Source organism: Lelliottia sp. 489, assembly GCF_050435885.1.
Taxonomy (GTDB): Bacteria; Pseudomonadota; Gammaproteobacteria; order Enterobacterales; family Enterobacteriaceae; genus Enterobacter; species Enterobacter nimipressuralis.
The window spans coordinates 1-57,671 of the sequence record NZ_JBNDLC010000006.1 but is presented as its reverse complement, the minus strand read 5'-3'; the positions used below and the strand labels follow the sequence as shown (position 1 = coordinate 57,671).

Here is a 57,671-nt window from a genome sequence, read left to right as displayed (position 1 = left end):
GATATACCACCCGACCACCAGGCACACCACGGCATTCACCGCGTGCGCCGGGATAATATTCATACTCTCGAGGCCCTTACCGCCCCAGATATCCGCGATTTTGCTGACTAATTCGAGCGGCGTGGTGGTGCCAAAGGTACCGTTCAGCAGCGCCACGACGGCCATCAGCAGCAGCGTGGTTTTACCCAGCGCAGAAAACAGCGTGGAGGCCAGCGACAGATGGCGCTCATTGAGGCTGAGGGTGCTTTGTAAAATCTTGCCGCTGTGGGTCGTGGGCGAGAACACCGCCTCGCACAAATCCACCACGAAATGAATCAACAGGTACAGGCAGCTGACCACCAGGCCAATCCACAGCAGTTCGAAGGTAACAAATCGCGCCAACGGGATGTAGCCGATCAGCAGGGCAATCAGAATGACAAACGCCGTCAGGCTGATCACCAGGTGGATCAGCCCCGCCATCGTCGAGCGCGCCTCGGTTTGCTCGCCTTCGGCGCGCATTTTACGGCGCATACGATTAACGCGGATGGGGGCGATCAGGCAGTTGAGCGCCACCAGCAGCGCTGACAAGCCGTTGCCGAACAGCGTTGCATCAATGCTCGATCCGACCAGCCCGTTGAGCTGCTCGATAATGCCGAAGATAAAGATAAACGCCGCCAGCAGGATCGGGAACGAGGCGAGCGTTTTCGCCAGCGAGTCGGCGATGCCCGGCAGACGCCACGACGGATGGCTGTTCGACAGCAGCGCGATACCCAGCCCGGCAATCACCGCCGAGAAATAGGTCAGCTCAACCAGCTGATCGGCAAAATCCAGCACCAGACGGGACGTGTCTGGCAAACGTGTGAAGATATAGCACAGCAGCTGCATGCTGATGCCGAGCGTCACCGTGGTGCTCAGCGTCGTGAAACAGGCCAGGAAGCTGCGGCGAAAACGTCCCTGCGGCAGCCAGCGCGGCAAGATCCAGTTCATCGGTTTGTCCAGCGCCTTGCGCCCGAACAGGCCGATGATCAGCGCTAACAGCAGATAGAAGCCGGAACCGATATACCAGTCTTCGCTCCAGGCCTGATCCCAGGCATCGCCGATCTGCGAGCCGAATTCGTCAAACCGCAGCGTGTCTTTTTCGTTAGGGGAAATCAAAGGCGACCAGAATTTCTCACCCAGAATGCTGCCAGTATTCAGGGCGATCTGCGTTTTCAGTGCATCACGGCGCAGCCCGTAGATTTGGCTGGAGAGATTCTGGGCGTTAACGGCGATGGCTTTGATCTGTTCAATCTGGGTCGTTAGCAGCGTTTTACTGTTATTGAGCTGCTTACGCTGGCCAACCACCTGCGCCGTTTCGGTAACGGTGCCCGGAGCGGGCGCTGGGCCGAGTACGTCGAGCTGCGCCTGAATCTGCGTCAGCTGCGGCGCAAGGATAACCGCCAGTTTGTTCGCGTCTTCGGCAAGCTTAAGGGCATCGTCATTCAGGGCGGTGAATTTTTTGTCGGTTTTAACCGCAGAGACCTGCTGCTTGAGGGTATCCAGGCGCTTTTGCAGCGCAGGCAGCGCCGTGCTGACGTTGACCTTTACAGGCTGCTCCGCCTCGGTTTGCGTTGGCGCGTCGTCTGCATGAGAGAAAAAGGGCGTCAGTATCAGACACGACAACAATGCCAGTAGCAGCGGCATTCTTAACATTTTTTGCATAGTGTGGTGAGATCCGCGAAATCGAAAAATGAACGACCAACAACAGATCCCTAAGGATACCTGCTAATTGCAGGAAGAGTAGCGGGAAAGTCCGTATTCTCACGATATCAGCCCGAATGGCTTCGGGCTTTTTCAGTGCCGCTTATTCCGCCAGTGCCTGCGCACAGGCCCAGGCGCTCGCCCAGGCCCACTGGAAGTTATATCCGCCCAGCCAGCCCGTCACATCCATCACTTCACCAATAAAATAGAGCCCAGGGACGTTACGGGCCTCCATCGTACGGGACGAGAGTTCATCCGTGTCCACGCCGCCAAGCGTCACTTCCGCCGTGCGATAGCCTTCGGTGCCGTTTGGCTGAACGCGCCAGTGGGTCAGCGTCTCGACCAGCGCCTGCTGATCGCGCACGTTGAGCTGCTTGAGGGTGACGTCCGGGATCTGCCCCAGCAGTTGCAGGCACTCAATCAGACGCTTCGGCAGCTGCATCGCCAGCGTGTTTTTCAGGCTTTGATTCGGATGCGCGGCGCGTTGTTCATCGAGGAAAGCGGCCAGATCGCAGTCCGGGACTAAATTCACCGTCACAAATTCCCCCGGCTGCCAGTAGCTGGAGATTTGCAGCACGGCCGGGCCTGACAGGCCGCGGTGCGTGAACAGCAGGTTTTCGCGGAAAAGGGTGCCGTCTTCGGCGGTAATGGTCGATGCCACCGACACGCCGGAAAGGGTCTGAAGCTGCTCCAGCAGCGGTTTGTGCAGGGTGAACGGCACCAGACCGGCGCGGGTCGGCAGAACTTTCAGGCCAAACTGTTCGGCGATTTTATAGCCGAACGGCGTTGCGCCCAGCCCCGGCATCGACAGACCACCGCTCGCGATCACTAGTTTGTCCGCGCTGACCGTGTCACCGTTCAGTTCAAGCGTGTAGCCGCTGTCATCACGCGAGACGCTCAGCACCTCGGTACGCAGGCGTGTGGTCACACCGCCCTTCTCGCATTCGGCCACCAGCATATCGACAATCTGCTGCGCGGAGTCATCGCAGAACAGCTGACCGAGCGTCTTTTCGTGCCACGCAATGCCGTGTTTACCGACCAGATCGATAAAGTCCCATTGGGTATAGCGCGCCAGAGCAGATTTGCAAAAATGACGGTTTTGACTCAAATACGCGGCGGGTTCGACATATAAATTAGTAAAGTTACAGCGACCCCCGCCAGACATCAGGATCTTGCGGCCGGGTTTCTTGCCATTATCCAGCAACAGCACACGACGACCCGCCTGTCCGGCCATGGCCGCACAGAACATTCCCGCCGCACCGGCGCCAATAATTACGGCATCAAACCTTTCCACGTCGAAATCCTCTTGTTTAACAGGCTCGAATTGTAAAGTTTCCTATGTGGTCGCACCAGCGCAAAAAACCGATATGTCAGTCATTTAATTGAAATATAAAATATATTTCTTTACCAGACGCAAACAAAGCAGAAGGTATATCAAAAAAAAGCTATATTTCACTTTGCCCGTTGCGCATTTGTCCTGGATAATGCGCCGCGTTCATGTCCTCCAAAATGGCGTAACGTCCTATGCTACATTTGTTTGCTGGTCTGGATTTACATACCGGGCTTTTACTATTGCTTGCTCTGGCATTTGTACTGTTTTACGAAGCTATCAATGGCTTCCACGACACTGCGAACGCAGTCGCAACGGTTATCTACACTCGCGCAATGCGATCGCAAGTAGCGGTTGTTATGGCGGCTGTATTTAACTTCTTTGGTGTTCTCCTCGGAGGTCTCAGCGTAGCCTATGCCATTGTGCACATGCTACCAACGGACCTGTTACTGAACGTGAGTTCAGGCCATGGTCTCGCCATGGTGTTTTCAATGCTGCTTGCCGCCATTATCTGGAACCTCGGTACCTGGTATTTCGGCCTGCCTGCATCCAGTTCTCATACGCTGATTGGCGCGATTATCGGTATCGGTTTAACCAATGCCCTCATGACCGGTACGTCTGTGGTTGATGCGCTGAACATTCCTAAAGTTGTCGGGATCTTCGGTTCCCTGATTATCTCCCCTATTGTGGGTCTGGTCGTGGCAGGTGGATTGATTTTCATCCTGCGTCGTTACTGGAGCGGTACCAAAAAACGCGCCCGTATTCACCTGACACCCGCAGAGCGTGAAAAGAAAGATGGCAAGAAGAAGCCACCGTTCTGGACCCGTATTGCACTGATTATTTCCGCTATCGGCGTCGCCTTCTCTCACGGCGCAAACGACGGTCAGAAAGGCATTGGCCTGGTCATGCTGGTTCTGATTGGCGTGGCTCCGGCAGGTTTCGTGGTTAACATGAATGCCACCGGATACGAAATCACCCGTACTCGTGACGCCGTCAACAACGTCGAAGTTTACTTCCAGCAGCACCCTGATCTGCTGAAGAAAGCGACCGGCGTTGATCAGCTGATTCCTTCTCCAGAGCCAGGCGCTGCAACCGCACCGGGCGAGTTCCACTGCCACCCGGCCAACGCGATTAACGCGCTGGAACGTGCGAAAGGGATGCTGGGCGATATCGAAAGCTATGACAAACTGACCGTAGAACAACGTGGTCAGATGCGTCGCATTATGCTGTGCATCTCTGATGTGACCGATAAAGTGGCGAAGCTGCCGGAAGTGAACGCTGATGACCAGCGTCTGCTGAAGAAACTGAAAAGCGATATGCTCAATACCATTGAGTACGCGCCTATCTGGATCATCATGGCGGTCGCGCTGGCACTGGGTATCGGCACCATGATTGGCTGGCGTCGTGTGGCGACCACCATCGGCGAGAAGATTGGTAAGAAAGGCATGACGTATGCGCAGGGTATGTCCGCGCAGATGACAGCGGCTGTTTCTATCGGTCTGGCGAGCTACACCGGTATGCCGGTTTCAACGACCCACGTTCTGTCTTCTTCGGTTGCCGGTACGATGATTGTTGATGGCGGCGGTTTGCAGCGTAAAACCGTGACCAACATCCTGATGGCCTGGGTCTTCACCCTCCCGGCGTCCATTCTGCTTTCAGGCGGTCTGTACTGGATCTCGCTGAAACTGATTTAATGCAGGATAAGCAATGAAAAAGCGGGTCAGGAAACTGACCCGCTTTTTTTTGGCTTAATGCCAGATGACCAGCGCCACCATACTCACCACCACCAGCCCGCAAAGGGCGCTGGTTAAAATGAACTGACGACGCAAGCGCTCACAGCGACGGATAAATTCGTCGTCATGATGATCGCGATAGCGCTGGGCGTAGATATACCACACCAGACGCATCTGTTTGCTGGGCTGTCCATGCGACGTGAAGAAGCCTCCACCATCCACATACTGATAAAGCAACGGATCGCAACCACGAAGTACCACTAACAGCGCGCGTAACGATGAGAAATAACGCGCCATATTCACTATGCAAACCACACATAACGCCCAAAACAATGCGACGGTGCTAATCATACTTCCTCCCCGGCGCCCGCCCACGAAGCAAGGCCTCTGGACAACCGCACCCCAATGCCCTGACAGACAGATCAGTGAAAGAATGACGAAAGTCGATCGGGTTCACGTTTTAATATCCGAACGGCTCATTAAATAGTGTAGGAGATCCGTTAATTTTTTTGCCACAAGGTTAATCGTTATCAACACCAAAGCTTGAAAAATTTGTTGAACTGGGCCGTAATGAAGACATAAAGGCGACGGCTTACCTGATAGTCATCGATAACTTAAGGAAGGAGTAACACTATGGCTTACAAACACATTCTCATCGCGGTAGACCTCTCCCCGGAGAGCAAAGTGCTGGTTGATAAAGCGGTATCCATGGCACGCCCATACAACGCGAAAGTTTCTTTGATTCACGTTGATGTGAATTACTCCGATCTCTACACCGGTCTTATCGACGTCAATCTTGGCGATATGCAAAAACGCATCTCCGAAGAGACTCACCACGCGCTGTCTGAGCTCTCCACCAACGCAGGCTATCCGATCACCGAAACCCTCAGCGGCAGCGGCGATCTGGGTCAGGTGCTGGTCGATGCGATTAAGAAATACGATATGGACCTGGTCGTATGCGGCCATCACCAGGATTTCTGGAGCAAACTGATGTCCTCCGCGCGCCAGCTGATCAACACCGTCCACGTGGATATGCTGATTGTTCCGCTGCGAGATGAAGAAGACGAGTAAGTTTGACATTGCCGGGCGGCGCTAGCGTTTGCCCGGCCGATGATCAGATGTGTAGCCCGGTGAGCGTAAACGTCACCGGGCTTTGTTATTCTGGCGTGCCCGAATAAATATCAAACCGATGCCCCTTCGTGACCACCGCGTTGGTGGTTGCCACATCCGCCAGCGGCGGTGCGTAGTCCGGGCGCTTCACCACCACCCGTTTGGTCGCCAGCAGGCGTGCGGGTTCAAGCAATCCATCCGCATCCAGATCCGGTCCCACCAGCGACTGAAACACGCGCATCTCTTTCTTTACCAGCGCACTCTTCTGCTTATGCGGGAACATCGGATCGAGATAGACCACCTGCGGGCGCGGCGTGATATCTGTAAGCGCCGTCAGGCTGGAGGCGTGGATCAGCTGCAGGCGCTCCTGCAACCATGGGCCTATCTCCGGGTCGGCATAGCCACGCGCCAGTCCATCGTCAAGGAGTGCAGCGACCACCGGGTTTCGCTCAAGCATCCGCACACGGCAGCCAATAGACGCCAGCACAAAGGCATCGCGCCCCAGCCCTGCCGTCGCGTCCACCACATCCGGCAGATAGCTGCCCTTCACGCCGACCGCCTTCGCCACCGCTTCACCGCGACCGCCGCCAAACTTGCGGCGATGCGCCATCGCACCGCCAACAAAATCGACAAAGATCCCGCCAAGCTTTGGCTCATCGCATTTGCGCAGTTCCAGATGTTCCGGCGTCATCACCAGCGCCATCAGATTATCGGCATCGTGTTCAAGCCCCCAGCGGGCGGTCAGAACAGATAAGGCGCCGTCTCCGGCGCCTGTTTCATCTATTAAACAAATTTTCACGAACGCGATTAGCCTTTGATTCCGTAATGTTCCAGCATCGCATCGAGCTGCGGCTCGCGGCCACGGAAGCGTTTGAACAGCTCCATCGGCTCTTCGGAACCGCCGCGCGTCAGGATGTTATCCAGGAACGACTGACCGGTATCGCGGTTGAAAATCCCCTCTTCTTCGAAGCGAGAGAACGCATCGGCTGCCAGAACGTCGGCCCACAGGTAGCTGTAGTAACCCGCCGCATAACCGCCCGCGAAGATATGGCTGAAGGCATGCGGGAAACGGCCCCACGATGGACCCGGAATGAGCGCCACCTGCTTCTTGATTTCGCCGAGGGTTTCGAGGATTTTCGCGCCCTGCTCCGGGCTGAACTCGGCGTGCAGACGGAAATCGAACAGACCGAACTCTAGCTGACGCAGGATAAACATCGCTGCCTGGTAGTTTTTCGCCGCCAGCATTTTATCCAGCAACGCTTTCGGCAGCGGTTCGCCGGTTTCGTAGTGACCGGAGATAAACGCCAGTGCGTCCGGCTCCCAGCACCAGTTTTCCATGAACTGGCTCGGCAGCTCGACGGCATCCCACGGCACACCGCTGATGCCAGAAACGCCCGCTGCTTCGATACGGGTCAGCATATGGTGCAGGCCGTGACCGAATTCATGGAACAGAGTGATCACTTCGTCATGCGTGAACAGCGCCGGTTTACCGTTTACCGGACGGTTGAAGTTACAGGTCAGGTAGGCGACCGGTTTTTGCAGCGAGCCGTCCGCTTTACGCATCTGGCCGACGCAGTCGTCCATCCACGCGCCGCCACGTTTGTTTTCTCGCGCATACAGATCCAGATAGAAACTACCGCGCAGCTCGTTTTTCTCATCGTACAGCTCGAAGAACCGCACTTCCGGGTGCCACACTTCCACGTCGTGACGCTCTTTTGCGGTAATGCCGTAAATGCGTTTCACCACTTCGAACAGGCCGTTCACGGCTTTGCTTTCCGGGAAGTACGGGCGCAGCTGCTCGTCGCTGATGCTGTAGAGGTGCTGTTTCTGTTTTTCGCTGTAGTAGGCGATATCCCACGGCTGCAGCTCATCAACGCCGCACTCCGCTTTAGCGAATGCGCGCAGCTGGGCCAGCTCTTTTTCACCCTGTGGACGCGCGCGTTTTGCCAGATCGGTTAAGAAATCAAGTACCTGCTGTGGGTTTTCCGCCATTTTGGTGGCGAGGGATTTTTCGGCGTAGCTGTCGAAGCCCAGCAGTTGCGCCAGCTCGTGGCGCAGGGCGAGGATTTCGGCCATTACCGGGCTGTTATCCCATTTACCGGCGTTCGGCCCCTGGTCAGAGGCGCGGGTGCTGTACGCGCGGTAGAGCTCTTCACGCAGCGCCTGGTTATCGCAGTACGTCATCACCGGCAGATAGCTCGGGATATCCAGCGTCAGCAGATAGCCTTCCTGCTCTTTCGCTTCGGCCTGCGCTTTGGCGGCGGCCAGCGCGCTTTCCGGCATACCTGCCAGCTCGGCTTCATCGGTGATCAGTTTTGACCAGCCCATGGTGGCGTCGAGTACGTTGTTGCTGTACTGGTTGCCTAGCTCAGACAGACGCGCAGCGATTTCGCCGTAGCGCTGCTGTTTCTCTTTTGGCAGGCCAATGCCTGACAGCTCAAAATCACGCAGCGCGTTATCGACCGCTTTCTTCTGGGCAGTATCCAGTTTTGCGTAGTTTTCGCCGTCGCGCAGATCGCGATAGGCGTTATACAACCCTTCGTGCTGGCCGACCCAGGTGCTGTACTCAGAGAGCAGCGGCAGGGTTTGTTCATAGGCTTCGCGCAGTTCCGGGCTGTTTTTCACCGAATTAAGATGGCTCACCGGCGAGAAAATGCGACCCAGTACGTCATCCACTTCCGCCAGGCGCTGGCACAGGTTATCCCAGGTGTACGGCGCGCCCTGCGCGACCACTCGCTCTACCGCCTCGCGACAATTATCCAGCGACTGAGTTACAGCCGGGACAACGTGTTCAGGGAGGATTTTAGAAAAGGGCGGCAACGAAAAAGGCGTGAGTAATGGATTGGTCATAAGCGCTGTCCTGTTGAATGAGGTGAATGAAGCGCGCATCCGGCGCTGGGCATATTGTTTCTGTAATGGGGATAAGTGTAGTGAATTTCAATGCCAGGCGCTGCACTTACCGGGCCTACGGGTAATCTGCAGCGTTCTGCTGTAAACTGTGGCAAATCGTTTATTACCTGGAACACCTTTACCCATGCTCAGTTATCGCCACAGCTTCCACGCGGGCAACCACGCCGATGTCCTCAAGCACACTGTTCAGAGTCTGATTATTGAATCTCTGAAAGAGAAAGATAAGCCGTTTCTCTATCTGGACACCCACGCGGGCGCGGGCCGCTACCAGCTCAGCAGCCAGCACGCGGAGCGCACCGGGGAATATCTGGAAGGTATCGCCCGCATCTGGCAGCAGGACGATCTTCCGGCTGAGCTGGAGCCGTACATCAGCGTGGTGAACCATTTCAACCGCAGCGGCCAGCTGCGCTACTACCCTGGCTCGCCGCTGATTGCGCGCCAGCTGCTGCGCGAGCAGGACAGCCTCCAGCTGACTGAGCTGCACCCGAGCGATTTCCCGCTGCTGCGTTCCGAGTTCCAGAAGGATGACCGCGCACGCGTGGAAAAAGCCGACGGCTACCAGCAGCTGAAATCCAAACTGCCGCCGGTCTCCCGTCGCGGTTTGGTGCTCATCGACCCGCCGTATGAAATTAAAACCGACTATCAGGCCGTTGTGACCGGCATCAACGAAGGCTACAAACGCTTCGCGACCGGCACCTATGCCCTGTGGTATCCGGTGGTCCTGCGCGCACAAATCAAACGTATGATCAAAGAGCTGGAAGCGACCGGTATCCGCAAAATCATGCAGATCGAACTGGCGGTGCGTCCGGACAGCGATCAGCGCGGCATGACCGCGTCCGGGATGATCGTGATCAACCCGCCGTGGAAGCTCGAAGCGCAAATGAACAACGTGCTGCCGTGGCTGCACAAAACGCTGGTGCCGAGTGGTCATGGCCACGCGACCGTCAGCTGGATCGTGCCTGAGTAATCGCAGCCATCGGTGGAACCTATTGATTTCAGGTATACAATCGCGGCAATCAGAAATTAAGGATATGACCCATGAGCAAGCATTATGACTACATCGCCATTGGCGGCGGCAGTGGCGGTATCGCCTCTATTAACCGTGCAGCCATGTACGGCCAAAAATGTGCGCTGATTGAAGCCAAAGAGCTGGGCGGCACCTGCGTGAACGTCGGTTGTGTACCGAAAAAAGTGATGTGGCACGCCGCGCAAATCCGCGAGGCCATCCATATGTACGGCCCGGATTACGGTTTCGACACCACCCTCAATCATTTCGACTGGGACAAGCTGATTGCCAGCCGTACCGCCTACATTGACCGCATCCATACTTCGTATGACAACGTGCTGGGCAAAAACAATGTCGATGTGATCCGTGGCTTTGCGCGTTTCGTCGATGCAAAAACGATCGAAGTGAACGGCGAGACGATCACTGCCGATCATATCCTGATCGCCACCGGCGGCCGTCCGAGCCACCCGGACATTCCGGGCGTGGAATACGGTATCGACTCCGACGGTTTCTTCGAACTGCCTGCGCTGCCAAAACGCGTGGCAGTTGTGGGTGCGGGTTACATCGCCGTTGAACTGGCAGGCGTGATTAACGGCCTGGGCGCCGAAGCGCACCTGTTCGTGCGTAAACACGCGCCGCTGCGCAGCTTTGATCCGCTGATCGTAGAGACGCTGGTTGAAGTGATGAACGCCGAAGGGCCAAAACTGCACACCAACGCCGTGCCAAAAGCGGTGGTGAAAAACGCCGACGGCAGCCTGACGCTGGAGCTGGAAGATGGCCGCAGCCAGACCGTCGACTGCCTGATCTGGGCGATTGGCCGTGAACCGGCGAATGACAATTTCAACCTGGCCGTGACCGGCGTGAAAACCAACGACAAAGGCTACATCGTTGTCGATAAGTTCCAGAACACCAGTGTTCCAGGAATTTATGCGGTCGGTGATAACACCGGTGCGGTCGAGCTGACGCCGGTTGCCGTCGCCGCTGGCCGTCGCCTGTCCGAGCGTCTGTTCAACAACAAGCCGGACGAGCATCTGGATTACAGCAATATCCCGACCGTGGTCTTCAGCCACCCGCCAATCGGCACCGTCGGTTTAACCGAGCCGCAGGCGCGCGAGCTGCACGGCGACGACCAGGTGAAAGTGTATAAATCGTCCTTTACGGCGATGTACACCGCAGTCACCTCTCACCGCCAGCCGTGCCGCATGAAACTGGTGTGCGTCGGCCCGGAAGAGAAAATCGTCGGGATCCACGGCATCGGCTTCGGCATGGATGAAATCCTGCAGGGCTTCGCGGTGGCGCTGAAAATGGGTGCTACCAAGAAAGACTTCGACAATACCGTAGCGATCCACCCGACCGCGGCGGAAGAGTTTGTCACCATGCGTTAATCCCCAATGCCCCTCTCCCGAGGGGCATTTTGTTTGATCATTCATAAATCGTTGCAAAACGAATGCTCTGAATTTCTCTGGCGCCTCTCGCGATTATCAGTGCGATTAAAAACCGAAAAATCAAACAGATATCCCTGATTTACTCAAACCAGGCGATAAAGCAAAACGTGATCCACCGCACACTTCGTCCTTCACACACCGAAGCGAGTGTCTAAGCTTAGAAGATGCCCGGGAAACACCCGTATGTGTGACGACGCAAACCGGAGGTCCTAACCACCATGTTCAACCAGAAATTACACGCTGCAGATATCGTCGAGTTCGAGATTGCGGAAGAGATTCGCTACGAAACCGATCCCTGCGAGTTGAAACTGGATGAGATGATCGAGGCGGAACCGGAACCCGAAATGATCGAAGGGCTGCCCGCGTCTGACGCGCTCACGCCTGCCGATCGCTATCTAGAACTCTTTGAACACGTTCAGTCGACGCGTCTGTTTGCTGATAGCAAAACCTTCCCCGACTGCGCGCCAAAAATGGATCCGCTCGATATCCTTATTCGCTACCGTAAGGTGCGACGCCACCGGGATTTCGACCTGAAGCGCTTTGTCGAAAACCACTTCTGGATGCCCGAGTCGCTGACCACTGAGTATGTCTCCGACCCGAGTCTTTCGCTGAAAGAGCACATTGATAATCTGTGGCCCGTGTTGACGCGCGAGCCGCAGGACCATATTCCGTGGTCGTCCCTGCTGGCGCTGCCACAGGCGTACATCGTCCCCGGCGGGCGTTTTAGCGAGACCTACTATTGGGACTCCTATTTCACCATGCTCGGGCTGGCGGAGAGCGGGCGCAACGACCTGCTCAAGTGTATGGCCGACAACTTTGCGTGGATGATTGAACGTTACGGCCATATTCCTAACGGGAATCGCACCTATTATCTCAGCCGCTCGCAGCCGCCGGTCTTTGCCCTGATGGTTGAGCTGTTCGAAGAGGACGGCGTGCGCGGGGCGAAACGTTATCTGGACCACCTGCTGATGGAGTATGCCTTCTGGATGGATGGCTCGGAATCGCTGGTGCTGAATCAGGCCTATCGCCACGTGGTGCGCATGCCGGACGGCTCGCTGCTCAACCGCTACTGGGACGACCGCGACACGCCGCGTGACGAGTCCTGGATAGAAGACGTGGAAACGGCCAAACATTCGGGGCGACCACCAAACGAAGTCTATCGGGATCTGCGCGCAGGCGCGGCGTCGGGCTGGGACTACTCCTCCCGCTGGCTGCGCGATGCAGGGCGTCTCGCCAGCATTCGCACCACACAGTTTATCCCTATCGATCTGAATGCGTTCCTGTTCAAGCTGGAAAGCGCTATCGCCAACATCTCCGCCGCAAAAGGCGACAAAGAGACCGAAACCGCCTTCCGCCAGAAAGCGAATGACCGCCGCGCCGCCGTGAACCGCTTCCTGTGGGACGACGAAAACGGCTGTTATCGCGATTACGACTGGCGTCGGGAAGAGATGGGGCTGTTCTCTGCCGCCAGCATTGTGCCGTTGTACGTTGGGATGTCTACCCACGAACAGGCCGACCGGCTGGCCGATACGGTGAAAGCGCGCCTGCTGACGCCGGGCGGGATACTCGCCACTGAACACGAAACGGGCGAGCAGTGGGATAAACCGAACGGCTGGGCGCCGCTACAGTGGATGGCGATTCAGGGATTTAAGCAGTACGGCAATGATTCGCTTGGCGATGAGATCGCCTGGAGCTGGCTGCAAACGGTGAATCATTTCTATAAAACGCACCACAAGCTGATCGAGAAATATCACATCGCCAGCAGCACCCCGCGCGAAGGTGGCGGGGGCGAATATCCGTTGCAGGATGGTTTTGGCTGGACCAACGGCGTGGTGAGACGGTTGATTGGGTTGTACGGCGAACCGTGATTTCCCCTCCCCCTTTCGGGAGAGGGCCGCAGGAGCCGGTTTACCGAATCACATCATAAATGGCGGTCTGAATAGACTGCCATTTTTTGCTGCTGGCATCCGGCTGCGCCTGAGCACGTCGCTTAGCCTGGTCGGCTTCATATTTCTGACGCTGCACGACTGCGGGCACCGTACAGAACGCCTGAAGATATTGCTTGCGCATAGAGGTCATCGCCTCCCCGTTCGACATCGCATGGCTAAGCGTGGCAATAAACCGACGGCACGGTTTCTGCTCTACCATTTGCAGGCGATAGCGCAGCAATACCTCAAGCACATCATCGTACCCGGCGGACATCGCCTGCTCGGTCCAGGCCAGCTTCCAGTCCATCCCGCCCTGCAGGAACAGCAGCGCCGCACGCGTGTCGTTGCGATCGATGGCCGAGCGGAAATTGTTCTCATCCCAGGTCACGCCCATACGGGTCAATTTTTCCCGTGAGGACGGGGCTTCGCGCATCTCTTTCGCCACCTGCTGCGGCTCGGGGCTGACATTCGCCGCCGCCGACGAAGGTGTGCCGCTGGTCACCAGCCACACTCCGCCTGCAATAATCGCGAGCACCATCACCCCCACAGCGCCCCACAGCGCGCTAGAGATCAGCTGATCGCGCTGTTCAGGCGTGCGCGGCGTGCGTTGCGTCGGTTTTTCAATGCTGTCGCGAATTTCAAACAGATCGCCGCCGGTCTGCCGATCCATTTTCTGCGCATTTTCCCAGAAGCTGTGCAGTTCGCTGGCATCGACCGCCATCAGCCCTGTCGGGTTGATGCGCGTGCGCCCCTCTTCAAACGCCCGCTGAATCGGCCCCGCTATCTGGGCATAGTAATTATCGAGCAGCAGAAGTTGCGCCGAGCTGAGCGCCTGCTGCACGGTCAGCATATTGCGGATCTGGCGGATATCATCGAGGAAAGTCTGCAGGGTTTTACGCGGCTCAACGAGCAACGTCAGATTCGTGCGGTCATTAAACAGCGACGAGTAGTAGCGGCTAAATTCTTTCTTATCCACCAGCATCTGCGCCATTTCGCTGAACAGCATACCGCTCAGCACATCGTTGCGTTCGCTGTTCTTCAGCCAGCGCCGGACCCGGTCGGCATTGAAGAGGGTTTTCAGATGGTTATTGAGCCGCACCGGATCGGGCCACGCCTGCATAATCAAGGATTTAATCATCAGCTCAAGAGCGCGCACCTGCTTATGCGCCTGCAATTGCAGGGATTCATTGCCTGGCGCCAGGTCGGTGTTGTAGCCCAGCAGCGGCTGCTGCAACCGCAGATGCTCCAGCGCCGTGACGAAACGCATGGCGGCAATTAGCTGGTTCTGGCTGACGTCCTGGCCGCTTTCATATTGCGGAACGCGCTGCTGCAAAAGGCGTAACTGGAGCGTGAATTCCGACATTTCGGCGTCATTCAGATTCAGCCGTTTTGCTACCGGTCCCCATCCGCCCAGACCCAGGCGGGCATTATCGAGCTGTTCCAGGAACCAGCGTGGATCTTTCCCTTCAGAGACGTGAACATCCAGCAGCAGCAAGATCTCCACGGAGGCGTGGCGAATAATGCCAATACACTGTTCAAATTGTTCACGGATGTGGTGTGAAGTACCCGATGTCATCATTTTCCTTAACGTACTACAAAGCAGAATAAGCTGGCCTTAAAGGCAATTTTTTCTTTTATTTATGTGCTGTTAAACCATAACTGAGATTATGGAGAAATAAAGTGACAGCTCTATAATCATTGAAAATAGTTATGGGAGAATTCGAATGCCGGTACTCACCACTTCGCGTCTGACATGCTCGCCCGTTGAGGAGCAGGACTGGCCGTTTTACCTGTCGCTGCAACAAAACCCCGATGTGATGCGATTTATCGCCGAAAAGCGCCCTATTGCGGTGATCCGTGAGGCTTTTGAGCCACGCCTCCAGCCGTGGGAACCAGGCAGCGCGCACTGGATGTGCCTTATCGTGCGCGACACCGCCAGCCAAACGCCGCTGGGCGCCACCGGATATATTCACAGAGATAATGATTGCGCCGAAGTGGGATTTATTTTCGACCCACACGCACAGGGGAAAGGCTACGGATATGAGTCGCTGCGCGCCGTGTGTGATTACGCGTTTAATGAGGGGGGAATTCGCCGTCTCACCGCCACGGTGACGGTGGGCAACCTCGCCTCCCGCGCCCTGCTGGAAAAAACGGGCTTTGTGCTGGAAGGCGAGTTGCGTGAAAACTACTGGCTTGCTGAGCGCTGGCAAAACGACTGGATATTCAGTCTCTTAAAACATGAATATTCCGCTCAGCGCCGTTAACGATTTACAGGAACATCCCGCCTGAAACTTCGATGCGCTGCGCGTTCATCCAGCCCAGCTCATCGCTCAGCAACGCGGCGATAGCATCACCGATGTCATCCGGCAGCCCGACGCGTCCAAGGGCGGTGTTCGACGCCACCATCTGATTGATTTGGGCATTATCGCGCACTCGCCCGCCGCCAAAATCGGTTTCAATCGCACCCGGCGCGATAATATTGGCCGTGATTTTATGCGCGCCTAACTCTTTGGCCTGATAGCGCGTCAGCACTTCCATCGCCCCTTTCATTGCCGCATAGGTGCTGGAGCCAGGCTGCGCAAAGCGCGCCAGGCCGCTGGAGACGTTCAGGATGCGCCCGCCGTCTTTAATCAGCGGCAACAAGCGCTGGGTCAGGAAGAACGGGCCTTTGAAATGGACGTTCAGGGCGTCATCAAACTGCGCTTCGGTGGTCTCTGCAAACGGGGCATATAACCCGGTTCCGGCGTTGTTTAATAAATAATCGAAGGTATCGCGCTGCCACACATGTTTAAGCTGGGAGCGGACTTCAGCGACAAAACGTTCGAAGGTCGAGGTATCCCCGACGTTCAGCTGCAATGCCACCGCTTTCACCCCTTTTAATTCAATTTCGCGCACAACATCCTGCGCCTCTTTCTGGCTGCTCTGGTAAGTCAGGATGATTCCGGTTCCCTTCGCAGCCAGCTTCAGCGCCGCGTTTTTCCCCAGCCCACGGCTGCCACCTGTCACTAATGCAATACGTTCACTCATGAGAAACCTCGTTTCGTTTGATATGGCGATTGAGAAAGAGCTTATTAGGTGATAGAAAATCAATAAAGAGGGTCAAAAACGCTTCACTGTTTCATTAATAACAATAATGAGCGCAGCCTATGGATAAAATTCACGCAATGCAGCTTTTCATCCGCGTGGCGGAACTGGAGAGTTTTTCTCGCGCCGCGGACACACTGGGTCTTCCTAAAGGTAGCGTATCGCGCCAGATTCAGGCACTGGAGAACCTGCTCGGTACTCAGCTTTTGCACCGCACGACACGCCGCGTCAGCCTTACGCAGGACGGCATGGTCTATTACGAACGGGCAAAAGATCTGCTGGCAAACCTCGACGAACTGGACGGTCTTTTCCAGCATGATCCCACCAGCATCAGCGGACGATTGCGCGTCGATATGCCCGTTGGCGTTGCGCGAAATTTAGTCATCCCAAAACTGCCCGCTTTTTTACAGCAGTACCCCGGCATTGAGCTGGAATTAAGCAGCAGCGATCGGATGGTCGATGTCATCCGTGAAGGATTTGACTGCGTGGTACGCGTCGGCACGCTGAAGGATTCGGGCTTAATCGCCCGCTCGCTGGGTAAACTGTCGATCATTAACTGCGCCAGCCCGGACTATCTGGCGCGTTTTGGCTATCCGGAGACGCTGGACGATCTGGCTTCCCACGCGGTGATTCATTACGCGCTGAATCTGGGTACCCGCCCGCAAGGTTTCGAGTTTTATAACGGCGATGCCACTCAGTGGGTGAAGACCGGCGGCATTTTAACGGTTAACAGCACCGAGACCTACCACGCGGCTTGTCTTGCCGGACTGGGGATTATTCAAGTGCCGCGCGTCGGCGTGCGCGAGGCGCTAAAGGCCAAAAAAATGGTCGAGATCCTGCCGCAATATCGCGCCGAACCGATGCCGGTTTCGCTGATTTACCCGCATCGTCGCAATCTCTCGCGGCGGGTTCATCTGTTCATGGAATGGCTGACGACGATAATGAAAGCTTACGTTGATTAGTCGCGAGCTATAATTCAATAAATTCCCGCCAAACGAAAAAAGGAAAATGCGCGTGACGCCGGAAAACAACCCGCAACGACCCACTCAAGAACTGGAATACGAACCCATCAAAAAGATGGAATCTGAGCCGCAAAAAAGCCCCTCAGCTGCTAAAGCCACCAAAGCGCTGGAGACCGTCACCGGAACCGCGCAAAAGATTCAGCGCCGTCCGATGGTTGCGCACCTGATCCGCGCCGCAGAGCGCTTCAACGACCGCATGGGCAACCAGTTTGGTGCGGCCATTACCTACTTCTCCTTCCTGTCGATGATCCCGATTATGATGGTGTCATTTGCGGCGGCGGGTTTTGTCCTCGCCTCGCACCCGACGCTCTTGCAGGACATCTTCAACAAGATTCTGGTTAACGTGAGCGACCCGACGCTGGCCGGCACCCTGAAAAGCACCATCAACACTGCGGTGCAGCAGCGTACCACCGTGGGGATTGTCGGGCTGCTGATTGCCCTCTATTCCGGTATCAACTGGATGGGGAATCTGCGCGAGGCGATTCGCGCCCAGTCGCGCGACGTCTGGGAGCGCAAGCCGCAGGATCAGGAGAAAATCTGGATTAAGTATTTCCGCGATTTCGTGTCGCTGATTGGCCTGCTGGTTGCCCTCGTTGTGACGCTGTCGATCACCTCTGTCGCCGGTTCCGCGCAGCAGATGATCATTTCAGCGCTCTATCTGGATTACATCGACTGGCTGAAACCCGCCTGGCGGCTGATTGGTCTGGCGATCTCCATTTTTGCCAACTATCTGCTGTTCTTCTGGATCTTCTGGCGATTACCGCGCCACCGTCCGCGCAAGAAAGCGCTGATCCGTGGGACCTTTATCGCCGCGATTGGCTTTGAAGTGATTAAGATCGTGATGACTTACACCCTGCCGTCGCTGGTGAAATCCCCGTCTGGCGCGGCGTTTGGCTCGGTCCTCGGTCTTATGGCGTTCTTCTACTTCTTCGCCCGTCTGACGCTGTTCTGCGCCGCGTGGATTGCCACTGCCGAATACAAAGACGACCCGCGAATGCCGGGCAAAACTCACCGCTAAACGGCGTATCGGGCTGAATAAGAATGCAAAGTTTCAGCCCGATTCACCATTTCAGCATATAAATCCAGCCTGTAACTTTTATTTAACCAAAAACCAGTTTTATCGACTGATATTTGAATTCTGTGAAGCATTTCATGGAAGGTATTTCGTCAGCCTGAATATTATCCGCTTTTTGCTGCTTTTCTCACCGCGTCGCGCCCTTGTTACAGATTGAAATGTCGCTTTTGCTATGCGTAATATGGCCTTTCGTCAGACCAAACAATAAGAAAATTTTATGCAAGCCACAGCCACAACTCTCGATTCAGAACCGGAAAGCACGCCGGTAAACTCGCGTAATAAAGTCGTCGTTGCCTCTCTGATTGGCACCGCTATCGAATTCTTCGATTTCTATATTTACGCGACCGCCGCGGTCATCGTTTTTCCGCATATCTTCTTCCCGCAGGGTGATCCGACGGCTGCAACGCTGCAATCGCTGGCTACGTTCGCCATCGCCTTTATCGCCCGCCCGATTGGTTCGGCGGTCTTCGGACACTTTGGCGACCGCGTCGGGCGTAAAGTGACGCTGGTAGCGTCGCTGCTGACGATGGGGATTTCTACCGTAGCGATTGGCCTGCTGCCGACCTACGAAACAATCGGTATTCTGGCACCGATGCTGCTGGCGCTGGCGCGTTTTGGTCAGGGCCTGGGGCTTGGCGGTGAGTGGGGCGGCGCGGCGCTGCTGGCGACAGAAAATGCGCCACCGCGTAAACGCGCGCTGTACGGCTCTTTCCCACAATTGGGCGCGCCGATTGGCTTCTTCTTCGCGAACGGCACCTTCCTGCTGCTCTCCTGGCTGCTGACCGACGAGCAGTTCATGAGCTGGGGCTGGCGTATTCCGTTTATCTTCTCGGCAGTGCTGGTGCTGATCGGCCTGTATGTGCGCGTTTCCCTGCATGAGACGCCGGTGTTCGCCAAAGTCGCGGCGGCGAAAAAGCAGGTAAAAATCCCGCTGGGCACGCTGCTGACCAAACACCTTCGCGTGACGGTACTCGGCACCTTCATTATGCTGGCGACCTATACGCTGTTTTATATTATGACGGTCTACTCCATGACCTTCAGTACCGCAGCAGCCCCCGTGGGCCTTGGTCTGCCGCGCAATGAAGTGCTGTGGATGCTGATGATGGCGGTGATCGGTTTCGGCGTGATGGTGCCGATCGCCGGGCTGCTGGCGGATAAATTTGGCCGTCGCTCGAGCATGATCGTGATTACGTCGCTGATTATTCTCTTCGCACTGTTCGTCTTCCCACCGCTGCTGGGTTCCGGTAGTCCGGCGCTGGTGATGGCTTACTTACTGATTGGTTTGAGCCTGATGGGGCTGACCTTTGGCCCGATGGGGGCGCTGCTGCCGGAGCTTTTCCCGACCGAAGTGCGTTACACCGGCGCGTCGTTCTCCTATAACGTGTCATCGATTCTGGGTGCCTCTGTCGCGCCGTATATCGCCACCTGGCTGCAGGCGAACTATGGGCTGTTCTACGTGGGCGTATATCTGGCGGCGATGGCAGGGCTAACGCTGATTGCGCTGCTGTTGACGCACGAAACGCGGCATCAGTCGTTATAAATAAAAACGGCAACCTCGGGTTGCCGTTTTTTTCTGTTCACCCTCTCTTATTCGGGAGAGGGCTGGTTGAGAACATCACACGCCTCGTTACTTTTTCATCTGCGACAAAATCGTCCGACACTGATTGGTGTCACCTTCTGACGGCGAAATCAGTGCCAGCAGAGCCGCCGCTGGCGTGACAAGCGTTGCCAGCGCTGCCGCGACAGCGCCGCGCGCAATCAACGGCCCGGCTTTGACACCCGCCTGTGGATTTTTGAACGAACCGCGCACATAAAGCGGTGAACGCAGGGTAATAATACGGAAGCCTTTACTCTCCGGATCGATGGTTAAATCCAGCTGCTCCGAGGCCATGCTCGCCGTCCCCGTTACGTTGATCACCGCATTTTCCGTATCGAAGGCAAATATCTGCGGACGCGCCACGCCGTTGACCAGATCCAGATTGGCCGCCGCGCAGTTCACCCGCACTTCATCATCACCAAAAATCTGCCCGATGATAAAGTTACCGACGTTCAGCCCGAGGATCTCCATCAGGTTGCGGCTCACCAGGCCGTCATTCATCAGCAGTTTGAGATTCCCGTTGCTGCTGCCGAGCAGCGCCGCGATGGAGTTCCCCACCCCACGAATATCCGCATCACCGTTCATTTCACCGAGGGTTTTCTGCATCAGCTCCACGTTCGGCATCAGCTGTTTCAGCTTCAGCCTGCGCGCCTGAATATCGGCCCGCCCCTGCATCGGCTTTTTATCGCCTTCGAGGTGAATGTTGGAGGAGATGGTCCCGCCCGCCAGCCCGAATTTCAGCGGCTGCAGGCGCAGATCGGCGTTTTTAAGGATGATATGGGTCGAGAGGTCGCTTATCGGCAGCGTGCTGCCGTGCTCAATTTTGCGCCCTTTGAAGCGCACATCGGCGTCCATAACGTCCCATTTGTCGGTTTCAAAGCGGTCGTACGGCAGCACTTTGTCCGACGGCTGAATGTCTTTCTCGCCTTTCTTCTGCTCAGAGCGTTTGGATTGCTGAGCGCCTTTACCCGAATCGACGCCAATCAGCGGCCCGAGATCGGCGAGGCGCAGCTGGCGCGATTCCACGTCACCTTCCAGTTTCGGGCGCGGTTTGCCAGTGGTATAAGCGAGCGAGCCGTGAATGTCGCTGTCACCGATACGGCCATTAAAATTGCGGTAATCAAAGACCGACGATTTTTCCGTATCGATTTTGGCGACCAGCCGCCCGTCCGTCTCAAACGGTGGCGTATCCGGGAGCAGGACGCCGGTTAAGTCGTACAGCTCGCCGAGCGAATCACCGGAGAATTTGAGCTGCAAATCGACGCCGCCCATTTTCATCGGGTCATGTACCGTGCCGACAAACGCCACACGGGTGTTGCCCGAGCGGAAATCCGCCTGCACCGGGAACGGTGTTCCTTCACTGCGCAGCGCCAGTACGCCGCCAATTTTGCCGGTCCCGGTGAGAGGTTGCTCGTTGTAGCGCCCTTTCGCCTTCAGGCCAAAGACGTAATCGCCCACGCGGGTTTTCTCGTCTTTGCCTTTGGTGCCGGTGACTTCGCTGAACGGCAGCGGTTTGCCCAGCGGATCGACAAGGATCTCAATATCCGCTTTGCTGACTTTGTCATCGATGGCGATCCGACCGCGATCGAACAGAATATTATCCAGCCGGAAAGACCAGGCCGACGGCGGCGCATTGGGATCTTTCTCACCGCTGCTGGCCAGATTAAAGGTCCAGTTGTTGTTCTTCTCTGACAGGCGAATCAGCCGCGCGTCGGGCTGTTGCAGTTTGATCCACGGGAGATAGACGGTTTTCGTCAGCAGCGCTAACGGTGCCAGCGTCGCTTCCACGCGCGGCAGGTGGACCATGGTGACTTCCGGAATATCGGGCGGGTTGCCGAGAATAATATCGTTGGCATGAACGTGCGGCCAGGGCACCCAGCTGCGCCAGCCCGTTTCGTCTTTCTGACGCTCCCAGACCACACCGAGATCGCCGCGAATGGCGAAAGGCCGGTTCAGTTCAGTGGAGACTTTCTGGTTGATGGTCGGTTTGAGGCGGTTCCAGTCGAACGTCGCGATGATGATGATGGCGACCACAATCAACAACAAGAAGATCCCTGCTACCCAGGTGACGATCCTGGTGGTTTTGGACATCGTTATCCCCTTTTTTATTACCTTGCCTTTCATGAATATAGCTCAGGCATGGGAAAAAAGGGGGACGCTGCTTCCGGGAATAGCGCGTGTTCGCCACGCGCTATTCTGGGAAACAGCAGAGGTTACAACGTGATAATGACGTTATCGAGCGTATCCATTGGTACCGGACGTGAGAGGAAATACCCCTGTGCGGCCGCTGCGGGAGAGTTCTGCACATCCCGCCACTCTTCGAGCGTTTCGACGCCTTCGACAATCACGCCCTGGCAATAGCGATTCATCAGCTGCAATAGCAGCGTGAACAAATTGCGGCCTTCCTGGGTCTGGCGCAGCATGATGAACAGGTCGCGGGCCACTTTGATGTAGTCGTAGCGTACTTCGCTTAACGCAGAGAAGTTCGCCATGCCCGTGCCGAAATCATCCAGCCACAGGGGGCCAAACTCGCACATCGAGGCAAAGGAAGAGTCCTGCGGCAGGCGCACGTGCTCGACCAGCTCAAAGCGCATCCACGGCAGCGAGGCGACCAGTTTCTGCAGTTGCGGGTTCTGACGCAGCGCGATCAGCGTCGGGCCGTCGACGTTCACCGACGCCAGAATGTCGTGGCGAGCGAAAAAGTCCCGTTTCGTCCCCAGCATTTCGAGCTGCTCTTCCAGCACATCCAGACGCTGACGTACGCTCACCTCGGCGAAATAGCGATCCGGGGCGATGCGCTGCGTGGGATTCGACGGGTGGGTCACGACAGTTAAGATTTCAATTGCCATGAGTCTGCCGTCAATGCGGTAAATCGGCTGATAAGTATAAGCACGCTCACATTGCAGCCAATAGCGATGCTCCTGCAAGCTTTCAATACTTGCTTCCGGAGTGGTGCATAGCCGCTGGATAACCTGCTCTGACTTCATTTCAGATGTCCTGTTGAAAAGAGATGACGTGTCTGGACTCGTCAAAAGGTTATCGGCCCGGGATGTGAGAACTTTATGTTCAGCTGGCGGGGAAAATGAAATTAAGATGACAGAATCTGCCCGGAACGCGCGCTGGCTCAAAAAAAAATTTGGAACGACGTTTTAATATAGTTGACCATAAAATCCCCACAGCGCACACTTACATTAATTTATCGGTTCAGGTTCACGACTATGTCTAAAAAAATTGCCGTGATTGGCGAATGCATGATTGAGCTGTCACAAAAAGGTGCGGACGTTAGCCGCGGTTTTGGTGGCGATACGTTGAATACTTCGGTCTATATTGCCCGTCAGGTCGCCCCTGACGCGCTGACAGTCAACTATGTGACCGCACTCGGTACCGACAGCTTCAGCCAGCAGATGCTGGAAGCCTGGCAGAGTGAAAACGTCCAGACGTCGCTGATTCAGCGTATGGAAAACCGTCTTCCGGGGCTGTACTACATCGAGACCGACAGCACCGGCGAGCGCACGTTCTACTACTGGCGCAACGAAGCCGCAGCCAAATTCTGGCTGGAGAGCGACGAATCTGCGGCCATCTGCGAAGAGCTGGCGACCTATGATTATCTCTACCTGAGCGGAATCAGCCTTGCGATCTTAAGCCCATCCAGCCGCGAAAAACTGCTCTCCCTGCTCCACGAATGCCGCGCGAACGGCGGGAAAGTCATTTTCGATAACAACTACCGTCCGCGCCTGTGGGCGAGTCGCGAAGAGACGCAGCAGGTTTATCAGCAGATGCTGAACTGCACCGATATCGCGTTCTTAACCCTCGATGACGAAGATGCCCTGTGGGGCGAAAAGCCGGTCGACGACGTGATTGCTCGTACGCATCAGGCCGGTGTGTCGGAAGTGGTGATTAAGCGTGGCGCAGATTCCTGCCTGGTCTCTGTGGCAGGTGCTGCCGTGGTGGACGTCCCTGCGGTGAAACTGGCGAAAGAAAAAGTGGTGGATACCACGGCGGCGGGCGATTCGTTCAGCGCCGGATATCTGGCCGTGCGCCTGACGGGTGGTACCCCTTCGGAAGCCGCAAAACGCGGACATCTGACGGCCAGTACAGTGATTCAGTATCGCGGGGCGATTATCCCGCGCGAGGCGATGCCTGACTGAGTTCGTGCACGACACCCGGCTGACAAACAAAAAAAACGGCAACCCTGGGTTGCCGTTTTATTATCTTTTCGCCATTACTGCGCTTGCGGAATATCCGTCGCATCCTGATGCAAATCATCGGCCGCAGGCTGAGCCGTACGCTCTTCGTGCGACATGATCTCATCCCAGGTGGCCTGTAGCTCTTTCATGTTGTATTCCGGCTCGCCTTTCGGCTGCAGCAGAACAAGCGCCATATCTTGCGACAACTGCTGACGCAGATCCTGATTAATCATCTCAACGGTCAGGCTGTTCAGGAAGTCCTGGCGCAGTTTCTGATACTGCTCCGGCGCGATATCCACCACCTGATTTTGCAGGGAGCGAATGCGCTGGCTGATCAGGATATCCGTGTCAGTGCGGGCGTAGGTTGCAAACAGTTTTTGCAGCTCCAGATTCTTCTGCGCCACCAGCGCGTTGAACTCTTCTTCGCCCAGGCCATCTTTACGCACTTTGGCCAGCTCTTTGGCGACAACGCTGAGATTCGTGTTCAGTTTGTCGTTTGGCGACTCCACGTTGATCGCACACTGTCCGCGCTGGAACAGCACGCGGCAGTCGAAGCCAATCCCGATATCCTTCGCATTGTTTTTGCTCAGGGTCTGCTGAACATGCCAGAACAGCGCTTCACGGGCGAGATCGGCACGCCAGTAGCGCAGCAGCGCGGCGGATTCACGAATCGGCTGCCATGGTGTGTCCCACATCAGCGACAGACGGTCCTGACGCACGGAGTCGGTCATGATGCTCACCGGCTCGGCACGCAGCGGGGCCAGCGTTGAAACCGGCGCAGGCACTTCGCGCTTACCCTTCAGATCGCCAAAGGTTTTGCCAATCTGTTCGATCACCGCGCGGCTGTCGACGTTGCCGACCACAATCAGGGTCATCGCATCCGGGGTGTACCATTTTTGATAAAACGATTTAACCTGCTCGATATCCACCGGCTGTTTGACCGGCTCTGCCGGATCGTGTCCCAGCAGCGATGAGCCTTTCAGGCGGTAACGCCACCAGCCGTCTTTGGTATCCGCAGGCCAGGTCGCCACCATGTCGCTGTTGCTCAGGGCATAGTTGACCGTATCGGGGGTGATCGCCACTTTACCGGCGGTATCGCCCAGCCACGTCAGGGCCTCTTTCAGAAGGTCGTTACGGTTGTTGGGCAGGCTGAGATTAAACATGGTGTAGTCGTAGGAGACAACTGCAGGTGGAAGGGGACGTTTCGGGTCGATGCCCTGCTGCCACAGTGAACGCACCTGCACGGCTTGCAAACTGCCGCTTTGGGTCAGCGCCAGTCGAGGAATAAAATGGCTAAGCCCGCTCTGCTGCGTGCTCTCGGTTAATGAACCGGTATTGACGGAAAGACGAATTTCGATGCGGTCACTGGGACGTTGCGGAGTGGCTAAAACCTGCCACTGAAAACCATTCGCCAGTGTGCCCTGCTGCCAGGCTGGGTCGGGCTGGAGCGTATCTGCCTGCACATAACTGGCTGCTGCCATCATCAGCAAACCGCCGGTTAAGAGTCGAATTTTTGTGCCCTGCATGTAAACCCCTGATCAACATTCCTGGTTAAAAAGAGTGTCTCACTACATTGAGCACTCTGAAGATAACGTTCAAACACTTCGATTAGACCGCGTGTTCTGCGAAACGTCACGGCGAGAAGTGAAATATACCCGAAAAAAATCTTGTCGAAGTATGACAGGTATGAGCAGTTATTATGCGCAGGAGCCCGCTCCCCGACAAGGGTGAGCGGGCATAAGTGCTGAATTTATGAGGATAAACCGTGGGATTTGCTCTCTGGCACGCGATTATTCAGCGTATCGTCGAGTTTTTTATGGTCCAGCTCTTTCACCCATTTCGCCACCACCACCGTGGCAACACCGTTACCCACCAGGTTAGTCAGGGCGCGGGCTTCGGACATAAAGCGGTCGATGCCGAGAATGAGCGCCAGGCCCGCCACCGGAAGATGCCCTACCGCCGAGATGGTCGCCGCCAGCACGATAAACCCGCTGCCCGTCACGCCCGCCGCCCCTTTCGAGGAGAGCAGTAGCACCACCAGCAAGGTGATCTGATGGAAGATATCCATGTGGCTGTTGGTCGCCTGGGCGATAAACACCGCCGCCATAGTCAGGTATATCGACGTTCCGTCGAGGTTAAACGAGTACCCCGTCGGAATGACCAGCCCCACCACCGATTTACGGCAGCCCAGTTTTTCCATTTTATCGAGCATACGCGGCAGTGCGGATTCGGAGGACGATGTCCCCAGCACAATCAGCAGCTCTTCGCGGATGTAGCGGATAAATTTGAAAATACTGAAGCCCGTCGCGCGCGCAATACTGCCCAGCACCACGACCACAAACAGAATACAGGTGATATAGAAGCAGATGATCAACTGGCCGAGCTGCACCAGGGTGCCGACGCCATATTTACCGATGGTAAAGGCCATCGCCCCGAACGCCCCGATGGGTGCCAGGCGCATGATCATATTGATGATGCCGAAAATCACCTGCGAGAAGCTTTCGATTACGTTGAAAATCAGCTGCCCTTTGCTGCCCAGGCGATGCAGGGCAAAACCAAACAGCACGGCGAACAGCAGCACCTGCAGGATATTCCCGCTGGCGAAGGCGCCAATCACGCTGCCGGGAATGACATCCAGCAGGAAGGCGACGATGCCCTGGTCTTTGGCCTGCTCGGCGTAAACGGCGACCGCTTTCGCATCCAGCGTCGAAGGATCGACGTTCATCCCCGCGCCCGGCTGCACGACGTTGACAATAATCAGGCCGATAATCAGCGCAATCGTACTGACCACTTCAAAGTACAGCAGCGCCACCGCACCGGTCCGGCCTACCGCCTTCATGCTTTCCATGCCAGCGATACCGGTCACCACGGTACAGAAGATAACGGGCGCGATGATCATTTTAATGAGCTTAACGAACGCGTCGCCAAGCGGTTTCATTTGAGCGCCCAGTTCAGGGTAGAAATGGCCAAGCAGAATACCGATGGCAATCGCTGTCAGGACCTGAAAGTAAAGGCTTTTAAAGAGAGAGGTTTTCATAGGGTGTCCTTGGAAAGAAAAACCACAGGATTCTTATGGGTACAACTTTCCTGCGGCTTTAAAATAACACCCGTAAAACATGACAGAAATGAACTTAGATCAAATATGAAACATGAATGTTAAAAACTGTGTGCTGACTCGAACAAGCCAGCAACAAAGTTAGACATTTACGTAAGAATTGTCGCCCGTAAAGTAGCGTTTTTCGAACTCTTCCGCCGGAACGGCTCGGGCAAACAGGAAACCTTGTCCACTTTCGACACCCGCCTGCGCCAGCCAGTCGCGCTGGGCTTCGGTTTCGACCCCTTCGGCAATGACGTGCAGATTCAGGCTGCGCGCCATCTGGATAATGGCTTCCACCATGCTGCTGTCGTCCGGCAGGCCGTCAACGAAGGTTTTATCGATCTTCAGGACATCGACCGGCAGCGTTTTCATGTGCTGGAGCTGACGCAGACCGGCGTAGCCCATGCCGAAATCATCCAGCGCAATGCGGATACCGGCGTTGCGCAGCGGTTTCAGAATCGCCACCGCTTCGTTCGGATCGTCGATGCGACGGCTCTCCGTCACCTCCAGAATCAGGGTGTCCGGCTTGATGCGGTAGCGGTTGATCAGCTCCAGCATCTCCGAAACCATCGTCGGATGCATCAGCTGTAGCGCCGACAGATTCACCGACAGCGGCATATTGATACCGCGCTCCTGCCAGGCCGAAAGCTGGCGGCATGACTCTTCCAGCACCCAGTAGCCGACCGTCACCATCAGGCCACAGGATTCGATGCGCTCAATAAGCCCCTCTGGCAGCTCCCATGAGCCATCTGGCTGCATGACGCGCAGCAACGCTTCCGCGCTGGTGACGTCGCCCGTGGCCAGATTCACCTGCGGCTGGAGCCAGATCGCAAAGTGGTGATTATCGAGCGCCGTGAGGATATCGCTCTCTTCCGTCAGGCGCTGCTGCGCCTTTTCCATCTGCTCTGGCTCGAAGAACTGGATCTGATTTTTGCCTTTACGACGGGCGGTAAAGGCCGCCGAGAAGGCGCGGCGATAGAGTTGTTCCGCCGTCAGATCGCCATAATACATCGCCAGGCCAATGCTGGCGCTTGGGCGCAGCTGGATACCCTGGATGGGCAGCCGCTCATTAATGACAGTGAGCACTTGCTGACCTAATGTGATGGCGTGCCACGGCTCTTTCACACCGTGGGCCAGAATCACAAAGTCGTAGCCGCTGACCTGCGTCAGTACCATGCGAGGCGCCAGCACCGATTTGATCTTCTCCACCAGCGTTAAGAGAAGCATTTCACGCTGGCTCTCTTTCAGCACGCCCGCCGTGTCCTGCAGGGTTTCACAGGCCACTGCCATCAGCGCGGTGGTCTGCTGGCGCGCAACGGTCTGCTCCAGCAGGGCCATCAGGAACGCCTTATTCGGCAAATCCGAGACCGGGAAGCGGGTCGCGTTACTGTTGATTTCATCATGCTGGCGCATCAGGCGCTGCTGATTGATGTTATAGCTCCGCACCAGCATGCCGATTTCATCGTCGTGGTGCAGGCGCGGCAGGGCCAGCTGGTGCCCGACCTGGTCCTGCGGGGCGAGATTGTCTAGCTCACGGGCAATTTTACGCAGCGGATGGACGATCAGCCGGTTGATGCACCAGGTGAGCGCCACGGTCAGGATCAGCGTCAAAAGTAAGTAAGTGGTCACTAACGTGGAGGTCCAGCTCATGACAAACTTATGCATGCGATAGGCATCTGCCTGCAACACCAGATAGGCCAACGGCTGCGGGTTCGCAGGGCGTTCGAGAGAATAGAGCGGGAGCGAAATCTGCACCGGCAGCTCAAACATCCGCATGATCATCATCGGCACCGGACGTTCGGGAATAAAGCTCATCCGCAACGCCTGGAATTGATTGGGTAATACCACATCCGCGCGGCTGACGATCCCCGCAGGCTGAATGCGCTTGATGATGGTTTCTGCTTCGGGGATATCCCCTTTGAGAATGGCGGCGGAAAGCGGTTCACGAACCGAGCGGGCAATACTTTCCAGTTGCGAAGCCGTGTTGTAGCGATTCTGCTGTACGGAATGAAACAGCAAAATGACGCAAAAGATGAATACAAACACCATAGTGACGGCTGAGACCATCGCCATTTGTTTGATAGTTAAAGAACGGCTGACACGCAAATTGACTCTCCACAAAACCCGAAGCATAGGGTAACAAAGTGTTACCCTATTCCCGGCAGAGTATACCCGATCGCGACGATTTTAAGAGAGCCTAAGAGGTGGATTAAAGATAAATCCGGTTACCAGTCCGCGTAAGGGATCAGCGGTTGCGGAGGCAGGTCCATATCGCCCTGCCAGCCCTCAGCCGAGTAGCGTACGTAAATTAACGCATGACTCGGGGTGTAATCTTTCGCCTCCTGAATATCAACGCCCAGACCGACAAACCAGTTTGAGGTCACGCGACGTTCGATAATCGCCCGCGCGGTATAACCGGTACCGGACGAGCTGCTGCCATTTTCCGGCTCTTTTTTGTCGGAATACATCAGGTTGTCATCGATATCGTAGTGATTATCTGGAATCAGCCCCTGAATCGGGTAACGCATCCCGTCTTTGGTTTTGGAATGCGACCAGGAGACCGACCCGCCCAGCTCCCATGACCAGTTTTCGGTGCGTTTACGCCAGGTAACCGGCAGCGCGAAGGAGACATACTCCTGCGGGCTGTAGTAGCCGCCCTGTCCCAGAGAATAGGCACTCAAATCTTTGTCGTAATGCCAGAGCATATTCGACACGCCCACCGTCAGACGCTCGTTGTTGTCGTTGATAAGCTTATAGTAATAGCCGGTCATCCAGCGAATACGCCAGTTATCCTCGACGTTTTTGCCCTGCAAAGCGTCCATATTCAGGCTTGACCAGACGCCGTTCGCTTCGCCTTTGTCGTAACTGACGCTGACGCCACCGCCGGTTGCGCGCACGCCGCCCCAGGTGGTTCCCGTGTTCGGGTCTTTTTGTCCGGCGAAGGCCAGCAGTGAGCTGGAGATCGGGCGACGATGGGCATTCAGGGTGTAACCGATCGGGCCGAGATCGTTGCTGTAGCTCAGGCCGCCGACCACATCGACGACGTCAAAGCCCATCGGCGTGGTGCCGATGTCCATCTCCCAGGTTTTGTTCTGCCAGCCAACGGCCACGCTGGCGCCGTTTTGTTTCTGGCTGGTGTTGCCGCTACACGGCGTCTCGTAACAGGTACCCCATTTCGGGTCGTAGGTGCCACCGTTGGTATCGAAGGAACCCGCGTCCATGTTCACCATGTCGCTTCGGAAGAACATCCGTCCGTCCGACAACGGCGCATCCACGTGCAGCATGGTGGTGTGCGCTTTCAGGTCGGAATACCCGCCCGTACCGCTGGAACCCCAGTAGTCATGCTGCAGCGTGACGTTCACATCCTGCTGCTTATAGAGATCCGCCGCATCGCTGCGCACGCCGCGTTTCAGCCAGTCGTCTTTTTCGTCATTGCGCGTCAGACGGGTGAAGCTGTCGTTATCTTCAGGGCGCGACGGGGTGACGCCGGAGGCCACCATTGCATCTTTGTAGGTTTCCAGCGCCTGCTGCGGCTGGCCGCTTTGAGCCTGGAAGTTAGCCGCATCGCGCAGCACCAGCGCGCTTTCCATCGACGGCGGCTGCGATTTGGCCTGCGGAAGGATTTTGCTGTAGGTCTGCTGTGCGGCAGTCGTATCACCGAGATCGGCCTGCACCCGCGCGATGCGACGCTGCGTGTTGATCGACGGCGCCTCACCGTTCTGCCCGGCGGGCAGTTTGGCAAGCTCAGCGCGGGCAGCGTCTTTATTGCCTTGCGCGATATAGACTTCCGTCAGGCCGAGCAGGGCGTCAACATTTTGCGGTTCGCGCTGCAGGACAGTGTTGTAGGCCGCAATGGCCGACGTGTTATCCCCGCGCTGCTGCGCCCAGTCGGCCAGCGTTAAATCGATACGTGAGGAGGCAGGCTGCTGGCGCAGTAACGTTTCGGCATCCCGCTCCTGGCCGCTTTCACGCAGGCGATTGGCGGTTTCCAGCACCTGATCGCTTTGCAGGCGGTTAGCCAGTTCCTCAATGTTGCCGTTCCACTGCGCGCGCGGCAGAGTGTTCAGGTGCGCAAGGGCCGCGCGATCCTGATTGTTACCCGAAAGATATAAGCCGTAGGCATACACCTGCTCCGGATCGGCCGGTTTTAGGCTGGCCAGCTGGCGCATAAGCGTATCCGCCTGGCTGTGCTGTCCGGCACTGTAGAGATCGCGCGACAGGCGATAGGTAATCCACACATCGCCCGGCGAGAGCGCCAGACGGCGGCGCTGAATTTCCGCTGCCTGTGCAAATTTGCCCTCATTTTCCAGCTGTTCTGCCTGCTGAGATAATCTGTCGTTGGTGAGGCTGCGTTCGATATCGTCGATACTGCGACGCTGGCTGGCAGAGAGCGAACGGATAAACTGGTCGGCTTTTTCCGGCGATTCCGCACGGTAGATATTCGCCAGCCCGCGCACCGCGTTGCTGTTGCCGCTGTCCATCCGCAGGGCCTGGCGGTAGAAACGCTCGGCGGCGGCGTTGTCTTTGCGCGCGACGGCGGCATCACCCAGCCCGAGCACCGCGTAACTGTCGGTGTTATCGACAGTGCGCGCCTGCTGGTAGTAACGTTCTGCCTGCGCGACATTGTTGGCTTTCAGCGCGGCATCGCCCTGCTGGATCAGCAGCCAGTAACGGTTCACTTTCAGCAGGCTGTCCCATTTCCCACGGTTATCACTCTGTGGATCGAGGGCAATGGCTTTTTCAAACTGTGCAACGGCGCGGGCACGATCGCCGCGCTGGGAGTAGGCCTGGCCCAGCGCGCCTACGGCTTCGCTGTCGGTGTGATTGGCATTTACCGCCTGCTGCAGGTCTGATACTGCTTTATTGCCCTGTCCTGCCTCCACGGCGGCCAGCCCTTCGGCTTTGGCGCGGAACGCCGGATCGGCCAGCTGTTTTTGCTGGGCTTCCAGCTGCGAGCGGGCGGCAGTAACGTTATCGCCCGCGCTGAACACCTGCAGATAATCCTGGAGCGCTTTTACGCTGCCGGCGCTGACCGGCAGGTCTTTGATCTGCTGATACCAGATATCAGAGGCCGCATCGCGCCCGGCGTTCGATCTCGCCATCTGCCTGAGGACGGCAAAGCCCTCATCGCGGCGTCCGTTTTTAAATAACAGCTGGGATAACGAGTTCTGCAGCTCGGTGTTGCCAGGGCTGCTGAGGTTAATTTTTTTAAGCTGATTAATAGCCTCGTTGCTGCGGGCGGGATTTTTAGCCACCACGGTCCAGTATTCCGCCGCCAGAACGTCGTTCGGCGGATCGCCAGCGAAGATTTTATCGTAGGCGGCAATCGCTTCCTGGGTATGGCCCGTTGTGGCCAGCAGGCGCGCCTGCTGCAGATCCTGACGCCCTTCTGGGGTCGAGAGCAGCATCGCGTTGCGCGACGATTTATAGGCGCTGGAGCTGGGCGCAAGTCCTTTGAGACGGTCTAACTCTTTTTGCGCCCCGGCGTTATCACCCTGACGCAGCAAATAGCGGAAACGCGCGGCGACCACATCCGGATTGTTGGGGTCGATCAGTTCAAGACGATACAACGACTGGCGAACCAAATCCTCGCGGTTGGTCGATTCGCCCAGGCGCACCTGTTCCAGCAGTTGTTGCTGCTGCGGAGAATTGGCGGCCTGCGCCAGCGGCATCAGCGTCAATCCAAGGGATAAACTGAGTAAACTTAATGAGAACTTGCGCATTCCTGGCCCCAGTCAGGGTGTAATTCACCCTTTGCGGTGAAACGAAAACGGTGCTGATCCCATCCTTGTCCAAACAGGGTCAGTACGTAGCTGTAATAGGCGTCGTTACCGGGAAAATGGTCGGCGACACGCTGACGTTGTACCGCTTGTGCATCGCGGTTTTGTAAAAACGGCAGCAGTGAGGCGGAGAAACCAACCGGGCCATTACCCGTGGTTTTACCGCTGGCGACATCGACTTTCTCAGGGGGAACGCCTTTTTTTGTTGTTAGCGTCGCCATGGGTTTAAAACGCGCCAGCAGCCGTGCTTTCTGCGGGTCCCGGTCGTGCAACATGCCCGCCCAGAGATAGACGCGGATCGCATCGTAACTGCCGATAAACGTTTTTTCTGGCTTCAGTTGCCAGCCCTTATTTTTTTGATATTGCACCCAGTCCGGTGAGAACCCTTTTGGCGCGGTTTCCAGCAGCAGGCGCAAATTGGTTTCACGAAGCGTAGTCCAGGGTGCGCCAAAGCGGGTGAAATAGTTCGCCAGCTGCGGCGGGAGATAGCTTGGGTTGAAGCGCCAGGATTTCTCTTCGGCAAAGCCGACTTTGCCAGGCAGCAGCATCAGCCCCAGGCCCGGTACTTTAACCACCTCTTCACTGGCGATGCGCTTGAGCAGCGCTTTCCCGGTGGCGGTGTACTCTGGCGCTTTCCACAGACGCCCCGCCTCCAGCAGCGACCAGGCAATCCAGATATCGGCATCCGACGCTGAATTGCTGTCGATCACCGCCCAGGTGTCTTTCTCTTTCATTCCCCACAGCCAGGCGGGGAGATGCTGGCTCAAATCGCCCTGCGCGAGGTTGTCGCGCGTCCAGCCGAGCAGGCGATCAAAGGTCTGGCGATCGTTCGCCGCGAGGGCAAAAAACAGCGCGTAGCTTTGCCCTTCCGACGTACTGATTTTGCGCGCGTCACTGGGATCAATGACGCGCCCGCCTTCGCTGATATAGTCCTTTTTAAACTGCTCCCATGCAGGCCAGGTGCAGGCGGCGCGAACGTTCGACGCCGCCATTACCACCATAGCCATTACGCACCAGCGAAACCCTTTCATCACCGGTTACTCACGATCCGAATGCAGACGACGACGGCTGATAATACGCAGCAGACGCCACATCACCCACGCGAGCAGCACGACGCTTATCGCCGCGAAGACTGCCAGCAGCACCGGATGGTTTGCCAGGGCATACCACATGCGCTCGAACCACGGCAGATGACCGACGTAGTAGACGTCACCCACGCGCAGGCTATTCACGCCGGACTCACGGATCACCGCGACCGAACCAAACATCGCGGCGCGCTTACCGCTGTCATTCATCGCGCCATTCAGCAGCTCATACCCGCGCGGGCTGTCTGCCAGCAGGGCGATGACGCTGCGCTGATCGTTGTAAGGAGACTGGAAGCCGACAATCGCTGCCATCGGTCCCTGGGAGCTGATGTTGGTCTGAACGCTCGCTTCGCGATCGGCCATATCCGGCATGATGCTCGGGAAGGAGGTCTGGCGCAGCGGTGTGTTCACCCAGGACTCGGTCGCATGGACCAGCAGGTCGATACGTTTATCGTCTTTCAGCTTATCCGGGATGGTGCCAATGAGCATGATATCGGCGTCTTTACCCTGAATCTGGCTGCCATCATCCGTCAACGTGACGTTCAGCGCCGGTAAACCGGTTTGTGCGCCGACGGACGCCATCGCATCGAGCAGCGTCGCCACCTGGCCTTCGTTAGGTGTTTTTGGCATCACAACGATGGTTTCAGAGAGGTCGGCCATGCGGCTGAACGGGAAGCTGGCGTTAGCAAACGCGCGCAGATCCGGCAGGGCGATAAAGTGATAATACTTCGAGAAGTCGATGGTGGAGTCGTCGCCGATGACCACATGATTCGCGACCGGCTGGAAGGTGATGCAGTTATCCACCGAGCCGCCAGGCATTGGGTTCATGTACTGGAAATCAAAGCGTAACTGGTTCACCGCCCCGAGTTTCAGCGCCGGAATGGAGACGTCTGTTTTGCCGTCCAGCAGACCCTGGAGTACCGGCAGACGCAGCAACAGCTTGTTGGTATCCTGGCTGCTGGTCAGCGGGAAGGATTGCAGGAACTGGTTGTTCAGGCTGATATCCATGCGCGAGCTGTCTTTCGTTGGCGGCGCGGTATAGCGATAGTTCAGATTGATGTCGATCCCGTTGCTGCGCAGCAGATAGAGATCCGGCGGCAGGTTCAGGGAGACGTTAATGGCGGATGGCTCAAGCCCGGTAGACTGGAGCTGCTCTTCATAGGTTTTCAGTTCGCCGAAGGTCACCGCGCGATCGGTACGGATCCAGTTTGGCGCATCGTAAGGTTTACGCGCCAGCAGCGGTTTCACGTCCCCAATGGCGACGCTATTGCCACGGAACAGCACGTTCCCCTGGGCAATGCCTTTCGCCGCCTGCACCAGATCTTTATCATCGCGACCAAATACCACTAACAATTTCACATACGGCTTATCCGGATGATTCATCATTTCGACGGTCGGGCCTTTCACCTCAGGGTGATCGCGGAGGAACGCCGGGCGTTTGTCGTTGGTGGCAAACACGATAGCGTTTCTTTCCGGCAGCTTATCAAACAGTACCGGGAAGCTCTGCCCGCGCCAGCCAGAGCGGGAGCCAAACCACGAGGTGACGATGGTCGCCGCCTGCTGTTGCGCCACGTCCGGTGAACCGGCAAACACCACCGGCAGGTTCAGCTCGCGGTTATCGCGTGGATCAAAGAACGGAATCGGGAACGCGGAAAGGTCATTTTTGACCGCCAGCGTCTGGTAAGTCATGTTCAGGGAGGAGTTACGACCGACGTCCATCCACAGGGTGCTGCTGGCCGGGTTTTCGCAGACGTCGCGATAGTGGCCGACAAATTCGAGGCGCACGCGGTTAAAGTCGGTGATAAACAGCGGGTTGATCGGCACCTGCGCCAGGGTTTTCTTGCCCAGTTGCTCTTTGGTGACCGGCAGTACGCCCATCAGCTCGTCATTGAGGTAGACCTTCAGCTGGGACTGAACCGGCAGCAGGGACGGCGATGGGGTGTATTCCAGATTCAGCAGCGCGCTGGAGACCACTTCATCACTGCGTATGCCAAATTCAACGCCACCGTTCGGGTTGATCCCGCGCAGGATCATGCTGCCCGGAGGCGGCGCAATCTGCGCAAACGTCAGCTTCACGTCACGCGACGGAACGTTATCCGCAACGATAGGTGCATTCGCACCGTTCACGCCTGGCATCACCTGACCAACCGCCTGCGCGCCCGTCGGCGTTCCCGGCAGGGTGTTCCCCTCCGTTGGCTGATTAGGCACCACGTTTTCGGTTTGCCCAGGTGCTGCGGTCACCACCGGATCCGTCGCTTGCGCCACGACAGGCACGGTCGGCGCAGGGGTTTGCGTCGAATTTTCAGGCGCCGCCTGAGCCATCATTGCGGGCAGCGAACTCATCCCAACCGCCACAGCACATATCCAGGAAAGTTTTCTTTTCATCGCGTTATCATCATTGTTGAGCCATAACCGGGTCCGGTTGTTGTTTCGCCTCATCCCGCTCAGGGCGACGAGGGATAAACGACACCACCCAGGAAACCAGCGAGGTAAGTGAACGGAAAATTATTTTCACTGACGGCGGAGCGAATTCTGCAAGGTGGCGATAACCACGGAACCCCAACTTCAGAATATCCAGCAGACTTTCCAGCGGCTTATCTTCCGGGAAGCTATCCTGCCAGAGTGCCCACGTATCCGCGCGGGCAAAGGTACACTGAACAAAATCAATATGTTGCTTCTTGGTGAGCGGCATCAGCTGCAGCCCGACTTCATTGCCCAACACACGCACAACCTGCGTCGGGAATACGTACTCCTGCTGGCCGCGCTTGAGCAGTAATTTCACCTTCTGCCCTTCAAGCACTTTCGCCTGGCCGTTAATCTTGATGCCTAACCCCCCGTCGGAGAAGTCGTGGACGGTACAGGAGAAGAGATGGCCATCTTCACGGGCAATCGCCGCAGGCATGGAGATTTCAACGCGATGGGAGCGACGAACCTGTTTGCTCTCCACCGATACCGCCACCGCGCCGCCGAGAATGATCAGGTTGTAGAAGACCCATGCGAGGCTGACGAAGACCGTCAGCACTTCGTTTTCCGGGCCGTAGAAGTAGCGCCAGATCCCCACCATCACGCCGAAGATATTCAGCAGGACGAGGAAAATGTACGGGCGGGAGATCACCCAGTCGACGTACTCCTCTTCCACCAGCCCGCCTTTCGCGGTGACGTTGAATTTGCCTTTATGCGGGTTAATCAGCGCCACCAGCGTTGGCGGTGCGATGTACCAGGCCAGCACCGTTTCGTAGATTTCACTCCAGAACGAATGGCGGTATTTCCCCTGAATTTTCGAGTTGGTCAGGCTGGCGTGGATCATGTGCGGCAGAACGAACAGGGCAATCATCAGCGCCGGGGCAAAGATGATGTACGCGTGCAGCAGCAGGAAGGCCAGCGGTGCCGTCAGGAAGATCAGCCGTGGGATACCGGACAGAAAGTGGAACATGGCGTTGACGTAGCAGAGACGCTGCGCGAGCTTCAGCCCTTTACCCGTCAGCGGGTTATCGAGGCGGAAAATCTGCACCATTCCGCGCGCCCAGCGAATACGCTGGCCAATGTGGGCGGATAACGATTCCGTCGCCAGCCCCGCCGCCTGCGGAATACGCATGTACGCCGAGGTGTAGCCGCGACGGTGCAAGCGCAGAGAGGTGTGCGCATCTTCGGTGACGGTTTCCACGGCGATACCGCCAATCTCATCCAGCGGTTTACGGCGAATCACCGCACAAGAGCCGCAGAAGAAGGTGGCATCCCACATGTCGTTCCCGTCCTGCACCAGCCCGTAGAACAGCGTGCCTTCGTTAGGCGTTTTACGAAAACGCCCGAGGTTGCGTTCAAACGGGTCCGGCGAGAAGAAGTGGTGCGGCGTCTGCATCATCGCCAGCTGTTTCTCTTTCAGGAACCAGCCCATGGTCATCTGCAGGAACGAGCGCGTCGGGACGTGGTCGCAGTCAAAAATCGACACGAATTCGCCCGTGGCATACTTCAGCGCGTTGTTGATGTTCCCGGCTTTGGCGTGCTCGTGTGTAGTACGGGCGATGTATTTCACCCCCACGCTGTCGGCGAACTGGCGAAACTCTTCGCGCCCGCCGTCGTCCAGAATCCAGATAGTGAGCTTGTCTTTCGGCCAGTCGATACCGAGAGAGGCGTAAATGGTGTTTTTCACCACATTCAGATCTTCGTTATAGGTCGGAACGAAAATATCCACCGTCGGCCACTGAGCGGTGTCTTTCGGCAGCGGAACCGGCTGGCGATTCAGCGGCCAGACTACCTGGAAATACCCCAGCACCAGCACCACCCACGCGTAGGTTTCCGCAAACAGCAGGACCAAACCGCAGGTCAGGCTCACCGGGTCATCCCAGTTCAGCGTCGAGGTATAGCGCCACCAGATGTAGCGGCAGGAGACGGTCAGGGAGAGCACAATCAGCATCAGCGCCGAGAAGCGCCCTGGAATTCGCCGCACCAGCAGGGCCACGCCCCACAGCAGAATCAGGAAGATAAACTGCGCCAGCGGGTTAAACGGCTGAGTGATACAGAGCAGCGCCAGAATGAGCGAGAAAACGACGATCACCCCGAGAATAAACCGCCGCAAGCCGGGATGCAGATGCCCCAGCTCTTTATGCGAATCGAGATGGCTGGTCTGGTCGCTGAAGCGCTCAGGCAGTGTTTCCAGCCACTGATGGTAACGCCCGCGCACGTTCTTAAAGCGACTGTACGTGCGCCAGCGCGGTTCGGTTTTTTCGCGTTTCGCCTGACTGACGATAAGCCATAACGCCTGAATCGCGTAGCGCGCCGGATCGAGAGGGCGCGGGCGATCAGGGTCGAGATGCGGATAAAGCTCGCGATGGCGTGCACGAATACGCTGCCAGCGTGGATGTTCGAGTGGGATGAACATCCAGGCCAAAATCACCCAGAAGCAGCCCAGCGCGGCGCTAAAGGCAGACGCACCGTGACGGCGATAATTCCGGTATCGCTCGCTTAAGCGCGCGCTAACGGGCGGGATGAGGAGCGCGTTGGACAGCCGGCTCATAGGCCTCTCCCGGCAGGCTCCGGGCGTCCGGTATAGTGCAACAGGCACCAGTTCGCCAGAGTGAGGATCTCTTCCGCCGCCAGAGAATCGCTACGGTATTCGCCGAGCGGCTGTTTGGATGCCATGCACTCGGCGATGGCTTCATCGCGATGAATGACCATCGGCAGCAGACGACGCTGGCTTTGCAGCCAGACCTGGTAGAGATCGTCCTGAATTTGGCTGTTCAGGCGTAAATCGTTGATCAGAATATGCGCTCCGTTCGGGAGCACCTGCTGATGCAGGCGAACATGGCAATTGGCATCCGCGTTCACAATCGTCAGCGTGTGATCGCAGTGTTCGATTAACTGGCGGGTGAGCGGTGAGAAGCCGCTTGGGAGATCGAGCAAAATCCACTGGTAGTGGCTTTTTTCCTGTAGCAGCTGCAATGCATCGGCAAAATAGCCCAGCGTGCCATAGCGGGTGTAAATGGACTCTTTTTCGCTCGCGGTCAGCTGGCCGAACGGCAGGATATCGAGCTGCGAGGTGTAACGTTGTGCGGTGTCTCGCCAGTCGCGACCGTCGAGCAACGCCCGCGCCCAGCCATCAGAAGTGTCAAAGTCAACGTTAAAAGACATCCGCAGCAAATTATCGGGACAGGCATCAATAACCAGTACCGATTCGCCTAATATCTGTAATGACCATCCCAGCGCTGCTGTTATTGACGTCGTGCCAACACCGCCACGAATGCCCTGTAATCCAAGTATGGCCATCAATGGCTCCCTTATTGTTGACGGGCAAATTCAGCTAATAATGGCCAGCGTTTAATCGCCGCTGCCAGCTGTTCTCGCTGTGAAATATCGGTGTAGTCTATTTCAGGCAATGAGAAAGCCTGGCTTAACGCCAAAAAATCATTTTGGAATGTGTACCCAAGGCCAGAATCAACCGGCGTTGTTGGTTCGTTATTATGCATTTTAGTTTCATTCCTTTATTAATTCTCAACGAACAACAGAGGTAGTTGCACGGCTTCCTGCCTGCGAAAATTCATTCATATGCTAAATCTGATGGTCTTTAATTTCAATGTTAGGTTTATTTCTGAGCTTTCGCTAGTAAACTGAGATACAGGTAAATTAGTCGCGAAGAGGGACACCGTGAACCCCATATTTTCAGTTGGTATCCAGTCATTATGGGATGAATTGCGCCACATGCCAGCCGGCGGAGTCTGGTGGATCAGTACGGACCGCAATGAAGACGCTATTAGTCTTGTGAATCAAACAATTGCAGCGCAAGAGAAAAGTGCCCACATTGCTGTGGTGACCATGGGCGAGGACCCTAAAGATATCATCAGCCTGAGTAATGAACAGGGGCCGGATAAAGTGCGTCTGTTTTCCATGCCAAACCAGGAAGATGGTCTATACTTTTTGCCCCGCGACATTCAATGCACCATCGATCCTCATCATTATTTACTGGTGCTTAAATGCGCGAACAATACCTGGCAAAATATACCCACAGAAAAATTGCGAGTCTGGCTGGAAAAAATCAATAAATGGGTGCGCGATCAAAATTGCACGCTGCTGGTGATCAGTCCTGGTAGTAATAATGATAAGCAGTTCTCATTTTTAATGAGTGAATATCGTTCCCTGTTTGGTTTGGCCAGTACGCGCCATCAGGCCGACAGCCATCTTTACGATATTGCGTTCTGGTGCAATGAAAAAGGGGTGAGCGCCCGACAACAGCTGACGCTGAAGCATATTGCGGGTGAGTGGCATGTCGCCCAGCAGGAAGAAACCGTCGTTCAGCCACGAAACGATGAAAAACGCATTCTGAGCCACATCGCTGTATTAGAAGGCGCCCCTGCCCTCTCTGAATATTGGTCTTTGTTCGAAACCAACGAATCGCTGTTTAATGAAGCCCGCACCACGCAGGCCGCGACGATTGTCTTTTCACTGACGCAGAATAATCAGATTGAGTCGATAGCCCGACAGATCCACACCCTGCGTCGCCAGCGCGGCAGCGCACTGAAAATCGTGGTCCGTGAGAACAACACCAGCCTGCGCGCCACGGATGAACGCCTGCTGCTCGGCTGCGGCGCGAACATGGTGATCCCGTGGAACGCCCCGCTTTCTCGCTGCCTGACTCTCATTGAAAGCCTTCAGGGCCAGCAGTTTAATCGCCACGTCCCGGAAGAGATCTCAACGCTGCTCTCCATGACCCAGCCGATGAAGCTGCGCGGCTACCAGAAATGGGATACGTTCTGCGACGCGGTGAGCAACATGATGAGCAACACGCTGCTGCCGGCAGACGGTAAAGGCGTGATGGTCGCGCTGCGTCCGGTTCCGGGTATCCGTATCGAGCAGGCGCTGACGTTGTGCCGCCCGAACCGTACCGGGGATATCATGACCATTGGCGATAATCGCCTGGTGCTGTTTTTATCCTTCTGTCGCATCAACGACCTGGATACCGCCCTTAACCACATTTTCCCGCTGCCAACCGGAGATATCTTTTCCAACCGCATGGTCTGGTTTGAAGACAATTTGATCAGCGCCGAAATTGTGCAGATGAAACAGCTGCAGCCGGAACAATGGGGCAAACCGCTGCTGGTCGCGAGCGACAGCAAGCCGGTGCTGAACGCCACCCACGACGGACACGTTTGGCGTCGCGTCCCTGAGCCGCTGCGTTTGCTGAGTGATGCAGAGGAGAGAGCATCATCATGAACAACACTGACATTATTCAGCTCGTGATCTTGTGCGCGATCATCTTCTTCCCACTTGGCTACTATGCGCGCCATTCGTTACGCCGTACCCGCGATACGGTAAGACTGCTGTTTGCAAAACCTCGCTATGTAAAACCAGCTGGAACACTGAAACGGGCTTCACACGTCAAGGCAAACCGAAAACATGACTAATTCTACCTATACTGCTTCGGCACCTTCGCCGCTTTGGCAATACTGGCGCGGCCTGTCCGGCTGGAACTTCTATTTTCTGGTGAAATTCGGCCTGCTCTGGGCGGGCTATTTGAATTTCCATCCGCTGCTTAACCTGGTGTTTATGGCATTTTTGCTGATGCCCATTCCGAACCTGAAGCTTCATCGCCTGCGCCACTGGGTAGCGATACCGATTGGTTTCGGGCTGTTCTGGCATGACACCTGGCTTCCAGGCCCGGATAGCATCATGAGCCAGGGCTCGCAGGTGGCGGGCTTTAGCAGCGATTATCTTCTCGATCTGACCGAACGTTTTATCAACTGGCAGATGATTGGCGCCATTTTTGTGATGCTGATTGCATGGCTGTTCCTCTCCCAGTGGATCCGCATCACGGTGTTCGTGGTGGCAATTATGATCTGGCTGAACGTCCTGACGCTGGCAGGCCCGAGCTTCTCCCTGTGGCCAGCCGGTCAGCCGACAGAAACCGTGACTACCACGGGCGGCAGCGCCGCGCCGACAGTTGCTACCGCTGGCGATACGGCCGTGATCGGGGATATCCCGGCGCAAACCGCGCCACCGACCTCCACCAACCTTAACGCCTGGCTGTCCAGCTTCTATAACGCGGAAGCCAAGCGTCAGACGAAATTCCCGGCGTCACTGCCTGCCGATGCGCAGCCGTTTGAACTGCTGGTGATCAACATCTGCTCCCTCTCCTGGGCCGATGTGGAGGCTGCAGGTCTGTCGTCGCACCCGCTGTGGTCGCATTTCGATATTCAGTTCAAAGATTTTAACTCGGCCACCTCGTACAGCGGCCCGGCGGCGATTCGTCTGCTGCGCGCCAGCTGCGGTCAGCCGTCGCATAAAAATCTGTATCAGCCTGCGGGCAATCAGTGCTACCTGTTCGATAACCTCGAAAAACTGGGCTTTACCCAGCACCTGATGCTCGGCCATAACGGTATCTTTGGCGGCTTCCTGAAAGAAGTGCGCGAGAACGGCGGGATGCATGCGCCGCTGATGGACCAAACCGGTCTGCCGGTGCCGCTGCTGGGCTTTGACGGTTCACCGGTGTATGACGACACCGCCACGCTGCAACGCTGGCTGCAAACGGTCGGGAAAGAGGAAAACACCCGAAGCGCGACCTTCTACAACACCCTGCCGCTGCACGACGGTAACCACTATCCTGGCGTGAGCAAAACGGCGGATTACAAAGTTCGTGCGCAGAAGTTCTTCGATGAGCTGGATGCGTTCTTTACCGAACTGGAAAAATCAGGCCGTCGGGTGATGGTGGTTGTGGTGCCAGAGCACGGTGGCGCGCTGAAAGGCGACAGAATGCAGGTTTCCGGCTTGCGCGATATCCCAAGCCCGTCCATCACCAACGTGCCCGCCGGGATTAAGTTCTTCGGTATGAAAGCACCGCATCAGGGTGCGCCAATCGAAATCACCCAGCCGAGCAGCTATCTGGCAATTTCCGAGCTGGTTGCGCGTGCGGTAGACGGGAAGTTGTTTGTGGAAGACAGCGTGAACTGGAATCAGCTCACCAGCGGTCTGCCGCAGACGGCGGAAGTGTCTGAGAACGCGAATGCGGTGGTGATTCAGTACCAGAATAAGCCGTATGTACGGTTGAACGGTGGTGATTGGGTGCCATACCCGCAGTAAGGTTCAGTAACTCCCCCACCCTGACGACTCTCCACACAGGAGAGCTGCCGGGGTGGGGAGATACGTTCTACTGTCCCGCCACCCACACCAGCATCTTCAGGCTCGCCGAATAATAGTCATCCTTCGCCGTAATCTCCGGCTCACTCATCGCCTGCCCCATCGTTAAATCCCTTACCGCCAGCAGGCCACCTTCCATCATGTACGGCGCATAGTCGTTGGTCGTGACATTGACCCAGGCCGGGGTTTGCTCCCGACTGAACTGACCGAACCAGCTGCGCCACGGCGTGAGCTGCGGGCTTTGTGGATTAAACCAGTGTACATACAGCGGAATACGGATCGCATCGTAGCTCATGCGCGGTGGCCACGCTTTCGCGGGCGTCAGCGTGCCGTCTGCGGCCAGAGAAACCCAGTCGGTCGGCAGATTGGCCTTACCGCTTCCCATTTTCCCGAGCAGCGTTTGCCCGTCTTTGATCAGCTCGCGCCACACCTGCAAATGGCTGCGGTCAGCGAACGCCTGCCAGGCGGGGAAGATAAAGTACGACGGATTGAGAACCACTTCACTGTTGAGGTTAAACCCCTGCGCGCCCGGCAACATCACGCGCTGGCCCGCGTAGCGAATCACCGTGTGGGCCACCAGCGCTTTGGTAATGGCATCCGAGGCGGTGCTGTAGCCTTTGTCATGCCAGCGGGCGTCGGCTTTTAACAACGCCCAGGCGATCATCGTATCGCCATCGGTGGCGTCATTTTTGTCGGCAATCGGGTCCGGCTCGACGGGGTTGTAGCGCCAGTAAAACAGGCCGTTCTCTTTATTCTTCAGAGTACTGTCGGTCCACTGCCAAAGCTTATCAAACGCCGCTTTGTCGTCGCTTGCCACCGCCATCAGCATGGCGAAACCTTGCCCTTCCGTATGGGAAACGTTGCCGTTTCCGGTATCGACAATGCGGCCATCCGGCATTAAAAAGCGCGCCTTATAACTCTCCCAGGCCTGGCCGGCCTGAGAAAATGGCGTAAAACAGAGACTCATCATGACCGCCAGTGCGGCGCATGCAGGCTTTCTCATCATTTACTCACTGTGGGTTGTGATAACGGAACTGCACGTCCGAAAGGGAATAGAGACGCTCGCGACTCACCGTCACATGCGCTTTCCCGCCCTGGTCCTGCATCCAGCGGACATACAGCCCTTCCAGTATTGCACAGAAGGCGTGACACCAGCGGCTTTGCTGGTCCTCACGGCGGCTTACGGGCAGCGCCAGATGGCGCAGGGTGAGGTCGGTGTCGGTGGTGTTGATCTCCACGCAGCCCCAACCAAAACGCGCCAGCTGGGCGTTGATGTTGGCTTCCAGTTCGCCCACCGTTTCTGACGGCGGCAACGGGAACTGTTCGGCCAGCGCCACCCCCATCTGATGCAGGAACGGCTGGCTCTCCAGCTCACCGACGTTACGCACCATGCCGTCAACGATCAGCGCCAGTAGGTCAAACCAGCCTTCCGGCGTTTGCTGCGCGCGAAACCAGCTCAGGATCGCAGGGTTTTCCAGCGTCGTTGTCATTATTTATCTCCCAGCATGTAGCGGAAATAGAGTCCCGCCGTACTTTCGTTATAGCTGCCAAAGGTGTCATAACCGACCTTGCCGCCGATGGTCATGTCTTTGTTGACGTTGTAATCGACCCCGGCGCGGACGGTGTAGCCAATGCCGTTTTCAGAGGTGCCTTTGTAGGTCGCTTCTTTCGCAAAGCCGCTCTCGACGGCCCCTTCCAGCAGTTGCTGCCAGCTGTCGTTAGTCGGGAAGTAGTCGCTGCTGTCCTGGCTGTAAGACTGGTAGCCCACCGAGCCGCCCAGTTTCAGCTTCCAGGTATCGATTTTTTGCGCGTAGTCGATCGGCAGCGAGACGCTGACGTAGTTCTGCGGGCTGAAGTATCCGCCCTGGCCGAAGGTAAACTGGCTGAGATTTTTTGAGAAATCCATCCAGCTCATGCTTAGCCCGGTTTTCACTTCGCGGAAGTCGTCGTGATAAGGACGCAGATAGACCCCGGCGTTCGCATTGATGCTGGTATTGCTCGCCACGTTTTCACCGAGATAGCTGTAACCACCGCCGCCCGCGTAGAAACCGGCATCGCCGTCGTCATAACTCAGCTGCAGGCTGCCGCCGTTTTTAGTGACGCGCCCCCAGCGTTTGCCGGAATATTTGTCTTCCAGCCCCACGTAAGATAACAGGCTGTCTGTTACCGCGCGGCGCTCTCCGGTCATGATCAGCGACAGGTAATTGGTCAGTTTTGGCGACCATTTCACGCCGCCCACCAGCGTGCTCAGATCCTGTCCCAGCGGCGTGCTGCCGACATCAAGACGATAATCCTTCCCGCTCAGCGCCATGTTCAGCTCCACGCCATTCGCTTTTTGCGCATCCGTAGAGACATCCCCTGGCTGATTAACGTTGGCCTTCAGGTTCGAGGCTTCAAGGTATTCCCCGACCTTACCACCGTCGTAGGCTCCAAGTTTCGCCAGATTCAGCTGGCCGTCGGAACTCGTCAGGTTAAAGTCGTTGCTGTCCAGATCGCCTAAGCCCACCAGCGATGCAGCCCCCGGGTGCGCGGCAAGATAAGTTGCACGCTCCGTGGCATTCATGGCTGCAATGGCTTTCTGCTCGTTGGTCGCCGTTGCCACCATGTTCGACGCGGCGTTTGCCAGCGGATTAGAGCCGAAGCGGCGCCACGCGTCACCGCTGGCACTGCCCGCGCTGAGCGTAATGGGCGTCGCGGTGAATTCGAAGCGAGACTCACCAAACGGCGAGCTGGACCAGGTGAGCGGTGCTTTGGCTTCCGTCAGCTTGCTGGTGCCCGATTCGCCATCGCGTCCGCGAACGTCCACCCCGCCCTGCAGCCACATACCGGTCTGCTCGTTCATCTGCTGCATCATCTCATCGACCTGACGCAAGGTGCGGCTCTGGGCCGTCTCCTGCGGCAGATCGGGACGCGTGGTGCCCGGCAGCGTCGAGCCTGGCTCGCGTGCCGTTTGCGCCAGTTGCCACGGCAGCCCGTTATCACTGGAGGCCGTGGCGCCGACCGCCTGAGCAGTGCGGCTGGTACTCACGAACGGGTTATCCGCCAGCAACAAGCCGCCCATCGTCGGCGTCGCCGCGCTGTTGGTGGATTGCAGACCCAGCAGTTTGCCGCGCGCGCTGCGCAGATAGGTCATCGCCTGCTGATGGTTGCCCTGGGCTTCTTCCAGACGCGCCAGTAACACCAGGCGCTCCGGCGAGCTGTTATTTTGCAGCCCGTTGGCGAGCTGCTTCGCTTTCACCACGTTGTCTTCAGCCAGCGCCACGTCGATGGCGCCCGCGCGGGCATCCTGATCCGGCGTATCCCGCGTCATCAGGTAGTCGTAGACCACACCCGCCTCTTTGTTCATTTTGCCGGTCTGATACAGACGCGCCATCGCAAACATCAGGTCGGTATTTTGCGGATCGCTTTGCAGGGCGCGGATCAGTTTGTCATACGCTGCCGCATAGTTGCCCTGCTCGCGCAGCTGGTCGGCTTCGTTGATCACATACCCGTTACGCACGCCCGCCAGCTGAGTCGGCGTACTGCGCGCCAGCAGTTCAGGATTCGCGAGGAATCTCTGGGCTTCGCCGCTCAGCCCGGCCTGATTGAGCACTGACACCTGATCGGCGTAATCGCCCGCGTTACCCTGCACACCCTCACGCATATTGCTGCGCACCACCGCCACCGCGCCCGTCAGATCGCCACTTTGCGCCAGCATTCGCGCCAGTTTCCCCGCATCGGCCGGGTTTTCCGGTGGGCGCGTTGAGAGGGTTTTCAGGGTATTGGCCGCCGCGACGGAATTACCCTGCGCCAGATAACGCTCTGCCGTCGCCATTTGCAGGTTGTAGTTCACGCGCTGAGCCAGCTCGCGCATTTGCGGCGTTTGGCTGGCGGGCGAGATGCGCGACAGAATGGTTTGCGACTGCTGCCACGCTCCGTTTTCGCTGGCGAACAGCGCCGCCGCATACAGCGAACTGGCCCCCGCCCCCTGACGAAACGCGGGCTGCATCACCGAAGCGGCTTCGCCGTCGGCACCGGATTTTTGCAGCAAACGCGCCAGATCGAGGCGGAGCCACGGATCGTCCGGTAGACGGGCAATCCCCTCGCGCAAAACCGCGATCGCCTGCTGAGTGTTCCCGCTTGCCGCCGCCTGCTGCGCCTGACGACGAATCGGATCGCCCGGTAAACCGGTTACCACGCGCGGCTGAAGTTTCGCCTGCAAACCGGCGGGCAGCGTGCGCAGCATCGCCTGGGCTTCTGCGGTTTTGTTCTGCTCTTTCAGGACGTAATAGAGATTTTCCCGCGCGGCACCGTTGTTTGGCTGCTGATTCAGCAGCTCGCGCAGGGTCTGTTCGGCCTGCGGATAATCTTTGTTGTGACGCAACACATCGGCGCGGAACAGGCGAGCCGCCGTGCCGCGCTCACCGCTCTGTTGCACCAGCGGAGCCGAAAGTGCCAGCGCCTGGCTGACGTTGCCCTCTTTTAGCGCTTGCTGCGCCTGAGCGAGCTGACCGTAAAAGGCGGCGTCGTCGGCCTGCTGCTGACGTTCAGTGGAGGCGTCGCCGCCCTGGCTGGCTGCGCGTCCGAGATACTGCGCGGCAGCCTGATAGTCACCGCTGCGCTGCGCGATGTAGCCCATCCCGGCCAGCGCGTCGGCGTCCTGCGGATTGGTTTGCAGCACCTGCTCAAACTGACGTTTGGCGGCATCGGTGTTGCCGCTGTTGAGCGCGGTGAAGCCTTCGCCTTTCGCCGCACCGCCCACGTTTTTGCGGTAGTAGGCCTGCACTTCGCTGTCCTGCGGATGGCGTTGCAGCCAGGTGTCGTAGAACTGCTCGTCACCTGCTTTTGGCCCTAACCACAGCAGGGCCTGACGCAGGCCTGCATCCGCGTCTTTGCTGCCGCTCGCCATCTGCTGCAGTTGAATGATCCCGTCGCGGCGCGTGCTCTCCTGCCAGGTAAGCATTTTGCCCAGCGCCACGCGTGCGGCATTGTCCTGCGGATTTTGTGCCGCAAAACGCTGCAGCTCAGACAGAGCCTGGGGATAAAGGGATTTGTCGCTGCCCATCGTCTGGTAATACTCCGGCGCGAGGCTCGCGGGCGGTGTGTCGCCGTTGAACAGCGTTTTCCAGGTCGCCAGCGCCGCCGGAATGTTTCCGCTGCGCGCCTGCTGGCGAGCCAGCGTCAGCGTGCTCTGCGGAACCTGGGTCATCTGTTTGGCATTATCCAGCGCCTGCAGGCCGCCATCATTTGGCGAGACGTTTGCCAGCCGTGCGCGCCACTGCGCCGCCGCCTGCAAATCACCGTTTTGCTGCGCCCAAAGGGCCATCAGATAGAGCGCCTGGGTGTTGTTGGCATCGACCATCAACACCTTTTTCAGCGACTCGCTCGCCAGAGCGTCGTGGGATTTTTCGTGCCAGTAGTTGGCCTGGTCAAACAGCGCCTTCAGCGCCGCCTCGTTTTGCGCCGCCTGCGCGGTGCCGCCAAAGGCCAGCACACCGGAAAGACAGAGGACCGATTGTAAGCTGTTTTTTTTCACTTTCCGCTCTCCGGATTCAGGCGCTTACGCGCACGCTTTTTCAGCCAGGCGTACAAGCCCAGACCGGTCAGCGAACTCATGATCAGACCCAGGATCGCCAGCAGCGCCGAGTGCTGGTTGGCATACCAGACAATCATCATGTAGGCAGGCATTTCACCGCTCGGGAACTGCGAGCCGACGCGGAAGCTGCGCACACCGTTTTCGTTGGTAATGATTGCCGCGTCGCCACGAATTCCGGCGTTAATGCGCGCGGAGGTTAAGTCGTCATGCAGGCGCGAGAGCTGGTCGTCGGTGCTGCCCAGCGCCATCACCACCAGGCGGTCGCTGCTCCACGGCGAGCGGAAGCTGACAAATCCGCGCCACGCTTCGTTGGAGGAGAAATAGCGGTCTGCTTCGACGCCGTCGGAGGTCCAGTCGCCCGCCAGCCAGCGCTGCAGTTTTTGCCAGGTCGATGGCGTACGCACGCCCAGCGTGTTGTCGTGAGAGGTAAACGGCGATGCGTTCAGCAGGGCCTGGTTAAAGTCGTGCTGCGCCATACCGCTGACCGCCAGCACATCGCGCGTGCGCAGAAGCTCAAGATTGCCGCCTGCCGTGGGCACGCCGAGCACCACGCGGTTGTTGTACAGCGCGGTGCCGGTGGCGTTGCCGGATCGCGCTGCCATATCCAGCAGCGTGGCGATTTGCGTCTCCGTTGGCTGTTCAGGCAGCAGCAGCACCGTCTGGGAGTAGTCCGCCAGACGCGTGAAGGGGAACGACGCGCCGACAAAGTAAGAGAGATTCGGCAGGAGCGAGAAGTGACGCGTGTGGCTCAGATCGATCCACGAGTCTTCATCAATGCGGCTCTTGATGTTGTTGTTCAGCAGCACGCTGCACGGCGCGTTCTCTTTCGCCGTGATGTTGAAATAGAGCGAGAGCTGGTTGTCGCCGTAAATCATGTACGGCTCAAGCGGCATATCAAACTTCTCCTGCCGCGCGTCGCCGCCCACTTTGTGCCATAAGGTTTCCAGCGCGCCCTGTTTGTTCACCGGCAGATTGTGCAGGAAGGTGTCGTTCAGGGTCATGCTGAGCCAGGACCGGTTTTCGTCAATCCAGCTCTCCGTCGGGAAACGGTAGCCGATGTGCAGCGGAATGGTTTCCCCGTCCCAGAGGAAAAGGTCCGGCGCGGCGCGGAAAGCCACCCGCAGCGGCGCATGCCAGATCCCGGTGACGGTCAGGCTTTGATCCTTGCGGATCAGCTCCGAGAGCTTCACCGGACGATCCGTTGGGATCCAGCGCGGCGCATCGTAAGGCTTGTTCGCTGGGATCGTCTGCGCGGGGATCGAAATGGTGGCGGTTTGCAGGGCAAAGTTGCCGCGCGTCAGTCGCCATGCCGCCGTGCGCAGCGCCGCGTCGTCCTTCCCGACGACCAGCAGCAGTTTGTACACCGGGTTCGCCGGGTTATCGATCACCTGCAGCATTGGCTCGGTGGATTGCGGCAGCGTCAGGCCGCCGATTTTGTCACCCGGATGGCCAATCAGAATGCCGTTTTTCTCCGGCAGGGTGTCGTGCAACGCCGCGAAAGAGACGCCGCGATAATCAGCCTGAATACCCAGCCAGGAGGAGATAAGCGCCGCTGCGCTGAGTGCGTCGCTGCTGAGCGTGGGAGCGAAGGCAAAAGCGATGGCCGCAGGCGTCATCTGCATACTGTCGAAGAACGGGCGCGGGAAATGGCTCAGGTCCGAGCCGATATCCAGCTGCTGCCCTTCCAGCTCAAAGCGGGAATCCGGCAGGATGGTGACGCGATATTTATCCGACAGATCGCGCTGGCACTGCATCGCGTCGCCGTCGTTGATCTGCAGGCTCAGGTTATTGCTGGAGACCAGCAGCGCCGCCGGAATATCCAGCTGGAAGCGGGAGATATCGCTGTCCGCCGCGCCCAGAGGCACGGTACCCAGCGGCTGTCCGTTGAGCATCAGCTGCAGGGTGGCGTTACGTGTCGCCATCGCTGGCGAGACTTTCAGGTTCAGCGAGAGCTGAGCATTCGTGATCACCTGATCGACCGGCAGGGTGAAGTTCATTCCCCCCTGAAGCTGGCCGCCGCTCAAGACCAGCCCCTGCGGCTGGCCCATCTGTGCCACGCTGATGCTGTTCACCGTCGAAGGGACAAAAGTCGGAAGCGCGGCCGCCGTTGGCGCAGGCATCTCGACCGGTAGCAGCGAGGCGACGGTGGTCTCTTCACTGTGGAGCGGCAACGCGAACAGGGATGCCGCAAGCAAGGTGAGTTTTGTCAGCTGTTTCATGCGTTGCCGTCCTCCTGCACCTGCGCTTGCGCACGCCGGTTTTCCCGACGCGTTTTCCACGTCAGCCAGAAGAGATCAAACACGCAGCGCACAATGGTGAACAGCGAACGGAATGGGTTGTCCTGCGGTTTCGGTGGCTGGATCCACGCATCTGCACGCGCGAGCACCACGCGCACCAGCTCACGGCGGCGCGCCAAAGGAATATCTTCGAACATCAGGCGTATAAAGTGTTCGTCCGTCGCGACAACGTTGACGGGAATGCTGATTGCACCTGATTGCAGCAGCAGCTCGACCTCTTCGATGTCGTCTGTCAGATGGCGATCGTCCGGCAGCTCAACGCGACAGCCGCCCATCGACAGGTCGGCGGTCTGGCTGCGGGAGGAAATCCCGCTGGCGTAGTGGATCAGCACCGGGATTTTGACCTCGATGCGGATGGTTTTGCGCGTCTGGCGCGTTTCCCGGGCGACGGCAATCGCCGCCAGCAGGAAGATCAGGCTGTAGAGTCCCCAGCCGACGTTCAGGGCGATCACGCTCGGATCAACGCCGTAGTAGTCGTGAACGCAGGCGCGGACGATACCGGCGATGACGCCAATGCCCAGCAGGATCGCAATCACCAGGTGCGGGCGAACGACGCGGAAATCGAAATAACCGACGTTAAGCAGTGCCCCTTTGTCCGTTACGTTGAACTTGCCACGCTTCGGGAAAACCATGGTAACGACGGTGGGCAGTACCAAATGGAACGCCAGCACCAGGTCATAGATTTCGCCCCAGAAGCTGTAGCGATAGCGACCGTTCATGCGCGAGTTTAGGTAAATCGCCAGGAACAGATGCGGCAGCGCGTAGGCAAAGACCAGCCCCGCCGAGGAGTGGATGATGTTGAGGTTAAACAGCAGATAGGCCAGCGGCGCAGTCAGGAAGGCGATGCGCGGCAGGGCAAACTGGTAGTAAAGCATGGCGCTGAGGTAGCACAGACGCTGCTGGATGGTCAGCCCGCGGCCAAAGAGCGGGTTGTCCAGACGGAAAATCTGCGTCATACCGCGCGCCCAGCGCGTACGCTGAATGACGTGTAGCACCAGACGTTCGGTTGCGAGGCCTGCTGCCAGTGGAATATCGAGAAACGCGGATTTCCAGCCGAGACGCTGCATTTTCAGCGCGGTGTGGGCATCTTCCGTGACCGTTTCTACCGCGAAGCCGCCGATCTCCTCCAGCGCGCTGCGACGAATCACGGCACACGAACCGCAGAAGAAAGTAGCGTTCCAGTTGTCGTTGCCCTGCTGAATCGGGCCGTAGAACAGCGTCCCTTCATTCGGGATATTGCACCCGACGGAGAGATTACGCTCGAACGGATCGGGTGAGTAGAAGTAGTGCGGCGTCTGCACCAGCGCCAGTTTCGGATCTTTCAGGAACCCGCCCACGGTGGCCTGCAGGAAAATGCGCGTGGCGACGTGGTCGCAGTCAAAAACGGTGATCAGCTCGCCCTGGGTGAGTTTCATCGCGTGGTTGAGGTTGCCCGCTTTCGCATGGGAATTGTCATTACGCGTGATGTACCCCACGCCGACATCTGCCGCAAAGACGGCAAACTCGCGACGCTTGCCGTCATCGAGCAGGTAGATCTTCATTTTGTCGCGCGGGTAGTCGATACATTGCGCGGCAAGGACCGTATCGCGCACTACATCCAGCGATTCGTTATAGGTGGGGATATAGACGTCGACCGTCGGCCAGAGCGACATGTCATCCGGCAGCGGCACGATCTCCCGCTTGAGCGGCCAGATGGTTTGCAGATAATTCAACAGGAGCAGGACCCAGACGTAGACCTCTGCCAGAAAAAGCCCCATCCCGAGAATGGTCTCAATCTCAGAATTAAAATGCAGGGTTTGCGTCAGGCGGAAATACATATAGCGGGTCGACATCAATAATGACATCACCACCATAATCACGGAGATACTGCGTCTTTTGCTGAAGCCCATTAAAAACAGCAGGCCAATGCTAATAAAGCCAAAGATATATTGTTTCTGGCTGTCCATTGGCGTGATGACGATCAGCAGCGCGACGGGAAGCATTGCTAACGTCAGCAAAATATAAAGAAACTTTTTCATAGGTCGTCCTGGGTGGATTTAAAACCCTGACTTACGCGGAAGGGTATGGACAGTGCCGTCGCCCACTTTTACGCCAAGAATACCTGCGACTTTTTTGGCAATAAGCTCAATGTCGAAGGCGGCGGCTGACGCCGGGCTAAAGTCGAATATGGACTGTTGAGAGGCATTGGCTTCTCCGACGCTTTCATCGCGGTGAACCACACCCAGCAGCTTGTCGCCGAGTTTATTCTCCACGAAGGTGGTGACATCGCGGCTGATCTGACGGCGGTTGTCACTTTGGTTGAGGACGAAATAGTGTCCGGCTTTGTGGTTGAGCACTCCACCCGTCAGGCGCTGATTATCAATTTGCGGCAGCAGTGAGAGTGAAGCGGTGTCTGCCAGCAGCGTGATCAGATGCAGATCGGCCAGGCGCGACATCGCTTTTAGCGCCGGTGACGGGCCAGGAGGAAAGTCAGCAACAATAATCAGGCCCGGATAGTTGAGCAGCGTACTCAGCCCACGCGTGAGGAAATGCTCATCGTTCTTGAGTCGCTCTTCAAACGCCATGCGCTGATCTTCGCTGGCGTCGCCGTACGGCAGCACGAACAGGTTTCCGCCCGCCGTGAGGACAAACTGGCTCCAGTCGGAGGATTCCGCGGCTTTGGCAACGTAACCCCGGCTGTCGGCAAGCGGCACGCCGAAGTGCAGACGCAGCGCGTTTTGCACATCAAAATCCAGCGCTAATACTTTGCTGCCCGAGCGCGCCAGCGCATAAGCCAGGTTTGCGGTCATGGTCGTTTTCCCCACGCCGCCCTTCGGCGAGCAAACGCAAACTAACGGCATGTGGCGATCCTTTCCAGCAGGGAATTGAGTGGCTGATTCTTTTCAGCCGCGGGTTTTGGCGCACTTGCGGCAGGCGCAAACAGACGTGAAAAATTCACCTCTGTCGGGGCATGGACGGGTGCCGCGACGTGAACCGGAGCGGATGCGGGCATCGGGAGGCTTTCTGCTTGAGTAGCAAGTTGCTCAGCAACGCCCTGAAAAATCGACGAGGCATTGGATGGAATAATATCGACAGCAGCAACATCGGGTAATGGCGTTGTCTCAGCCTGGGTGAAGGTCTCTGCACTGACAGGCTGCGGCGCGGCTAGAGAAACATGCCCCCCGTGCGCGAAAGTATCGTTTTCAGCCTGTGGCTGAAGCTGGTTGAGAATGGCCCAACTCCCTTGATCGCTCACCTGGTTTTGTCCTGAAAAGTCTTTGAAATCGAGCGCTTGATTGCGCGTTTTATCCTTAAATCGCTGCAAATCATCATAATGATTCATAGTTATACTCATGATTTACAAATAAATAATGTACACACCACGTTTTGACTTCAGTGGCCATTCACGATCAACAGACGTGTTTTATTCAGGCGCAGGCGTACATTCACGTTTCGGTTTAAACCGAACGCTTATTTTTGGCATGTTTAAATTATGGGTTTATTACCGATTTGCTTATTTACGGCATAAGCTTAAACATCGACTCGACACATGCTAACTGTTTTTAACACATAAAAATATCGAAGTGTTTTTGGTTTAAACTAACCAAAACTGTGGCGATTTAAGAGGGATAATAACAATAAAAGCAGCGTGATAAATTGCTAACTTGAAAATACTAAGAATTAAAAACCAACCAGGATGAATCTCATTTTAATAAAAAGTTACTCTGTGAAATATTTAGAAATACTTTTATGTCGTTATTATTTTGAGAAAATCAGTAACCCCTTCTTCTCATTACTGATCTTTGAAACCTACCCGTTTAGGTAGGGCGCGTTAAATGGAGATTAAAAAAGGGAGCCAGTGGCTCCCTTTGATTATTCCGCGCTTCTGAGGGAGATTTCCCCCCCCACCCACGGCTTCAGAATGCCATCCTGCTCCAGCATGAGTGCGCCCTGGGCGTTAATACCGCGTGAAATCCCGAAGATTTCTTTGTCGCCAATGATCAGTTTTACGGGACGATGAATAAAGTTATCCAGTTTCTCCCAGCGGGAGAGGAAAGGTGCAAGTCCGTCCTGCTCAAAGAGCGTCAACGCCTCACGCAGCTCTTTAATCAGACGAACGGCGAGCGTGTTACGGTCCATAGTGATGCCCGCTTCCTGCAGCGTAATCCAGCCCTGGTTAACGATATCTGCCTGGACTTGTCGCATGACCATATTGAGACCTGCGCCGATCACGATTTGCGCGGCATCGCCGGTTTTGCCTGTCAGTTCCACTAATATGCCTGCAAGTTTACGATCGTTCAGGTAGAGATCGTTCGGCCATTTTACGCGGACTTTATCGGCACCGAGGTCATGTAACACTTCGGCCATCACAATGCCGATCACCAGACTTAAGCCAATTGCCGCCGCCGGGCCTTGCTCAAGGCGCCAGAACATCGACAGGTAAAGGTTGGCACCAAAGGGTGAGAACCATTTGCGGCCACGACGACCACGACCGGCTTGCTGGTATTCCGCGACGCAGCAGTCGCCGGAGTTGAGGGTGCTGATACGGTCGAGCAGATACTGATTCGTGGAATCGATAACCGGCAAGACCGTCACCTTACCCTGATCAAGCTGGCGGCAAATCACTGATTCATCCAGTAACTGGATAGGTTCGGGCAGGCTGTACCCTTTTCCCGGAACAGTGAAAACATCTACACCCCAGTCGCGAAGGGTCTGAATATGTTTGTTAATGGCGGCACGACTCATCCCGAGATGTTCACCCAGCTGCTCGCCAGAGTGAAATTCCCCATCAGACAGGATGCTAATCAGCGTTAAGGGTACGGTGTTATCTTTCACGCAATTGTCTCCACGGCGTTCACCTCACCTGTACGACCGATAAAACGAACTTCCGGCTCAAGCCAGACGTTGAATTTATCGCCTACGCACTGGCGAACGTGGTGCGCCAGACGCACAACATCTTCACTGGTCGCATTATTTTCATTGATTAACACCAGGGCTTGCTGGCGATGCACCGCTGCCCCCCCTTCAACCGCACCTTTTAACTGACATTGATCGATAAGCCAGCCTGCAGCCAGTTTTACACTGCCATCAGCCTGCGGATAGTGTGGCGCGTTTGGCCATTGGGCGAGCAGCGTTTGCGCTGTTTCGCTGCTGATCACCGGGTTTTTGAAGAAGCTGCCGGCGTTTCCATTCACTTTTGGATCGGGCAGTTTTGTCATGCGCATGTGGCAGACGGCGTCGAACACTTCGCGAGGCGTTACGGTCCGCGGATCAAGGCGCGTCAAATCACCGTACGTTAATACTGGCTGCCACTGTTTTGCCAGGCGTAGCCCTACAGAAACAATGACATAACGATCCTGATACTCATGCTTGAAGATGCTGTCGCGGTAGCCAAAACGGCACTGTTCAGTGGTCAACCGGCTGGCTTTGCCCGTCGCCAGCTCAATGCAATCGACATATTCACAAACGTGTTTTAACTCGATGCCGTAGGCACCGATATTTTGAATGGGGGATGATCCTGCACAGCCGGGAATGAGCGCCAGATTTTCCAGGCCAGCCATTCCGTGTTCCAGGGTGAATTGCACCAGATTGTGCCAGTTTTCACCTGCCCCAACGTGCAAATGCCAGCTGTCGTCTGTCTCGGTGACATCGATGCCTGAAATGCGGTTAACAATAACCGTACCGGCAAAATCATCAAGAAAGAGAACGTTACTTCCCTCACCAAGAATCAGGACAGGCTGGTGATTTTCAGTGGCGTTTTTCCACGCATCGAGCAGTTGCTGAGCGTTTTCTGCACGCACGATATTGTTAGCATTACGTTGAATGCCAAAGGTATTCCAGGGCTTAAGGGAGTGGTTCATAGATGCTATCCTGATGCAAAATCAGGGATAGTTTACCGTATATGTGGGGGGATGGGTGATTAGTTTGACGCGTAGTAAAGGGGATAAGATGTACGACAAAAACGCAAAAAGGCCATCCTTTCGGATGGCCTTTTCACTTGTTTGATGCCTGGCAGTTCCCTACTCTCACATGGGGAGACCCCACACTACCATCGGCGCTACGGCGTTTCACTTCTGAGTTCGGCATG

Annotated in this window: 40 protein-coding genes and 1 rRNA gene (1 of these 41 running past the window's edge); 13 read left to right on the top strand and 28 right to left on the bottom strand. The window is 56.8% G+C overall.

What is annotated here, in order from left to right; translation table 11 throughout:
- Together ABIE11_RS17330 and ABIE11_RS17325 are read right to left on the bottom strand one after the other, a co-directional pair.
- Nucleotides 1-1,680, bottom strand: partial view of a DUF3772 domain-containing protein gene (locus ABIE11_RS17330; protein WP_429184966.1) — the 5' portion only. Its footprint begins 744 nt before the window's first position; 1,680 of the gene's 2,424 nt are visible here — the first part of the coding sequence; its start codon is at nucleotides 1,678-1,680; the stop codon falls past the left edge of the window.
- Nucleotides 1,681-1,822: 142 nt separating this feature from the next.
- Complete coding sequence (locus ABIE11_RS17325; RefSeq protein WP_107702669.1) at nucleotides 1,823-3,013, bottom strand: NAD(P)/FAD-dependent oxidoreductase; 1,191 nt, start codon at nucleotides 3,011-3,013, stop codon at nucleotides 1,823-1,825.
- A 230-nt stretch (nucleotides 3,014-3,243) separates the two neighbouring features.
- Here ABIE11_RS17325 and pitA point away from each other — a divergent pair, with 230 nt between their 5' ends.
- Entirely contained in the window at nucleotides 3,244-4,743 is a 1,500-nt protein-coding gene (pitA, locus tag ABIE11_RS17320; protein WP_100778511.1) for an inorganic phosphate transporter PitA, read from the top strand.
- 54 nt (nucleotides 4,744-4,797) lie between these two features.
- Here pitA and uspB read toward each other — a convergent pair whose 3' ends face one another.
- Complete coding sequence (uspB, locus tag ABIE11_RS17315; RefSeq protein ID WP_095283811.1) at nucleotides 4,798-5,133, bottom strand: universal stress protein UspB; 336 nt, start codon at nucleotides 5,131-5,133, stop codon at nucleotides 4,798-4,800.
- A 282-nt stretch (nucleotides 5,134-5,415) separates the two neighbouring features.
- Between uspB and uspA the strand changes: the two genes are divergently transcribed.
- Nucleotides 5,416-5,853 (top strand): universal stress protein UspA, encoded by a 438-nt coding sequence (uspA, locus tag ABIE11_RS17310; protein ID WP_003861223.1) that lies wholly within the window; start codon nucleotides 5,416-5,418, stop codon nucleotides 5,851-5,853.
- Nucleotides 5,854-5,938: 85 nt separating this feature from the next.
- On the opposite strand, the gene rsmJ is transcribed toward uspA, so the two are convergent.
- The gene (gene rsmJ, locus ABIE11_RS17305) at nucleotides 5,939-6,691 is read right to left on the bottom strand and encodes a 16S rRNA (guanine(1516)-N(2))-methyltransferase RsmJ (RefSeq protein ID WP_429184964.1); all 753 of its coding nucleotides are present in this window, start codon (nucleotides 6,689-6,691) and stop codon (nucleotides 5,939-5,941) included.
- Between the two features lie 8 nt (nucleotides 6,692-6,699).
- On the bottom strand, nucleotides 6,700-8,742 hold the full coding sequence (prlC, locus tag ABIE11_RS17300; RefSeq protein ID WP_100778509.1) for an oligopeptidase A: 2,043 nt from the start codon (nucleotides 8,740-8,742) through the stop codon (nucleotides 6,700-6,702).
- 184 nt (nucleotides 8,743-8,926) lie between these two features.
- Here prlC and ABIE11_RS17295 point away from each other — a divergent pair, with 184 nt between their 5' ends.
- The 3 genes from ABIE11_RS17295 (at nucleotide 8,927) to ABIE11_RS17285 (ending at nucleotide 13,121) form a co-directional block, all read left to right on the top strand.
- Complete coding sequence (locus tag ABIE11_RS17295; RefSeq protein ID WP_100778508.1) at nucleotides 8,927-9,769, top strand: 23S rRNA (adenine(2030)-N(6))-methyltransferase RlmJ; 843 nt, start codon at nucleotides 8,927-8,929, stop codon at nucleotides 9,767-9,769.
- Between the two features lie 71 nt (nucleotides 9,770-9,840).
- A complete protein-coding gene (gene gorA / locus ABIE11_RS17290) occupies nucleotides 9,841-11,193 on the top strand; it encodes a glutathione-disulfide reductase (protein ID WP_129034747.1) in 1,353 nt (450 codons plus the stop codon).
- A gap of 278 nt (nucleotides 11,194-11,471) precedes the next feature.
- Nucleotides 11,472-13,121, top strand: a complete 1,650-nt coding sequence (locus ABIE11_RS17285; protein ID WP_314523848.1) for an alpha,alpha-trehalase — start codon at nucleotides 11,472-11,474, stop codon at nucleotides 13,119-13,121.
- Between the two features lie 40 nt (nucleotides 13,122-13,161).
- Here the strand turns inward: ABIE11_RS17285 and ABIE11_RS17280 are convergent, their stop codons facing one another.
- Entirely contained in the window at nucleotides 13,162-14,757 is a 1,596-nt protein-coding gene (locus tag ABIE11_RS17280) for an STY4199 family HEPN domain-containing protein (protein WP_100778505.1), read from the bottom strand.
- A 148-nt stretch (nucleotides 14,758-14,905) separates the two neighbouring features.
- Here ABIE11_RS17280 and ABIE11_RS17275 point away from each other — a divergent pair, with 148 nt between their 5' ends.
- Nucleotides 14,906-15,445, top strand: a complete 540-nt coding sequence (locus ABIE11_RS17275; protein ID WP_181826989.1) for a GNAT family N-acetyltransferase — start codon at nucleotides 14,906-14,908, stop codon at nucleotides 15,443-15,445.
- Nucleotides 15,446-15,449: 4 nt separating this feature from the next.
- On the opposite strand, the gene ABIE11_RS17270 is transcribed toward ABIE11_RS17275, so the two are convergent.
- Nucleotides 15,450-16,208, bottom strand: a complete 759-nt coding sequence (locus tag ABIE11_RS17270) for an SDR family NAD(P)-dependent oxidoreductase (protein WP_429184962.1) — start codon at nucleotides 16,206-16,208, stop codon at nucleotides 15,450-15,452.
- A 119-nt stretch (nucleotides 16,209-16,327) separates the two neighbouring features.
- Between ABIE11_RS17270 and ABIE11_RS17265 the strand changes: the two genes are divergently transcribed.
- The 3 genes from ABIE11_RS17265 (at nucleotide 16,328) to ABIE11_RS17255 (ending at nucleotide 19,902) form a co-directional block, all read left to right on the top strand.
- On the top strand, nucleotides 16,328-17,227 hold the full coding sequence (locus tag ABIE11_RS17265) for a LysR family transcriptional regulator (protein ID WP_100778502.1): 900 nt from the start codon (nucleotides 16,328-16,330) through the stop codon (nucleotides 17,225-17,227).
- A 52-nt stretch (nucleotides 17,228-17,279) separates the two neighbouring features.
- Complete coding sequence (gene yhjD / locus ABIE11_RS17260; protein ID WP_107704219.1) at nucleotides 17,280-18,305, top strand: inner membrane protein YhjD; 1,026 nt, start codon at nucleotides 17,280-17,282, stop codon at nucleotides 18,303-18,305.
- Nucleotides 18,306-18,579: 274 nt separating this feature from the next.
- A complete protein-coding gene (locus ABIE11_RS17255; RefSeq protein ID WP_100778501.1) occupies nucleotides 18,580-19,902 on the top strand; it encodes an MFS transporter in 1,323 nt (440 codons plus the stop codon).
- A gap of 87 nt (nucleotides 19,903-19,989) precedes the next feature.
- On the opposite strand, the gene ABIE11_RS17250 is transcribed toward ABIE11_RS17255, so the two are convergent.
- Nucleotides 19,990-22,050 carry an AsmA family protein gene (locus ABIE11_RS17250; RefSeq protein ID WP_123429832.1) on the bottom strand — a complete coding sequence of 687 codons (2,061 nt, stop codon included), beginning with the start codon at nucleotides 22,048-22,050 and terminating at the stop codon, nucleotides 19,990-19,992.
- Nucleotides 22,051-22,172: 122 nt separating this feature from the next.
- Nucleotides 22,173-22,946: a cyclic-guanylate-specific phosphodiesterase gene (gene pdeH / locus ABIE11_RS17245; RefSeq protein WP_100778499.1), complete on the bottom strand. Its 774-nt coding sequence runs from the start codon at nucleotides 22,944-22,946 to the stop codon at nucleotides 22,173-22,175.
- 231 nt (nucleotides 22,947-23,177) lie between these two features.
- On the opposite strand from pdeH, the gene ABIE11_RS17240 reads away from it, so the two are divergent.
- Complete coding sequence (locus ABIE11_RS17240; protein WP_123429833.1) at nucleotides 23,178-24,107, top strand: sugar kinase; 930 nt, start codon at nucleotides 23,178-23,180, stop codon at nucleotides 24,105-24,107.
- Nucleotides 24,108-24,181: 74 nt separating this feature from the next.
- On the opposite strand, the gene ABIE11_RS17235 is transcribed toward ABIE11_RS17240, so the two are convergent.
- The 9 genes from ABIE11_RS17235 to bcsR all read right to left on the bottom strand — a co-directional run bounded on the left by ABIE11_RS17235 (nucleotide 24,182) and on the right by bcsR (nucleotide 40,071).
- Nucleotides 24,182-25,672: a M16 family metallopeptidase gene (locus ABIE11_RS17235; protein ID WP_100778497.1), complete on the bottom strand. Its 1,491-nt coding sequence runs from the start codon at nucleotides 25,670-25,672 to the stop codon at nucleotides 24,182-24,184.
- A gap of 224 nt (nucleotides 25,673-25,896) precedes the next feature.
- A complete protein-coding gene (gene dctA, locus ABIE11_RS17230; protein ID WP_100778496.1) occupies nucleotides 25,897-27,183 on the bottom strand; it encodes a C4-dicarboxylate transporter DctC in 1,287 nt (428 codons plus the stop codon).
- Between the two features lie 159 nt (nucleotides 27,184-27,342).
- On the bottom strand, nucleotides 27,343-29,349 hold the full coding sequence (hmsP, locus tag ABIE11_RS17225) for a biofilm formation regulator HmsP (protein ID WP_429184961.1): 2,007 nt from the start codon (nucleotides 29,347-29,349) through the stop codon (nucleotides 27,343-27,345).
- A gap of 119 nt (nucleotides 29,350-29,468) precedes the next feature.
- Nucleotides 29,469-32,966 carry a cellulose synthase complex outer membrane protein BcsC gene (gene bcsC, locus ABIE11_RS17220; RefSeq protein ID WP_429184960.1) on the bottom strand — a complete coding sequence of 1,166 codons (3,498 nt, stop codon included), beginning with the start codon at nucleotides 32,964-32,966 and terminating at the stop codon, nucleotides 29,469-29,471.
- Nucleotides 32,948-34,054 carry a cellulose synthase complex periplasmic endoglucanase BcsZ gene (gene bcsZ / locus ABIE11_RS17215; protein WP_429185044.1) on the bottom strand — a complete coding sequence of 369 codons (1,107 nt, stop codon included), beginning with the start codon at nucleotides 34,052-34,054 and terminating at the stop codon, nucleotides 32,948-32,950. The genes bcsC and bcsZ overlap by 19 nt, the downstream gene beginning before the upstream one ends.
- A 6-nt stretch (nucleotides 34,055-34,060) precedes the next feature.
- The gene (gene bcsB, locus ABIE11_RS17210; protein WP_194513745.1) at nucleotides 34,061-36,493 is read right to left on the bottom strand and encodes a cellulose biosynthesis cyclic di-GMP-binding regulatory protein BcsB; all 2,433 of its coding nucleotides are present in this window, start codon (nucleotides 36,491-36,493) and stop codon (nucleotides 34,061-34,063) included.
- Nucleotides 36,494-36,503: 10 nt separating this feature from the next.
- Nucleotides 36,504-39,122 (bottom strand): UDP-forming cellulose synthase catalytic subunit, encoded by a 2,619-nt coding sequence (gene bcsA, locus ABIE11_RS17205; protein ID WP_100778490.1) that lies wholly within the window; start codon nucleotides 39,120-39,122, stop codon nucleotides 36,504-36,506.
- The gene (gene bcsQ / locus ABIE11_RS17200; protein WP_100778489.1) at nucleotides 39,119-39,871 is read right to left on the bottom strand and encodes a cellulose biosynthesis protein BcsQ; all 753 of its coding nucleotides are present in this window, start codon (nucleotides 39,869-39,871) and stop codon (nucleotides 39,119-39,121) included. The genes bcsA (ABIE11_RS17205) and bcsQ (ABIE11_RS17200) overlap by 4 nt, the downstream gene beginning before the upstream one ends.
- A gap of 11 nt (nucleotides 39,872-39,882) precedes the next feature.
- Nucleotides 39,883-40,071, bottom strand: coding sequence for a cellulose biosynthesis protein BcsR (gene bcsR / locus ABIE11_RS17195; protein WP_100778488.1), 189 nt, complete (start codon nucleotides 40,069-40,071; stop codon nucleotides 39,883-39,885).
- A gap of 178 nt (nucleotides 40,072-40,249) precedes the next feature.
- Between bcsR and bcsE the strand changes: the two genes are divergently transcribed.
- The 3 genes from bcsE to bcsG are packed head-to-tail and all read left to right on the top strand — an operon-like array spanning nucleotide 40,250 to nucleotide 43,675.
- A complete protein-coding gene (gene bcsE, locus ABIE11_RS17190; RefSeq protein WP_429184959.1) occupies nucleotides 40,250-41,812 on the top strand; it encodes a cellulose biosynthesis c-di-GMP-binding protein BcsE in 1,563 nt (520 codons plus the stop codon).
- Nucleotides 41,809-42,003 (top strand): cellulose biosynthesis protein BcsF, encoded by a 195-nt coding sequence (gene bcsF / locus ABIE11_RS17185; RefSeq protein WP_100778486.1) that lies wholly within the window; start codon nucleotides 41,809-41,811, stop codon nucleotides 42,001-42,003. The genes bcsE and bcsF overlap by 4 nt, the downstream gene beginning before the upstream one ends.
- Nucleotides 41,996-43,675 carry a cellulose biosynthesis protein BcsG gene (gene bcsG / locus ABIE11_RS17180; RefSeq protein WP_100778485.1) on the top strand — a complete coding sequence of 560 codons (1,680 nt, stop codon included), beginning with the start codon at nucleotides 41,996-41,998 and terminating at the stop codon, nucleotides 43,673-43,675. The genes bcsF and bcsG overlap by 8 nt, the downstream gene beginning before the upstream one ends.
- Nucleotides 43,676-43,742: 67 nt before the next feature.
- Here bcsG and ABIE11_RS17175 read toward each other — a convergent pair whose 3' ends face one another.
- The 10 genes from ABIE11_RS17175 to rrf all read right to left on the bottom strand — a co-directional run.
- On the bottom strand, nucleotides 43,743-44,735 hold the full coding sequence (locus ABIE11_RS17175) for a glycosyl hydrolase family 8 (protein ID WP_429184957.1): 993 nt from the start codon (nucleotides 44,733-44,735) through the stop codon (nucleotides 43,743-43,745).
- A 7-nt stretch (nucleotides 44,736-44,742) separates the two neighbouring features.
- A complete protein-coding gene (bcsD, locus tag ABIE11_RS17170) occupies nucleotides 44,743-45,222 on the bottom strand; it encodes a cellulose biosynthesis protein BcsD (protein ID WP_429184956.1) in 480 nt (159 codons plus the stop codon).
- The gene (locus ABIE11_RS17165) at nucleotides 45,222-49,247 is read right to left on the bottom strand and encodes a cellulose synthase subunit BcsC-related outer membrane protein (RefSeq protein WP_429184955.1); all 4,026 of its coding nucleotides are present in this window, start codon (nucleotides 49,245-49,247) and stop codon (nucleotides 45,222-45,224) included. The genes bcsD and ABIE11_RS17165 overlap by 1 nt, the downstream gene beginning before the upstream one ends.
- Nucleotides 49,244-51,526 carry a cellulose biosynthesis cyclic di-GMP-binding regulatory protein BcsB gene (gene bcsB / locus ABIE11_RS17160; RefSeq protein ID WP_429184954.1) on the bottom strand — a complete coding sequence of 761 codons (2,283 nt, stop codon included), beginning with the start codon at nucleotides 51,524-51,526 and terminating at the stop codon, nucleotides 49,244-49,246. Before bcsB (ABIE11_RS17160) ends, ABIE11_RS17165 begins: the two co-directional genes overlap by 4 nt.
- Nucleotides 51,523-53,622 carry a UDP-forming cellulose synthase catalytic subunit gene (bcsA, locus tag ABIE11_RS17155; RefSeq protein ID WP_429184953.1) on the bottom strand — a complete coding sequence of 700 codons (2,100 nt, stop codon included), beginning with the start codon at nucleotides 53,620-53,622 and terminating at the stop codon, nucleotides 51,523-51,525. Before bcsA (ABIE11_RS17155) ends, bcsB (ABIE11_RS17160) begins: the two co-directional genes overlap by 4 nt.
- Before the next feature lie 18 nt (nucleotides 53,623-53,640).
- Nucleotides 53,641-54,444, bottom strand: coding sequence for a cellulose biosynthesis protein BcsQ (bcsQ, locus tag ABIE11_RS17150; RefSeq protein WP_129034734.1), 804 nt, complete (start codon nucleotides 54,442-54,444; stop codon nucleotides 53,641-53,643).
- Entirely contained in the window at nucleotides 54,435-54,926 is a 492-nt protein-coding gene (gene bcsO, locus ABIE11_RS17145) for a cellulose biosynthesis protein BcsO (protein WP_429184952.1), read from the bottom strand. The genes bcsQ (ABIE11_RS17150) and bcsO overlap by 10 nt, the downstream gene beginning before the upstream one ends.
- A gap of 530 nt (nucleotides 54,927-55,456) precedes the next feature.
- Nucleotides 55,457-56,419 carry a bifunctional biotin--[acetyl-CoA-carboxylase] ligase/biotin operon repressor BirA gene (birA, locus tag ABIE11_RS17140; RefSeq protein WP_100778477.1) on the bottom strand — a complete coding sequence of 321 codons (963 nt, stop codon included), beginning with the start codon at nucleotides 56,417-56,419 and terminating at the stop codon, nucleotides 55,457-55,459.
- A complete protein-coding gene (gene murB / locus ABIE11_RS17135; RefSeq protein ID WP_429184951.1) occupies nucleotides 56,416-57,444 on the bottom strand; it encodes a UDP-N-acetylmuramate dehydrogenase in 1,029 nt (342 codons plus the stop codon). Before murB ends, birA begins: the two co-directional genes overlap by 4 nt.
- 146 nt (nucleotides 57,445-57,590) lie before the next feature.
- Nucleotides 57,591-57,671: ribosomal RNA gene (gene rrf / locus ABIE11_RS17130) — 5S ribosomal RNA — on the bottom strand; the annotation flags it as partial.

Coding starts and splice junctions, on each gene's coding strand:
- bcsQ (WP_100778489.1), bottom strand. CDS start 39,871: ATGGCCATACTTGGATTACAGGGCATTCGTGGCGGTGTTGGCACGACG.
- gorA (WP_129034747.1), top strand. CDS start 9,841: ATGAGCAAGCATTATGACTACATCGCCATTGGCGGCGGCAGTGGCGGT.
- ABIE11_RS17235 (WP_100778497.1), bottom strand. CDS start 25,672: ATGCAGGGCACAAAAATTCGACTCTTAACCGGCGGTTTGCTGATGATG.
- uspA (WP_003861223.1), top strand. CDS start 5,416: ATGGCTTACAAACACATTCTCATCGCGGTAGACCTCTCCCCGGAGAGC.
- bcsO (WP_429184952.1), bottom strand. CDS start 54,926: ATGAATCATTATGATGATTTGCAGCGATTTAAGGATAAAACGCGCAAT.
- bcsF (WP_100778486.1), top strand. CDS start 41,809: ATGAACAACACTGACATTATTCAGCTCGTGATCTTGTGCGCGATCATC.
- bcsG (WP_100778485.1), top strand. CDS start 41,996: ATGACTAATTCTACCTATACTGCTTCGGCACCTTCGCCGCTTTGGCAA.
- bcsR (WP_100778488.1), bottom strand. CDS start 40,071: ATGCATAATAACGAACCAACAACGCCGGTTGATTCTGGCCTTGGGTAC.
- bcsZ (WP_429185044.1), bottom strand. CDS start 34,054: ATGAAAGGGTTTCGCTGGTGCGTAATGGCTATGGTGGTAATGGCGGCG.
- bcsD (WP_429184956.1), bottom strand. CDS start 45,222: ATGACAACGACGCTGGAAAACCCTGCGATCCTGAGCTGGTTTCGCGCG.
- bcsC (WP_429184960.1), bottom strand. CDS start 32,966: ATGCGCAAGTTCTCATTAAGTTTACTCAGTTTATCCCTTGGATTGACG.
- ABIE11_RS17175 (WP_429184957.1), bottom strand. CDS start 44,735: ATGAGAAAGCCTGCATGCGCCGCACTGGCGGTCATGATGAGTCTCTGT.
- ABIE11_RS17250 (WP_123429832.1), bottom strand. CDS start 22,050: ATGTCCAAAACCACCAGGATCGTCACCTGGGTAGCAGGGATCTTCTTG.
- ABIE11_RS17270 (WP_429184962.1), bottom strand. CDS start 16,208: ATGAGTGAACGTATTGCATTAGTGACAGGTGGCAGCCGTGGGCTGGGG.
- ABIE11_RS17265 (WP_100778502.1), top strand. CDS start 16,328: ATGGATAAAATTCACGCAATGCAGCTTTTCATCCGCGTGGCGGAACTG.
- ABIE11_RS17285 (WP_314523848.1), top strand. CDS start 11,472: ATGTTCAACCAGAAATTACACGCTGCAGATATCGTCGAGTTCGAGATT.
- dctA (WP_100778496.1), bottom strand. CDS start 27,183: ATGAAAACCTCTCTCTTTAAAAGCCTTTACTTTCAGGTCCTGACAGCG.
- uspB (WP_095283811.1), bottom strand. CDS start 5,133: ATGATTAGCACCGTCGCATTGTTTTGGGCGTTATGTGTGGTTTGCATA.
- pdeH (WP_100778499.1), bottom strand. CDS start 22,946: ATGAAGTCAGAGCAGGTTATCCAGCGGCTATGCACCACTCCGGAAGCA.
- bcsA (WP_100778490.1), bottom strand. CDS start 39,122: ATGAGCCGGCTGTCCAACGCGCTCCTCATCCCGCCCGTTAGCGCGCGC.
- murB (WP_429184951.1), bottom strand. CDS start 57,444: ATGAACCACTCCCTTAAGCCCTGGAATACCTTTGGCATTCAACGTAAT.
- bcsA (WP_429184953.1), bottom strand. CDS start 53,622: ATGAAAAAGTTTCTTTATATTTTGCTGACGTTAGCAATGCTTCCCGTC.
- ABIE11_RS17255 (WP_100778501.1), top strand. CDS start 18,580: ATGCAAGCCACAGCCACAACTCTCGATTCAGAACCGGAAAGCACGCCG.
- ABIE11_RS17240 (WP_123429833.1), top strand. CDS start 23,178: ATGTCTAAAAAAATTGCCGTGATTGGCGAATGCATGATTGAGCTGTCA.
- bcsQ (WP_129034734.1), bottom strand. CDS start 54,444: ATGCCGTTAGTTTGCGTTTGCTCGCCGAAGGGCGGCGTGGGGAAAACG.
- bcsB (WP_194513745.1), bottom strand. CDS start 36,493: ATGAAAAGAAAACTTTCCTGGATATGTGCTGTGGCGGTTGGGATGAGT.
- ABIE11_RS17280 (WP_100778505.1), bottom strand. CDS start 14,757: ATGACATCGGGTACTTCACACCACATCCGTGAACAATTTGAACAGTGT.
- pitA (WP_100778511.1), top strand. CDS start 3,244: ATGCTACATTTGTTTGCTGGTCTGGATTTACATACCGGGCTTTTACTA.
- ABIE11_RS17275 (WP_181826989.1), top strand. CDS start 14,906: ATGCCGGTACTCACCACTTCGCGTCTGACATGCTCGCCCGTTGAGGAG.
- prlC (WP_100778509.1), bottom strand. CDS start 8,742: ATGACCAATCCATTACTCACGCCTTTTTCGTTGCCGCCCTTTTCTAAA.
- bcsB (WP_429184954.1), bottom strand. CDS start 51,526: ATGAAACAGCTGACAAAACTCACCTTGCTTGCGGCATCCCTGTTCGCG.
- ABIE11_RS17295 (WP_100778508.1), top strand. CDS start 8,927: ATGCTCAGTTATCGCCACAGCTTCCACGCGGGCAACCACGCCGATGTC.